Here is a 57,671-nt window from a genome sequence, read left to right as displayed (position 1 = left end):
GGAAGTTTATAGCTCAGGCACTTATTTAGAGATTAAAAACCACCGTAACAATGAGATTCCAATGGAAATGTCAGAGGGATTATTCCTCTTTATCCTTGCCCTTGCACCACTAATCACAGCGCCACTTTTTTTACTTGGAATCTATAGCGCCAAAATAGGATTCTTTACAATGCCTCATTTAGAACAAAAACAATATAAACTAGGATCCGCTCTTGTACCTGTTGGTTTGACTTTAAAAAGCTGCTCACTCCTTTTCCCGGATTTTAATTGGTCTGAGGTATTTAATTTCTTAGGAGCTAACTTATTAGCACTTGGGTATATCTTTTTATTCGCACTCCTTTTTACTTTATTAAAAGAAGGAAGTATTACAAAAGCTCTAGTAAATGTCGGAAAACTCTCTCTAACAAACTATCTTATGCAAACGGTTATTTGCACGACAATCTATTATGGTTATGGCTTCGGCTACTTTGGGAAGTTTTCTGTATTTGGAGGAATTGCCCTCACCCTTTGCATTTTTATCCTTCAAATGCTTGCCAGTACATTATATTTTAAAATAGCTAAACAAGGTCCTATCGAGAGGATATTGAGAATTGCGACAAACTTTTCTTTCAAAGGCCAAAAAAGCAAAAAAGCAGCTAGTTCCCATGTAGAATACACCTAAAAGGGCAGGCACATGATATGATGTGCCTATCCTCAATGCATGTAGAAAAGAATGTGAGTTAGGTTTTTTTGTTATGCCAAAAACGGCTTCCTATTTTCAAATACCTCAAAGCCAATAAATAGCATCTATAGTCCTCAATCCTATACTCTTCAGACTACACTGACCAATTTTTACAAACTAACACTCTCTATTGTAAGTACAACAATTATCCGGTAGAATTCTCTAGTTAGCTATTATATTAGATTCATATTTTTTCTCTAAAGAATACTTGAAAGGAGTATACAATCATTAAAAAGAGCAAAAAGATAAAATTCATTATCATCCTTTCGATTATTACTCTTCTTTGTTTAATTACGTTAAATATATTGGTTTCTTACTTTACAGCTAAAAAGGCAGCAGAAATATCTGTAGCGAATAACGCTCAAGTAATGGCTGCTTCAATCGCCAAAACAATTGATATAGATGCCTATGAGCGTTTCCTCAAAAAACCTGAAAGAACTGAGGATTACTGGAAAATTAGACAATCACTATATGAAGCTCAAAAACATACGGCAGCTTTACATGTTTATACACTATCTTTTCAAGATGCAAAGTCTAAACCCAAAGTAATGATTGCGGGTTTTCCCAGAGATAATAAACATTACTATACGATTGGTATGGACTGTCTGGTTCCACTCGATCAAGTTCAACAAGCCTTTGCGAACAAGCCATATGTTACAGGCAAAATTAATGATCCACACTATGGTGAGTATTTATCCGCTGGTGTTCCGATCCATAACAAACAGGGAGAGACTATCGGTTTTTTAAGTATAGATATTGAAACAACAACACTCGATCGTATTGGTGCTACAGTTATTGAAAACAGTAAACCAAACTTTATCATAAGTGGTCTATTGGTTATTTTATTGTTAATAATCTTTTTCATTGTGCAGAATTGGTACAAACGTGAATTAAAGAGCCAAATCGGAGAAACAGAAGAAACATATCATGTTGAAATTCATTCATTAATACAGTCTGTTCGTTCATTGCGTCATGATTTCGCCAACCATATTCAAGTTTTAAACGGGTTGCTTAAGCTTGGAAAGCAGCAGGAAGCTCTGGAATATTCAAACCTTATGCGTGAAGAAGCACACGCCATCTATCAACTCCCAAGTAACACTAAAAATCCAGCATTATCCGTTTTATTCCAAACAAAATATCTTAAAGCACAGTATCATAATATAGATATTCAATTTCATAACTCAAGCTCACCTTTTGATTCCATCCAATCTATTGATCTGGTTAAAATTTTATCTAATTTGATTGATAATGCAATTGATGCAACATGTGAGCTTCCACATGACCTGCGGAAAATTGACATTTTCTGCGAAGACAACAACGAAAGTTATGTATTACAGGTAACAAACACAGGCCCTGCAATCTCAACAGAAAGAAAAGAGAAGATTTTCGTCCCAGGATACTCAACGAAATCGAAAAATGCAGAACAAAAAATTAGAGGACAGGGACTTTATATAGTGAAGGATATAGTAGAGAAACATCATGGAAAAATTGAAGTCGAGTCTCGTAAGGGTCAAACTACATTTATAGTAAAACTGCCTGTAAAGCTTTAATGAACACGACTCAAAAAAGAAGAGAGGTTAATTGAAAAAGCTGCTAAGCGTTTCATTAACCTTTCAAAGATTTATTACCTTCTACGTTAACTAAATTTAAGTCCATAATTAGTTTTATCCAAAGCAAAGGGTCTATTACACCATAAATCGCGTATCTCTATTGGTACATTTTAAAAATTCTTTATCTCAAGTTAAGCTGTAAGTGATTGTTCTTCATATAAGCAACATTTTATTGCGATTTTGAATTTTTTAACGGGAATCAAGGACATTGTCTGCAAAATTCAGTAGCAATTTGTCTTTTATAACAGGAATGAAGGACACTATCAGCATGATTTAATAACCTTTTGTCTTTCATTACAGGAATGAAGAACACAGTCAGCATGATTTAATAACCTTTTGTCTTTCATTACAGGAATGAAGGACACTATCAGCATGATTTAATAACCTTTTGTCTTTCATTACTGGAATGAAGAACACAGTCAGCATGATTTAATAACCTTTTGTCTTTCATTACAGGAACGAAGAACACTATCAGCATGATTTAATAACCTTTTGTCTTTCATTACAGGAATGAAGAACACAGTCAGCATGATTTAATAACCTTTTGTCTTTCATTACAGGAATGAAGAACACTATCAGCATGATTTAATAACCTTTTGTCTTTTATTACAGGAATGAAGAACACAGTCAGCATGATTTAATAACCTTTTGTCTTTCATTACAGGAACGAAGGACATAGACTGCTATATCTAATGACGTTTTGTCTTCCATAACAAGAATGAAGACCCAGAGTCAATTTAAATACAGCATTGATAAACCTTTCCTAATTCATGTAAAATACACACTTCTTTTTAACGATATACTTTCTTACAAAGTAAAATAGAAAAACCCAAATAAGAGCCCTAAATTGACTGTTACTTGGGTAATCGTTCAATTCCTCTTTTCCACTCTGCTTAAGAATCCAAATCACTTAGTTAAAAAGTTTTCCGTGTAATAAGGACGTGAGTCAGCACTGAAAGCTACACCAACACCAAGTCCTTCAAAATCTGTTTGCAATATATTTTTCCGATGACCTAGTGAATTCATTAAGCCTTCATGTGCGAAGATACTGCTTATTTGTCCTGTAGCGAGGTTTTCCCCGGCCATTCGGTACGAAATATTGTCTTCAGTCATTCGATCAAATGGTGATTGACCGTTAAGATTGGTATGACTAAAGTAGTTGTTATCCGCCATATCCTGGCTGTGGTCACGAGCAGTTTCCCGCACCGGTTCCTCCCAATTCAGTACAGATAGGCCATGGGTTACTCTGGCAGCATTCGTCAGATCAAACAACTGGTATTCAAAACCTTCCTTTAATTGTGCACTTGGCACAGGATAGAAATTTTCTCTTTGTTTTTCAAGCTCCTCACTGATAATTTGAATTGCTGTCACAGTCTCTTCTTCATGTTTATCATAAAAGATGGTCACATAGTTTTGATCCATTTGGAATATATCGTATTCCTCATTGTTTTGAACTTGGTAAGATACAAATCCCTTTTGAACACTCGTAAGTGGTTCATTCATTTTGGTTAGAACCTCATCCCTAGAACTTGTGAAGGAAATCCCCATTTTCGTTGTGACTAAATCCTGGTTTGTATATAAGCCAGCCACCTTATTTTCATTATCATAAGCAACCATGAAAAAGCTTTGGTAATTTTCATGATAAGCAACCCAATCAACCCCATACTCATTTAAGGATGACCGTTTTGCTGTACCTACTTGCTGTTCAACCTGTTCCTTCGTGTCACCAATTTCCACATTATAAACAGAAAACGACTGTTCAGAAGGTGCTTCCAGCTTTGGAGGATCTATAACCTGTTGATTTTCCACTTCTTTTTCAGGTAAAGATTGAATTAGCTCACCAAACAACCGCTGGATTTCATTACTCATTTTATTTATGGCAGAGATCACTTCAGGATTTTCCTTTATCTCTGTAATATCTGTACGAACTTCTTCCACTACCCCTTGTATACCAACCTGATTAAAGGTCTCTCCATAAAAATACCAAAAACCGCCTGCAACCAAAAGCAATGCAACAATATTTTGTACTCTCGGCAATAATGACACTCCTGTCTCGCATTTCATTTAGTCATGATTTTAGCAAATTAGCCACTCTATAAACTTTGACCTAACTAAAGCTTATTATAACGTTCCTTTATGAAAATTTGGTGAAAAGTCATCCGATGTCCCCCTTACACCTTCAGACCTAATATCTATAAAACAAATATGATAAAATAAAGGAATGATGAAAAGTAGAGTGACCTGGGAGTGTAACCAATCATGAATAAAAAAGATATCGCAACTATTCGAAAACAATTCAAATTAAATAATGATCTACTTAAAATCTCTGATATTTTTAATGTTTATATTATGAAGGAATCAAGTGAAATTTATCATCATCAAAGCCAACCATTTGAAATGCTTGACGATGATCAAAAAGAGTTATTTATGAGTAATTTCAAAAAGTTACTTGCCGGCAATTTGGACGAAAAGCTCTTTGAATTAAAGTTTCAAAGAGATGCAACCAATAGCAGCCAGCTTATTTTGCATCAAGGATTACTCAGTCATGATGTGGAAGGCTGGAAAGAGCAAATGCTTCAGATTGTAGAAAAGATGCTCCTCACCCGACAATATGAGATGGATATAGTAATCACCTTCATCCGCGGAGAATATTTAAAGCCAACAAAACGCCGCAATGAAGAAGCAGAGGAAAGTGAACGGGATACCGTATACTCCCATCCCTTTATTCTATGCAGTATCAATAATACGCAAGAGCCCAAAAAAGAACTCCTTTTTGACTATGTTGAAAGAGAGTTCAAGTACAATTTCGTTGTTGATCCAATTATTAACCTGAATGCACCTATGGGCGGTTTTCTATTCCCTTGTTTTACTGATCATGCAGCAGATGTTAACCACATATTGTATTCTTCAGGAAGGGTGCATGAACCTGACCACCAATTCATTGAGGACGTGTTAAATGGCGAGGAAACGATGACTGCAAAAGATGATAAAATCGTTTTTGAGGAAATTATTAAAGATGTTACTGGAGATCAATTAAATACATCCACTCTCTCCAATGTATATGAAGAAATTAACCGTATCATTGTAGAAAATGAAGAGGAAGAACAACCAAAATTAGATTCAATTGATGTTGCACGTGTACTGAAGATGAGCGGCCTTGAAGATGTAAATACAGAAAAGGTAGAATCCTCCTTTAAAAAAATAATTGATGATGACAAATATGAGATAAAAGCAAATAGCATTCTGCCAAAATTTACATCAAAATCAATTAAAATCAATACAAAAATAGCAAATATCTCTATTAGTCCCCAAGATTTAAGATATGTAAAACAAGTTCAATTAAGCGGCAAACGCTACCTTATGATTGAAGTGGAAGAAGATACTGTGATTGAAGGCTTTACAATGATTCCAGAGGCTTTTGTTGGGAATTCTGAGGAATGACACCAATTTTAATTTTCTAATTAATTTTGTATAAAAGAAAACTACTTTCCTTGTTAACAGAAAAGTAGTTTTTCACCTTTATTATGCATTTTCTGTATTTTTAAAAACGCCTTCAAAAAGCAACTCCTCCAACGGACGGCGACCGCTTGGCTGCTCACGTTCCTGAAGATTCTCTGGTAGTGCATCTTTCTCACCTTGATATCCAATAGCAATAACAGCGTGTAAGTCAATATCCTCCGGTACATTTAAAACTTCTCGAGCTTTTTCTTTATCAAATCCGCCCATAGCATGTGTTATTAGACCTTTTGCATTCGCTTCTAAGGATAGATGTCCCCAAGCAGTTCCTGAATCAAAAGCATGCCAGGAATTAAATCCGCGTTCAGTTGTTTTTTGTGAAGCAATAACGGCTAGTACTGGCGCTTTTTGACACCAAACAAGGTTTCCAGGCAAAATAAAGGAGTGGAATTTTTCAAGATCTTCCTTTGTACGAGCTATAATAAACCTCCAAGGCTGTATATTTGAAGCAGATGGAGCCCAACGTGCTGCCTCGAAAAGGCTGAATAAGACATCCTCGGGAATTTCCCTTTCTAAAAAAGATCTAGGAGACCAGCGATTGATAAATTGCGGGGATACTTCGAAATTAGGTTTCCGTATATCAGAGACATTCACCATTTTTTATCCTCCATAATCAAGATAACATTATTTTAACAATTATTACCTGAGAATCAAAACATACTGCTTTAAGCTGAATTAGGTATTTTTTTAACGAGTGTTACCTTAACTCTTATTATTTTTATAGGAGAGTTTCTGTTTCCATGTTTTACCGATCATGTAAAAAAGGATTAAGGACAAGTTAAGTCCTTAATCCTTCATTTATTCACGAAATTTTTGTGTTACTATCACTTTCTTCTACACTACTATCTCTTTCTCTTACTCTATGGATTACTTTTTTGGTTGATTCGCTAATATTAGCATTAAAATAAGGTTCATATGCCTCAATAGGTGGTTTTTTAGTAGCAAAAACAGCAATCAAAACTCCTGCTAAAGAGATAACAGCAGCGATTAAGAATGGATTGGTGGCACCCATTGCCTTTGAAACGACATAGGTGATAGAACCGATAATGATTCCCGCATACCCTCCTGCAGCATTCATTCGCTTCCAATATAACCCTAAAAAGACAACCAGGAAAAAGGCAGCTCCAAAACCTCCGTACACATAAACAAATCCCATCGCTAAAAACCAAGGTGGATTAATTGCACTAATTACCGCGATAAGTCCCATAACAAGAATAATCATTCTTAGACGTTTATTAAATGTTTTGTCATCAATTTTTGTTTTCTTGAAGATGCTTAAATACACATCATAGTAAAGCGTAGTACCAGCCGTTAACAACATTGAATTGGCCGTCGAAACAGCAGCACCGCAAAGAGCAACCAGGGTCATCGCTCCAACTAATGGATGTGCATAATCTTGAATAATTAACGGTACAATGTAATCTGTTGTTTTCCCTTCAGGAATACTTGGTAATAAAGTTTTTGCTCCCAGACCCATAATAATTAAAGGACCCATAATAAAAATTAATACACCAATTGTACCCATCACTTGTAGAATAGCTACTTTTGTATTCTTAGGTGCCAACATCCGGCCAACCCAATGAGGAGAAGCAGGAGAACCTAAAGAATTAGAAATAAAAATAGAGATAAGTGCACTTAAACTAAAGGTTCCGAGTGGTGAAAGAAGAATACCTGATTCCAACGGTTCTCCACCTACATAAGTCGGAGCAGTTGTTGTAGCAAGTTTATCTAAAATATTATCCATTCCCCCCGTTGCCACCAAAACAGCACCACTTCCTAAAATCATACCAATGACAATTAGCACTGTATTTAGCGTATCAGTTGCTGCCACAGACCAGAATCCACCTATACTTGTAAAAATTAAGAATATTAAAAAGGCAAAAATAGCAATTTTATAATCAATTCCGGTTATAGAAGCAAACACAATACCAAAGCCGTTAACCTGAATATGAACTAATAAGAAGTAACCAATTGTCATTAAAATTCCGACAATCATCCTTAACGGGCTATTTTTCTTATGTGGTTCATATCTAAGATGAATATACTCCGGAAAGGTCCGAACAGGAGTCTCCGGTCTTCTAATTTTGTATGCAACAAGTGGAATTAACGCTCCACCTAAACACCAACCAGCAACCCATCCGATAATAGCAGCTACCCCAGAACTATACAGATAGCCAGGTACTCCTAGAACAGACGCAACACTTACCCATGTAGCAGTGGTTGTACCAATCCCGATAAGTAAGCCCATTCTGTGCCCACCTGTCGTAAAATCAGAAATGGATTCTGTATTTTTTAAACTCTTAATGCTTGACCATACAATAAAAAGCAAATAAAAACTAAGTACGATTAGGTACATCATGTTGTTTTAGCTCCTCTTTATCCTTATTTATACTTATAAAGCTTTCCAGTAGCGCCCCATCGTTTGACACCTGACTTTTCTATTTTGTAGCAAAGGTATGTGCCTAAGAGAAAAGAAAAAACCATTGTGCCAACCCAAATCATTAACGCAATAAACACTTAAATCCCCCCTTTATTAAAGTAAAGTTAAAAAAGCCATGTTCTGAAGAGAACAGGGCTTACATGCAAGCTGACATCAGCTTTACACATTGCTTCTCATCTCCGGAACATCATCCTCTGAAATTGGCACCGTGCATCAAAATTCCTGCCGGTTGCCGAGGTTTCATCGGGTCAGTCCCTCAACCTCTCTTAATAAGAAAGATATTTAAATTTTCAAAATATAAATTCTATTCTAGCATACTAAGTAATCTAGTCAATATAAAAGATGAATATTACCTAAAATATAGTAACAATAAGGAGTAAGGTTTATAGGAATAAATGTGAATATATGTTAATTTATTATCTATTTAAAAATAAAAAAGCTTTTCACAGAACAAAAATCCGGTGTTATTCTGCTAAAAAACAAGAATAACACCGGATTTTCAATTACATATTAATATTTATACCTTTTCTCTCTTTACGTCTTTGAAAGAATTTCACAATAGCTGGATAGCTAATGGATAAGATCGTTAAGAAGATAAGAGTTATAGAAATTGGTGAGGCGAGGAAGATATCCATACTTCCATCAGATGATAATACTGCCTTTCGGAAATTTTGCTCCATGTCCGCTCCAACAATTAAAGCCAAAACAAGAGGTGCAATCGGGAAGTCTAGAACTTTAAGCATAAGCCCAAATAGTCCGAAAACTAGCAGTAAGAAGAAATCAATAGCACTGTAACTTAGTGTATATGTCCCAATGAAAGCTAGTAACACGATAATTGGATAAAGTACTTTTGCTGGTGTATCAAGTATTTTCACAAGGACACCAACTAGTAAAATATTAATAATGACTAAGGCGATATTCCCAATAAACATACTATTAATTAGAGACCAAACAGTTGTAGGGTCGTTTTCGAATAGAAGTGGGCCCGGTTTAATTCCGAGCATAATAAGTGCTCCTAGCATGACAGCTGTTGTACCGGATCCTGGGATACCCATTGTTAATAATGGGATCATCGCTCCTACAGATGCGGCATTATTAGCAGACTCCGGTGCAGCAAGTCCTTCTACAGCACCCTTACCAAATTCATCCGACTTTTTAGACATTTGCTTTTCCGTAGAATAACTAATCATTGAAGCAATGGATCCACCCGCTCCTGGCAGAACTCCTATAATAAATCCAAGTGGTCCGGATCTTAGAATTGGCCACAATGACCGTTTCCATTGCTCTTTGCTAAACCAAATTTTCCCGACCTTTTTCTTTTCCTTCTTAAGGTGATCAATTGTAAGGAAATTGTACAATACCTCACCAATTGCATAAACCCCGATAATCACGATTAAGAAATCAATTCCTTCACTGAAATGTGGTATTCCCAGTGTAAATCGGTATACACCCGTTTGTGTATCAATTCCAACTGTACTTAATAATAGACCAAGTGACATGGCCAAAAAACCTTTAATCATTTTACCAATTGAGAGTGATACAATTGCAGAAAGAGTGAGAAGCATTAAAAGAAAATATTCTGCTGGTCCAAATTTCAAGGCAAAGTTTGCAAGTGGCTCGGCAAGGAAAATAAATCCGATAACAGCCATAATTCCACCAATAAAGGAGGCTACTGCTGAAATGGCCATTGCTTCACCAGCTTGACCCTTTTGAGCCATAGGATATCCATCAAAGGTTGCAGCAATTGCTGATCCATCACCAGGTGTATTTAATAAAATTGAACTTCTCGATCCACCATACATGGCACCATAGTAAATCGCAGCCATTAGGATAATCGCACTGATCGGCTCCATTCCAAATGTAATAGGTATCAACACCGCTACAGCTGTTGCTGGTCCAAGTCCCGGTAACATCCCTACGATTGTTCCTAAAAACCCTCCAATAATAACCCATAATATATTCATCGGCTCTAAAGATGTCATTAATCCTTCGAGAAAATTATTCATATCCATTCGATTCACCTCCTAAGGTAAGCTGACACCTAGTAACACACTAAATGCATACCAGGATAAAAATGAGAAACAAACCGTTACGATAACATTTACTTTCCACTTTTGTTTACCATTCACGACAAATAAAAGTGCACCTAAGAATAGGACTGTTGAAAATAAAAATCCAATAACCTCGAAAATAAACGCATATCCTACTCCTAACAAAACAGTAAGCCCAATAAGTTTTGGAGTTCGCCCAGCAAGCATTAGTGTTATTTTCTTATTTTCTTTATTTACTGTTTTAAGTTCCTGAAATAAATACAAAATGCTAAAAATCAACAACAGACAGCTTAATCCGATTGGAAAATAAAGAGGACCATTTGGATTACCCAAATTTGCTTTTGGCAGATTGAAAGATCCAGCTAAAAAAAGGCAGCTTAATAAAATTAAAAATATCGGCATACCCATTTTAATGATTTTCATTAGGAATCGCCCCTTTCTATACTTCATCTAAGGCACTTAGCTAAGTATCACTACTGATGAAAAGTTAACCTTCCCTTTAGAAGGAAGGTTAACTTTATTTCTTTTTTCAATCAGTCTTTAATTAACAAGCCCGGAATTATTAACCAATTCTGTATATGTTTTCTCTTGTTCCTCTAAGAAACTTTTAGTTTCTGAACTATTTTTATAGAAATCGTCCCAATCATTATTTTCAAGGACTTTTTGCCATTCTTCTGTTTTTACTAATTCCCCAATTTTTTTATCCCAGTATGCAATTTCTTCTTCTGTCATATCAGGCGGTCCCATAATTCCTCTCCAATGTGGGAAAACCATATCAACTCCTTGCTCTTGCCAAGTTGGAACATCATCAAGCTCTTCTACTCTTCCCTCAGATGAAACAGCTAGTATTTTAAGCTTTCCTGCTAAATGTTGGTCTTTTACTTCAGATAATGCAGTCGTTATAACATCTACGTGGTTGCCTAGTAATGCTGTTACAACGTCTCCGCCACCTTCATATACAAGAAAATCAAGTTGAGAAGGATCTCCACCGTATTCACTAAAGGCTTGAACAAAAGATAGATGGTCGTTATTCCCTAGTGCTGGACCTACTCCAATTTTTAATGACTTTGGATCTTCTTTTAATTTTTCCATTACTTCTTCAGCTGATTTAAATTCAGAATCAACTGGAACTGCAATCGAGATCCATTCAGTTGCAAGAGTTGCAATTGGAGTAAATTGCTTATGTGTTAACTGACTTTGACCTAGTAAGTTGTTTGTAAGAAGTAAGCTTGAATTAACAGCTAAGTAATGAGCATCCTTAGACTCTAAGTATTTCCAGCCTACTTCTCCCCCGCCGCCAGGTTTATTCATTACATTAATATTGCTGTCTACTAGATTATTATCCTTTAAACCTTGTTGAATCGATCTGGCTGTTAAATCCCATCCACCACCTGGTGATGCAGGAGCAACGATTTCAATATTTTCATTTGGAAATTCCTTGTTTCCTGAGGCCGAATTTGAACATGCTGTTAAAATCGCCATCAATAAAAGTAAAATTCCTATTTTTTTCATAATAACTAACACCCCTTTAAACGATTTTTACTAGCCTACCCTCTTCGATAAATATGTGTTTCTTTATCTATGAATATCGTATCTTCCAAGCATACCAATGTAAACGTTTACAAAATATTGGGTAATAAAAAAATTAAATTTAGTTTTGTTCATATTGTTCACAAAACAGCAGAGAGACACTACTACTCTGCCTTTCTTGAGTAGTAGCGTCTCTCTGGCCTTCCGACAATTCCATATACATGCTCAGAGATAGCTTCACCAGTCCCAACTAAATATTCAAGATATCTCCTTGCTGTTGTCCTTGATGCACCCATTTTTTTGCCGACTTTTTCTGATGTTATTCCATCGGATTCAAGTTTAATGATTTCTTTTACTTTTTTTAGGGTGACATAATCAATACCTGATGGAAGCAACGGCTTTTCAACTTGCTTATCACCTGATCCAAACAGATGATCAAGAAGGTCCTGGTTTACGTCTGTAACAGACTTCAATAGCTCTTTTTTCTTTTTATATTGATCCATCACCTCTTTAAATCGTTCAATGGTAATTGGCTTTACTAGGTAATGCTCTACCCCGTAGTTTAACGCCTTATTTACAAATGCCCTATCTGTTGCTGCTGTAATCATCATAATGTCAACTTCAGGATAGTTTTCTCTAATTTCTGCTAAAAGCTCTGTGCCAAGCTGGTCAGGCATGTACACATCTAATAAAACTAAGTCTACTTCCAATTTCTCCAGTAATTCAAACGTTTCTTTCGCATTGCTTGCTTTTCCTATTAAATTCATCTGGTTCACTTCTGCCAAATATCCCTCATGAATTTGTGCAACACGAAAGTCGTCCTCAGCTATAATTACGTTGATCACCCTATGCTCCCCCTCTTTTTCTATTACTTTGGTAAAAATACAGTAAATACGGTACCCTCATCTTCTGTACGTGTTAATTCAATCGAGCCGCCAAGAAGTTCAACTTCATCTTTTACATTTGCAAGGCCATACCCTCTTTTTTCTCCCTTAAGTGATACACCTTTTTGGAAAATGGCTTCTTCCATACCTTCTGGAATACCCATCCCACTATCTGTTACCTCAAACAAAACATCTTTCCCAAAATCGGTTACAAAAAAGGAAACTCTTTTTTCTTCACTATCAGCAGCTGCATCAAATGCATTATCTAATATATTTCCTAAAATAATGATTAAGGGAGCAAGCCGAAATTTTTCTGATAGAGTTGATAATGAACTTTCTTCTTCAATATGAAAGGTAATTTTCTTTTCAGATGCTTTCGCAAGCTTCCCTAATAAAATGGCTTGGATTTTCTCATCTTGTATATTGTTGAAAATAAGCTCGGTATGTTGTTCTTGTGACTTTGTTTCTTCTTGGATAAGCTGGATTGCTTCCTCCTTTTTGCCAAGTTGGATTAATCCTAATATGACATATAGTTTATTTGTAAACTCATGTGCCTGCGCCCGTAAATCTTCTGAATACTGCTTCACCTCAGAAAACGCATCAACCATCTTTTTCATTTCAGTCTTATCCCTAAAGGTGGCAACTGTTCCTACCCTTTTTCCATCCTCTAAGACCGGCTGTGTATTGACAATAATGGTTCTATCCTTGTACTGCACTTCCTCATTTATGACATCTCTTTTTGATTCCATTAGTTTTAAAATTTGATCAGACGTAATCATTTCACTAATCGTTTGGGCATCTTCCCGGCTTGAAATGTCTAAAATTTGTTGAGCTGATTTATTCATCATCGTAACTCTGCTGTATTGATCAATAGCAATAATACCTTCTTTGACAGATTGTAAGATTGCATTTCTTTCCCTAAATAATAAAGCGATTTCATAAGGTTCCAGCCCAAGAGTATCTTTGCGAATATTCCGCGCAAGAACAGCACTTCCAATAATCCCTATAAGTAATACGACTCCAGAAGTAATAACCATTTCTTTTACATCCTTGGTAATACGCTCACGAATTTTTATCATCTGAAATTCAACAACTACGGCCCCTTCGACTTTTGTATAATCTCCGTAATCAATAATGATTGGAGCAATTCCTCTTAAAACCTCATTCTCTCCTTCTCCTACATGAGTAACATAAAAACTCCCGAATACAAGTGCTTTATATGTGTCTTGAAATTGATAAAGAGGCTCTCCGCCAGCTATTATGTTCTTTTTTCGATCTTCAATAAAAATCCTTGACGCATCTACTTGATCAGTCATCTTATTAATAACCAAATTTAAACTTTGCTTATTGTTAATTTGCTCCCGAAAAGCATCCTGTACCGCAGGCATAAACGAAAGGGATTGGGCTGTTTGAAGTGCTAATTCTTCAGCCTGTTTTACATCCTCTTTTGATTCATTAAAAGCAAACGTAGCTGTTAGGACACCAACAACAAGTAAAATGAGAAAGAAAATGAAACCTAGAATTTTTGTTTGTAATGTAAACTGAACTTTCATATCGACCTCCATTTTACATGTGATGAACTGTATTAAAATAACATAGTTTGAGATATTACTATTAATCATACATGATTGAATATTTTGACTCAAATGAACATTCAAAAATATAAAGAACCCTCTCAGCTGATGAGAGGGTTTTATAGAATGGAGTCTATTCCATCTTCACTAAGGAAGGTTGGTTTCTATTTGTTACCATTGGTGCGTTAATTATGAAAAGTGAAAAACAGCATCAGCCTGAACTTAACAAAAACTTGGTTGCCTAGTAGTTAAGTTTGATAACTATTTTTCGTTAAAAGAACACAATTTGTCTTTCTGACTAATTGTGTTCTTTTTTTCAGATGACTTAATAAAGGAGCACTCTAAACAAAAAACCAAACCCGAATTCTGTTTTTCTTTATTTAACTACTGCACCCACCTCCACAACTGGAACAACTGGAACCTCCTGAATCTCCACCACCACTTGAATCACCTGAATCACTGCTACAAGCAAAGCCTGAACAAGTAGATCCTCCACTGTACGGAGTACCTTTTTGATATTCTTCAGGAACGACCTCACTCATATGCTCATCAAATTCATTTTCATTGTATATTGAATAAAAAACAGCTGCTCCCGCTGCATATAAATAAACGTTAGTGTCACTTGACGATGTATGTGAAGCAAACTTCTTTGAGTTTGTGTTTTGCTGCTCAGCCTCATAAATTTCATTTTTCATTTTAAGAATCAAATATCTCTTCACTTCCAGCCATTCTTCATTTTTTCTAAAGTATTTTGATAGTAAATCATCTTCAGATAATAAACGGAAATCCTCTAGTATTTCACGCTTAATGGGGTTCTGTAAAAATCTCCCCCAGATGGCTCTACTGTTCTCAGTCACTTCAAATAAACTAATATACACCCAATCAAAAAATGCTCGTTCCCCCGGAATTGGTGTACTATCCATGTTAGGTGTGTGATGTAGTGTATCGTTGTAAAAATCCTTTGAAAACTTCTCATAGTCCCTAGTAAACATAAGCATTTCATGCCAAATCTCATCTACATGATGACTAAACATCGGGACTGATTTTAACATACTATTCATCATGAAGTAACGTTTTAATTCAAACATTCCCCAGTCGAACTCATGATCCTTCCATTTCGGATGACTTTGTAGGACCCGGTTTTTCACATTGTCTATGTAAGAGTTTGATAAGGACTGATTGAGCTTATTCACTATCGAGATCCCTTCCCCTACCTGCACACCAAGCTGTTCTGGGATAGGGTCATTCCTTAATGACTTTTTCTTTCCTCCTGCAAACAACGTACTTCCCAGCAGGACAAAGATTCCTATCACAATAAACCCTATAAAAAATCCTACCATGGCCCTCTCCCCTTTCACGATCATGTTAATAAATCTCCTTTAATACCTTATATATACGAATTAAATTGAGGTAAGTTCCATTCATTTAAAATTTCTTTCTTGTTCTGATAGTATAAAAAAAGAAGCTTCTCATAAGTTTGGTTACCTTATGAAAAGCCTCCACTAAAAACCTGAGACTGGTGCATTTTTTTCTAATCTGCCATAAACGGCCCTAAATTCTTGCCCAATTGCCGACACTCTTAATCTCTTTATACTCAGGCTCCCACACGGCATCTACCACAGCTTTTGCAACATCCGTAATTTCCGCTTTTGCAATCCCTTCCTCTATCGCAGCCTTAGCTACTTCAACTGCAACATAGATCGATACATCATGCAATTTTTCAATCGATGGAAGCAGTGATGCACCTGGTTGGCTGCTATCACACATCTGTGCAACAGCGTTTGCTGCTGCTGCAAACATTCCTTTTGAGATCATTTCAGCTTTTGCAACAATTGCTCCTAGCCCTAGACCAGGAAATACAAAGGCATTATTCGATTGGCCAATTTCATAGGTAACACCTTTATATTCCACATCCGCAAATGGACTTCCTGTTGCAATTAAAGCCTTTCCCTCTGTCCAATTGATTAGATTTTCAGGCACTGCCTCTGCTAGAGAAGTTGGATTAGACATAGGCATAATAATTGGACGCTCAACGTGTTTGGCCATTTCTTTCACTATTTTCTCATTGAAGGCACCAGCTTGTCCTGAAGTACCGATTAGGATGGTTGGCTTTACCCTCTGTACTACTTCCATTAATGAAATAATCCCATCCTCGTTTCTATCCCAGTTCTTGACTTCATCTAACTTTCTCACATAAGACTTTTGGAATTTTAGAACATCCGGTGTTTCATCTGTTAGTAATCCCCGATAGTCAATAGCCCAGAACCGGTCATATGCTTCTTCTTTCGTTAGCCCTTCAAGAATCATGGCATCTGCGATTTGGTCAGCATTACCGATACCAGCAGCCCCTGGGCCGAAGACAACGATACGCTGGTCCTTGAGGGATTCCCCTGTTACTTTTAGTGCAGACATAATACCAGCAAGTGTAACAGCACCTGTTCCCTGGATATCATCGTTAAAGGTAAGGATTTTGTCACCATATTTATCCATGATGTTCCGTGCATTTACGTTGCCAAGGTCCTCCCAATGAAGAAGTACCTCCGGGAAAAACTTTCTTGCCGTGTCAACGAATAAATCAATAAATTCATCATATTGTTCACCACGGACACGTGCGAATTTGTTACCAATATAGATAGGGTCGTCAATTAAAGACTGATTGTTCGTCCCAACATCCAACACAATTGGCAATACACGGCTTGGATCTATACCGGCAGCCGCTGTATATACTGCCAGCTTACCGATCGCAATATTAATACCGCCTACACCTTGATCCCCAATACCAAGGATGCTTTCAGAATCAGTGACAACGATTAAGTCAATGTCATTTTTGGAATAGCCAAGATTATGAAAAGCCTTTTCCACTCCTTCCGGATCATCAATAGAAAGATATAATCCACCCGGACGGCGGTAGCTATGAGAGTATGATTGGATCGCATCACCGACAGTAGGAGTGTAGATGATCGGGAGCATTTCTGCTAAGTGTTCTTTTAAAAGTCGGTAAAACAAGACGACATTACGGTTATATAAATCATAAAGCAAACCGTTTTTGAAAAGATCCGTAGTCCGCATCGAATACTGCTCATAGGCTCTGTTTACCTGCTCATCAAGGGTAAGCACTTGTGGCGGCAGGAGACCATCGAGTCCGAGATCCTCCCTTTCCTCTTTTGTAAAAGCCGTTCCTTTATTTAAAAAGGGATTAGAGAGAATTTCTTTACCTTTTAATGTTGTAATAATGGCATTCTCAGGTACGTTCATGGTGGTAGATCCTTCTTTCTATATTAGAGTACTAATTTTATAGGTAAAAAAATAAATAGCTTTAATTTCTATGTTAATAATATTTGCTTTTTTCCACTAGGTTATTTAACTTAATTAGCTTTTTTGTAACTAAACAAATCAGAAAGGCTCTAATGTCTTAATCAGTAATCATTGAATTAGCAAAATGACACCCGCCATTATTGGAGTAAACACCATAGCACTTTTTAAAATCGGCAGTGGAACTTTGTTGGTAAATTTAGCTCCAATATAAGAACCAATCATTGTTCCAGCCAGTACCTGGATGAAAAGTAAGACATCAAAGTAGCCTTCAAAATAGTAGCCTATCCCTCCCGCAATAGCGATAGGAAGAATAACCAGCATCGTTGTGCCTACTGATTTTTGTACAGAAAGACCTATCACAACTAAAAGTCCAAGCTGGATGAATGGAGCAGATCCAATACCAAATGTACCTGAAAATAAACCAGTTACAATTCCAACAAAAGCTGCACTAACGAGAAAGCTGCCAGAGAATTTATTTTCCCTCTTGTTTGTTTCTTTTAGCCTACCTACTAAAAACAGGCGGATCAAAAGCATAACAGCAGAAAGGAACAGCATTCCAGCTGTAAGCCAATGGAGAGAATTGACAGGAATCCATACGGCAATCTTAGACCCTAGAAAAGACATAATCGCCCCAAAGATCCCTACAGTTATTCCTGTTTTCACATCAATATTTCCTTGTCGGAAATGGCTGTAAGCCCCAGATAAAGTGGTAAACACCATAGCCGCAAGAGATGTACCCAATGCTGTGTGAATCGGCACTCCAAAAACAACGGTTAAAAGAGCAATAATAAAACCAGATCCACCGGCCCCAATAAAACCTAATAATATTCCCATTAGAAACATAGTGAGTGTGATAATCAAAGATGTCGCCCCCAAATATAACTTCACTTGGTGAAGTTTGTCCAAGTTTATTATAGTACTTGAAGGTTATAGGGTGGTTTTTGTAATTAAAAAAAGTCGATATATATTTTCCAATTTTTAGTTGGCGATTCTTATACAATTCTTCAGATGTATGGCTGGAACAAAAGATCGCAAAATTATACACCTAAATGCTATGCAAGAACTAAAGCGCAAACTCCTTAATCATCCTCGGGCAGAAGAGCCACAGTTAAAGAATTTTATAATTTCATAAACGCTAAAAAAACTTCCCACAAGTTTGGTCAACTTATGAGAAGCCTCTGATAATTTTCAGATTTCTCTAATTTTTTTAAACCTAGAATATAATTTCACACCATAATATAGAAACAAAAATGAACAGATTGTCATAAGTGCATAACCCTGGACTGCGAATTGAAAGGTCGTTCTCTCATCTGGTGCAAGCTTGCTGCCAATCAGCATGCCAATATATATGACGATACTATCTCGTATCGGCTCATACCATTTGATCTTACGCATTTTCATATAGATAAAAAACTGCGAAAGAAGAGTGAATAAAAGAGCAATAAATTCCCCGGAACTATCACTGAAGGACTTATCCTCTATTTCCCAATAAGGAAACCAAAAGCAAATCATGATGATCTGTGAAAGAGATAAAAGAAGTGTAAAATAAAAGCCATTCTTTCTTCCTCTTCCCTCTTTTCCCTCAACCAATCCTTGCTGTTTTTCCGTTAAAAAAATATTATCCAAACCGTCTGCCTCTGAACCTATTTCAAAAGAAAGTGTTCCCTCAAACCTCTTCTTTGGAATTGATTCAATAACTTCTGGATTGTTGGGGGTTGCTGTTAAGGCTTTATCTGTATGGAATATATCCACCCCGTGCTTTTGAAATACATCAATCCATTTATAAAGTGATTCTTGATCCCAGTGAGAAAAACTTGTAACCTCTAATCGATTATGGGTACTAACACCACAGATTAATATTTTTGCCGACCGTACTGTAATAAGTTTCGCCCGATCATAATGAACACTATATTTGTACTTTGCCTTAAGTCGATAGTCCATCCCGATTAATATATATTTCATATTTTCATAAGGCAGGAAAATTTCGTGTTCTATAGCTTTCTTCTTGTCTTTTGCGTAATAATCATAACCTTTTTCTCCAACATGGACTTTTATAACGAAGTCTAAATACTTTCGTAAATTTTTGTAACTAAACCACGAAAGCCCAAGAAAGACAACACCAATCACAAATAGAAGAATTGAGATGCCCAGCCCAGTCTCTGAGACTTCTTTGGCAGTTAAAACAAACATACCTATTCCTAGTAAAAAGAAAAACGAAATTAACCCAATATGGCATCCAATCGCCCACTTTGGCAACTGATTCGTAAAATCCAAATTATCTTTCGTTTGCATCTCCATAAGCCAATACCTCCTGGGACACGGGGACAGGTTCATTGTCCCAAAAAATTACATACAACACGGAATTTGTAGATATTTCCCGGGAATTTGTTGGAATTTGAAAAATAAGAGGTCCGAATTGTCAGAACAAAAGAATTTCTGTTCTTGATTATATTACCTTGGGAATATAACTTATTTGCAACCTCTATATCGACCCCAGATACGTAATAATGTTATAAACAGTCATATCCATATCGCCCGGTGATATGAATATATTGTCATACAGTAGTGGTGAATCCCCACTACTTCTGTTTTAAAAAAAAGGCGTGTTATCGATTGTATAATATATCGCATATCGATCCACAATTTCTATTAAAACATGAATCTTTCGAGTTTATTTACAAGGTATATCACCCAGCGATACAACAAAAAAGATCCAATTCAGCTATCTATTTTACTTTTTCTAAACATAGCAATAGAATAATATCATCATTTGCACTTTATTTTCGAAATAACGAGAAAAGCCATTCCCATTTTTCTTTAGGTTTTTGTATTGATACTTCTAAGCGTTTATTAAAATCGTTTTGTGAACTCCATTCTTTTTTCTGTTCCTCCCGCATATTTTGTATTTCCTTTTGTAAGTTTTCACTTCTTTGTTTCTCATGTTGCAGTAATGCTTCGTAATGGATGTTTTGTTGTTCCGTTAATTTTTCAATTTTAGTATTGGTTCTTTGTGCTGAATTTGCAATGCTTGAACTTATAACATGATGGTCTTGTTGGAGTTGGGAAACGTGTGTTTTAAGCTGTGATATATCGTTTGTCAATTGGACATTCATTTCACGTGCTGCTGCAAGCTCATTCACTAAAAACCTTAAGGCCTCTTTTACTTGATTAGGGTCGTGTGGTAAATTTTCATATGTATCGTTTATCGCTACGTCTGTTTCATCAGATGTTTCTAATCTTTCTTTTTGTTGAACCACAAGCTCTTTAGCTGTATCGTCCAGGGGCTTGTCCGTATCGCGTAACGCTATAAGTGCTCTAATATCAGATTGAACAAAGATACGCCTGTCCCCATCTTTTAAAAACTCATATCCATTCCGCTCTAAAATTTGTCCATACTTTCGAACTGTGGGAGTTGCAATTCCCACTTCTTCCGCTACCTCCTTGGAAGAAAATGCCCGTTCATTTGCTTGTATATCGTGTCGCATATCGCACCTCCTTCCTTTAAATATGAAGGTTTTTAAGTATATTTGCAAGAGGCATATCGCCCATATCTTTTAAGTGTGGAGATAACCATAAGCACATGCGATTAATAAAAAAGAAAAGGTCTCAGTTGGTTGAGTGATGAAAGACCTTTTCTAATATAAACCATGTCTCATATAAATTTTAAACAACTAAAACACATTAAAATTCACACACTTAGAATCCAAGAAATGATCTAATCCAACTCCAGAAAGAATTAGGCATCGTTGAACAATTATTGAACATATTAGCTATCAAACAAATTATGGATAGAATCGGTTATCCAGTTGATCATAATACGAAAGTGTGCACCTACACGTTACGCAATAAATGAAAAAAAGCTTCCCGCAAGTTCAATAAACTTATGAGAAGCTTCTTTTTATTTATCTAGCAAAATGTTAGCATTTCAATCTCAACTTATTCAAAAACCCAATTATATCAAGGGTTTGAGGGCGTTATTAAATCATGCAACCCCTAAGGTGAGAGTGTGTAATATCTTTACACTTGTGTGCCAAAAGTGCGGTAAATCAAGGTTTTGCTAAATCCCTCCTGTAAAATCTTTAACGAGGTTTTATTATTTTTTACTGGATTGCGTTAGCAAAATGTTAGCAATTTGCATGTCTAATTACGACTACGAAGTTTACAAATTGCTATTAGCGAATTTATCGAATATAAACGTCAAGAGTTTTTTAATATCATTTTACTTATTGAATAGTATCCCAAAACAAAACAACCAATTAAATAAGCAAATGCTAAAGCTACTAAACCAGTATTAATATCAAGTTTTTCACCCAGATAGATGGCAATGATTATAGCCAATATTATTAAAATGGAATAGAACATCATTTCTCCTCCTTATTTATCCTTAAGTTTTTTATATGTAGTGTGTAGTCACCTAAGCTAAGATAAAGCGCTTCCAAAAATAATGAGAAACTATTAATTTAGTGCCAATATGACTACCACCTCTTATCTATTATTCTTTCTTACTCTAAAGTTAATAATGATTTGTATTTGTACATGTCTCCACGATAGGAAGAATCACCTGTTAAAACACACCCATTTTTTACTTTTAAGTCAACACTTCTAAATAAAATGGGAGAACCTACAGAAACATCAAGAACTTTTGAAATTCTTTGACTAGCAAGAACTGCTTCTATTTCAATTTCTCCTTCGGTTAGGGCCATATTAAACTTATTTAAAAATAAATGCGAAAAAGAATATTGAACATATTCTTCATCAGTAATTTGTTCACCATACTTTTTTAAAAAATATCGGTTATCGATAACAATGGGGATCCCCTCTGAAAGACGTAAGCGTTTTACTTGATAAACTTCTTCTCCGGGTTTTACCCCCAATTTTACATCTACCCCTTCTGGACAAGGTACGGATCCCCGGTATAGCAGCTTAACTTGGAAGTTTTTTTCTAAGTACCACCCTTGAAAAAAAGTATCCAATTTCGCTATATCTGTTTTTAATTTATCTTTACGAACAATAAATGTGCCTTTTCCTTGGATGCGCTTTAAAAGACCTTCTTCCACTAGCAATTGAACCGCCTGACGAATCGTCATTCTAGAGACTTCAAACATTTTAATTAGTTCATCATCACTTAAAAATTTTTCTTTTCCTTCTTTGTACATTTCATCGACTTTTTTTCTTAAACTATCTGCAATTTGAACGTACTTTGGAATAAGAGAATTATAGTTACTCATGTTTACCCTCCTGGGGATAATAATCAATCACATTGCACCTCATATCATCTATACATCTAGATGACTTGTTTATTATTGTATAGAATCAAAAGGTAAGCGTCAACATAATTTTCTGAATTTTCTTGGAAGCATGGACGGTTCTCTTGTTTCCTTTCTACGAGCGACGTAGGGACAGATACCTAGACCCATTTATTAAGTCTCTCCAAATATTATTTTGAGTAATAAAACAGAAAAGTGGTTACCAATTAATTGGTAACCACTTTTTAAATACTTATAAATAAGTCTGTTGATTATCTCACCTTACTTATTCAACAAATGTGCTTGGTTTATTTTGATATCAAATATATATTGCTAACTTATCTTAACACATTAAGTATGAAGGACTTATAACAATTTGTTGAATTTTCCAAATGAAAAATTCTCCCTCATTATATGGTATATGTTTCTTGTTTCTTCTGTTCCCGCTACAGGTTTAGCTAATTCAGACGGGATCATTAGCTTTATCTTTTAGAAAGGATATTGCTAGTCAAAATATAAAACAAGTAAAGGACATTAGTTTATTTGCAGAAGATGCTGCGAGAATAATGATTAATAACGGTTGGTTTAAAAGACCTCCTTAAGCAATTGATAGAGAATACCTAGTTAAGGAGAAAAAACAAATAATAAGATTGTAGGTTAGTCATTTAAAAGGCTAACCTACTTTAATCAAACATTATATTTGTAACATAGTTTCTTTGATTCTCAAATTCATTAAAACTGGACTTATTGTTGAAAACCTACTACTGACAAAATCCCCATACTTTAGTGTACATTCTTTCAATAAATGATATATATATATCGCAGTATAAATCTAATACATATTACAAGGGTTGATCTGTAAGCCTGTACCTGAGAGAATGTGGTGAACATATAACACAAAAAAGCTTCTCAAAAGTTGAATCAACTTTTGAGAAGCCTCTTTTATGTTAGCAATTTATTAGCAAAATCACTTCAAACCCTTATATACCAAGGGGTTGAGCGGTCATTACATCATGCCGCCCATTCCACCCATGCCGCCCATGCCGCTCATATCTGGCATGCCGCCGCCACCTTCTTCAGGTTTGTCAGCGATAACAGCTTCAGTTGTTAAGAACATAGCTGCTACAGAAGCTGCGTTTTGAAGTGCAGAACGAGTAACTTTAGTTGGGTCAACGATACCAGCTTCAAACATGTTTACCCATGTTCCGTTTGCTGCGTTAAAGCCTACGCCAACTTGTTCGTTTTTCAAGCGCTCAACGATAACAGATCCTTCAAGACCAGCGTTGTGAGCAATTTGACGAACTGGCTCTTCAAGAGAACGAAGGATGATGTTAACACCTGTTTGAGTGTCACCCTCTTCTTGAATTGAAGCCACTTTGTTATATACGTTCACTAGAGCAGTACCACCACCGGAAACGATACCTTCTTCTACTGCAGCGCGAGTAGAGTTAAGAGCATCTTCAATACGTAGTTTGCGCTCTTTTAATTCAGTTTCAGTTGCAGCACCAACTTTAATTACTGCTACACCGCCAGATAATTTAGCTAAACGCTCTTGTAATTTTTCTTTATCGAACTCAGAAGTAGTTTCTTCTACTTGAGCACGGATTTGGCCTACACGGCTTGAGATTTGATCAGGTTGGCCAGCACCTTCAACGATTGTTGTGTTTTCTTTTGTTACAACAATTTTAGAAGCGCGTCCTAATTGATCGATTGTAGCTGATTTAAGGTCTAATCCTAAGTCTTCTGTGATCACTTCACCGCCAGTTAAGATCGCAATATCTTCTAGCATTGCTTTACGACGATCACCGAAACCAGGTGCTTTAACAGCAACAGCATTGAATGTTCCGCGAAGTTTGTTCACTACTAGAGTTGCTAGAGCTTCACCTTCTACATCCTCAGCGATTAATAATAGTGGCTTACCTTGTTGAACAACTTGCTCTAACACTGGTAAGATTTCTTGAATGTTTGTGATTTTTTTGTCTGTGATTAATACATACGGGTTTTCAAGAACTGCTTCCATTTTGTCAGAATCAGTTACCATGTATGGAGATGCATAACCACGGTCAAATTGCATACCTTCAACTACTTCTAATTCAGTAGAGAAACCTTTAGATTCTTCGATTGTGATAACACCATCGTTACCAACGCGCTCCATTGCTTCAGCGATCAATTGACCAACTTCTTCGTCAGCAGCAGAAATCGCAGCAACTTGAGCGATAGATTCTTTACCTTCGATTGGTTTAGAAATAGTTTGCAGCTCTTCTAATGCAACAGCTACTGCTTTTTCAATTCCTTTACGAACAACCATTGGGTTAGCGCCGGCAGTTACATTCTTTAATCCTTCACGGATCATAGCTTGAGCTAATACAGTTGCAGTTGTTGTACCGTCACCAGCAACATCGTTTGTTTTGCTTGCAACTTCAGCAACAAGTTTAGCACCCATGTTTTCGAAAGCATCTTCTAATTCGATTTCTTTCGCAATTGTTACACCATCGTTAGTGATTAAAGGAGAACCGAATTTCTTTTCTAATACTACGTTGCGTCCTTTAGGTCCTAATGTTACTTTTACCGCATCTGCTAAAGCATCAACACCACGAAGCATTGAACGACGAGCTTCTTCGCTAAATTTAATATCTTTTGCCATGATTACAAGACCTCCTCAAATTTTTAAGTAATCTATTATGTGGGCTGTTTATTATCCAATAACAGCTAAGATGTCATTTTCACGTAAAATTAAGTATTCAGTACCTTCATATTTCACTTCAGTACCAGCATATTTTGAGAAGATAATACGATCGCCTTCCGCTACTTCTAGAGCTACTTTCTCTCCGCTATCTAGTACACGACCTGTACCAACAGCAACTACTTTACCTTCTTGTGGTTTTTCTTTCGCACTATCCGGAAGGACAATACCACTAGCAGTTTTTTCTTCTGATTCAACTAACTCGATAATAACGCGATCACCTAATGGCTTTAACAAGTGAAACAACCTCCTCAAATTCTTTGAATAAATGATTATTTTTCCTTTTTATTAGCACTCACTATCCTTGAGTGCTAACACAATTAATATAATATATAAGTTCTCTTTTAATTTCAAGTACGAAGTTTAAAATTTTTATAAGAATTTCCAACTTGTCTATTAATTATCTACTTTTGGTGAGTGCGCTACCAAAATTGAACACTTCACCATTTTGTCTCATTCTTAAGTGGTATCATACATAGGATGACAATAGGGTATGGTACAATAAAATCTGACATGTGATTAAACGGCTAAAGTTCGTGCTTTACTTAGGAGGTTTACATGAAAAAGCATTATTGGTTTATTATTATTGCCTATATGATTCTCCAGTTAACAGGTTATCTAGGTATTCAGTTATTGAACATATTAAATATCGGGGAGACTAATGCAGAGAGGTTTGCCTTTTGGACCATCTTTAGCTTTACACTTACACTCTTAATTATTCTTTATCTATTAAGAAATGAACGTCATGCAGAGAACCGCTTTCGCGGGGAACCGGCTTCTGTTGGAGCATCCGTTGCTTGGGCTATTATCGGGTTCTTCATGGCTATTTTTGTACAAGGGTTAGCTGCTAATATTGAGGTCAATATTTTCGGGGTGGATCCGGGTTCTGAAAATACCCAAAGAATTGTAAATATGATTGAGCTCTTTCCATTAGTTATACTTGTTACATCTATTATAGGCCCGATTCTGGAGGAAATTATATTCCGTAAAATCCTATTTGGCGTACTATATACAAGAACAAACTTTTTTATTGCAGCATTGATAAGTTCACTCATCTTTTCTCTCTTACACGGTGAACCACAGCATGTATTATTGTATGGTTCTATGGGCTTTACCTTTGCTTTTCTTTATGTGAAAACGAAGCGTATTCTCGTTCCCATCTTTGCACATGTTTCGATGAACACAATGGTTGTAGTGATTCAAACTGTTTTCAGAGACGACATTGAGAAAATGATGGAGCAAATGGAACAAATGGAGCAATTGCAGGTTATAATTGGAGGCTTTTTAACATGAGAACAAACCCTATCTCTATGGCTATTTTTTATTTGATCATGGGGTTGATATTTATCTATTTAGCGATTAACAGTGCAAAAAATGGCATTTTCACTTTCCCGACAATTCTATTGATGCTCATTGCAACCTTTGATATTGGTGTTGCCATTAGAATGTTTCGTTTATCTCGAAAAATCAAAAAAATGAACAATAAAAAATGAGACTAGCGGTAGTCTCATTTTTTATTTTCTTCTTCAAATCTTAATTTTTGCGATTTTCTATAGGTTAATCTTGATACCCAAATACTAATTTCGTATAAAATGAATAAAGGTATAGACACCATTAAATGTGAAGCTAATTCTGGAGGTGTTATAAGAGCTGCGATCACTAATAACACAAAATAGGCATATTTACGTACCTTTGATAAAAACATCGGTGTAACGATTCCTAATCTTGTTAAGAACATAATAACAACCGGTAATTGAAAGAGTAATCCAAATGGGAGCGTTAATTGAATTAAAAAGGTAAAGTATTCATTAATACCAATTACCTGATTTACATCCAGATCATTCGAAATTCTTTCCATAAAATCAATAACAAATGGAAAAAGAATAAAGTATGAAAACGACAGACCTAACAAGAACAGAAAAACTGAGAGTGGTATATAACTTAACGTTACTTTTCTTTCTTTTTCATGTAAGCCTGGGCTAATAAAAGACCAGAGCTGATATAAAATGATTGGCGATGTAATAACAAAGGCAATAATGAATGCAAATTTCATATAGACCATTAATGGATCTGTAAGATTAAATGAATTTAATGTTAATGATTTTGCTTCATCAGTATGCTGTAAATATTTAATAATCGGTCCTGAAAGTAAAAAACCGCCAATAACAGCTATGAAAAAGAAAACGACAATAATAACGAGTCGTTTTCTTAGTTCTGTTATATGTTCAATGACCGACATTTCATCTTGTCTCATATCGGGTTTCATCCTATCTTACTTAACTTCTTCCTTATTCTTTTGCTTAGCATCTTGATCATCATCGTCATCATCAGCTAAGCCTTTCGTAGCATTTTTAAACTCTCGTAATGTGTTACCGGCAGCTTTTCCTAACTGTGGTAATTTCTTTGGTCCAAAAATAAGGAGTGCAACAAAAACGATTAATAAAAGGCTTCCGATACCTACTGTTGGCATAAAATCCATCTCCTATGTTTGTTATTATTTTTCATCATTCGGATAATGCTTTAAAAAGTAGACAAGTGACTGAAGTTCGACCGCTAAATCAATATGATGTATTCTAATATCATCAGGGACATTAATTCTAGCCGGTGTAAAATTTAAGATTCCTTTAATTCCTTTTGTAACCAGACGATCTGTAATTGATTGTGCAACCGCAGCTGGTACTGTTAAAATGGCCACTGTTACATCCTCGGGAAGCTGTGCTTCAAGATCATCTAAATGAATAACAGGAACTCCACCAATTTCCGTCCCAACCTTTTCTTCCGCTACATCAAATGCCAAAGAAATCACAGTATTATTATTCTTTGTAAAATTATAATGTAGGAAAGCAGTACCTAAGTTACCTACTCCAATTAAACATACCTTTGTTGTTTCATCTTGATCTAGTGTTTTTCTAAAAAAGGATAACAAATAATTCACATTATAACCATATCCTTTTTTTCCTAATGCTCCAAAATATGAGAAATCTCTTCGAATCGTAGCAGAATCTACCTTCACAGCATCACTTAGCTCAGCCGAAGAAACACGCTGCTTCCCTGATGAGTGTAAATTTTTTAAAAAACGGTAATATAAAGGCAATCTCTTAGCAGTTGCCTGTGGTATTTTCGTTTGGTCTATATTCAATCTGATCCCTCACATTCACACAAACAAACAATAATATTTCTCACATATTATTGTCATCTTTCTTTTCTTAAAAAATCACAGCTTTTACCACCCGTTTTTTCAACTAAATAGGTTTCCCCTATGATCATACCTTTGTCAACGGCTTTACACATGTCATAAACAGTCAGTGCTGTAATGCTTGCAGCGGTTAACGCTTCCATTTCAACACCTGTACTTCCTTTTGTTTTGACAGTAACAGAAATACATAATGTGTAATTAGGTTCATTTACTTTCCAATCAAATTCAACATTTACACCTTTAATTGAAATTGGATGACACATCGGAATAACATTTGATGTTTGTTTAGCAGCCATAATCCCCGCTATTTGAGCAACAGATAAAACATCACCCTTGCCAATCTCATGATTCGTGATTTTCTTATAAACTTCTTCGGTGACAGTTATGCTTGTTTTAGCATGAGCTGTTCTAACTGTTTCTTCTTTAGCAGAAATATCAACCATTTTCGCTCTGCCTTGTTCATTAAAATGAGTAAACTCTGACATATACAGTTCCCCTTATACCTAGACTATACACTATTTTTTTGTATCTGTCTTTATTGTGATATTTAATAGATTTGGATTTGTTTTACTTATGAAGGACGTTTTTCTCGGGATCTCCTTGACTTTTGTCTTTGATCTTCCTTATGAAAGACACTTCCCTCGGGATCTCGCTGACTTTTGTCTTTCATCCTCCTTATGAAAGACTTTTTCCACTGAATTTTCCAATTAGAACCTGTCACTGTTGCCTATAAGGGTCTTATTACGCTACACTAAAAGCATTAGTAGAGGTGAAAAACAATGATATTGTTACAGATAAATCAGCTTAGTAAATATTTCGGTGCTGAACCTATTTTATCGAATATTAAGCTGGAAGTACAAACAAGAGATAAAATTGCTCTCGTTGGCCGAAATGGGGCTGGGAAATCAACTCTTTTAAAAATAATCTCTGGTGCCATATCTTATGATTCCGGTGAGATTATAAAACCGAAGGATGTTTCTATTGGTTATTTGGCCCAGGATACTGGATTAGAATCACAATTATCAATTTGGCTTGAGATGAATTTAGTTTTTAAGCATTTAAAATCAATGGAAGAAGAGATGCGGACACTTGAGCAACGAATGGCAACTGTTGATCCTAATAGTGAAGCTCAAAGGTTTGAACAACTTTTAAAAGAATACGATACACTTCAAGTGAAATTTAAAGAGGAAGGCGGTTATCAGTATGAAGCCGATATTCGTTCCGTCCTTCATGGATTAGGATTCAGCAACTTTGATCCGGAAACGAAAATTTCTTCTTTAAGTGGTGGCCAAAAAACACGATTAGCCTTGGGTAAGTTGTTGTTAACGAAACCAGATCTTTTGATTTTGGATGAGCCGACAAACCACCTTGATATCGAAACCTTAACTTGGTTAGAACAATACCTACAAAACTATCCTGGTGCTGTATTGATTGTTTCACATGATCGATATTTCCTCGATAAAATTGTCACTCAGGTTTATGAAATTAGCAGAAAAACGAGCATTAGGTATATTGGAAATTATAGCAGCTACTTACAACAAAAAGCTGAAAACTATGAAAAAGAAGTAAAAAGCTTTGAAAGACAGCAAGAAGAAGTCGCTAAACTCAAGGATTTTATTCAACGTAATTTAGCCAGAGCCTCCACAACAAAGCTTGCACAAAGCCGCAGAAAAAAGCTGGAGAAAATGGAGCTCATGAGTAAACCCCTTGGAGATGAAAAATCAGCAAGCTTTCAGTTTGATATTGAAAGACAAAGTGGAAATGATGTGTTAAAAGCATCAGATATCTCTGTTTCCTATGACAAACTACATCCTATCATTTCAAATATTTCTTTTTCGATTTCAAGAGGTGATAGTATAGCCCTTGTTGGTCCAAATGGTATTGGAAAGTCAACCTTGTTAAAGTCGATTGTCCAAAAGCTTGATGCATTAACTGGTAGCTTTTCTTTAGGATCACATGTACAAATTGGTTATTATGATCAACAGCAGGCTGATTTAACATCAAATAAGCGCGTGTTGGACGAGCTTTGGGATGAATATCCACAGAAAACGGAAAAAGAAATTCGAACTGTTCTTGGTAACTTTCTATTTTCAGGTGATGATGTACTAAAGCCTGTTTCAACACTAAGCGGTGGAGAAAAAGCAAGATTAGCCCTTTCTAAGCTTATGCTGCAAAAAGCGAATTTCCTTATTCTTGATGAACCAACAAACCATCTTGATTTAGATAGTAAAGAAATTTTGGAAAATGCTTTGATCGATTTCCCTGGTACCATCCTATTTGTTTCACATGATCGTTACTTTATAAATCGCATTGCGACAAAAGTCTTTGAATTATCAAGTCATACTATAACCGAATACTTAGGTGACTATGATTATTTTATTACAAAAAAAGAAGAAAAATTAGAGTTTGAAAGACTTGAGAAAGAAGAACAAGAGGATATTTCTCAAAAAAGCAGTTCTATCACTTCAGAAGGAAAACGTAACTATCAGCAGGAAAAAGAACTTAAGAAGCTCGAACGACAAAAGCAACGAAGAATTGAGGAAATCGAGCAAAGCATTAGTGAGATTGAAGAGAAAATCGAAGAGAATGAGGCCCTGCTTTGTGATCCATCTGTATATCAAGATCATGAGCAAGTACAAAAAATTAATACAGAAAATGAACAGCTGAATTCTGAGTTAGAACAACTAATGACTGAATGGGAACAATTACATTAAAACAGCGAACTTTTCGCTGTTTTTTTGTTGCGTCAATTTGTCCACTCGTTGCTTCGTTCTCTTACCTTATCTCAAAGTGAAAGAGAATTGAATTCGACAAACTTCTTCACAACCCCAATAGATAAAAAAAATGTTATGCACAATCCACTCTTTTATCCACATGAAAAATCCTGTATTTTCAACATATCAACAGACTTATGCACATTATCCACAAAATTAGGTTTATTTATCCAAGTTATACACATAGCGTTTTTCGTTGATTTGACAGCATTTTTACTAACTTTACACAATTCTACAAAAAACAGTGAACATCCTGTGGATAACTTTATTTTAAAACTAATTTCAATGAACTTTGACTAATTTACTTTGAAAAACAATAATTTTGTCGAAAAATAACGAAAAATAGGACAGAACCTCATTCAGTTCTGTCCTATTTTTTATGTTTAATATGAATGTAGCTCTAGACCGGGGTTAGCATTAAGTGCTAAATCACTTCTAATGCCCTTTTCAAATAAAATACTTCCAGCTGCAGCAATCATTGCTGCATTATCCGTACATAGCGATAACGGCGGAATAATTAACTCTACCTCTTCTTTACTAGAGAATTCTTTTTCTAATGCAGCTCGTAGACCTTTATTTGCTGCTACTCCACCTGCTAATAATAATTGCTTTACTTTATATTTATCCACAGCTTGGGCAGTTTTTGTTACTAATACATCTACAACACTTGCTTGAAAACTCGCAGCAACATCCTTTGGATCAAGCTCGAGGCCTTTTTGCTTAGCATTGTGTAAAGTATTAATAACCGCTGACTTAAGACCACTAAAGCTAAAGTCAAAAGAGCCTTCACCAAGCCATGCTCTCGGTAGATCAATATTCGCCTGTCCCTCATGGGCTAGACGATCAATATGAGGACCTCCCGGATATGGAAGACCAATTGTTCTAGCAACCTTGTCATATGCCTCACCTGCAGCATCATCCAACGTTTCACCTATTACTTCGAAGTGTCCATGTTCTTTCATATAAACCAATTCTGTATGTCCTCCGGATACAACTAAGGCTATTAAAGGGAATGTTAATTCTTTAATTAATCGATTTGCATATATATGGCCAGCAATATGATGAACACCTACTAATGGAATAGAATGTGAGAAAGCCAAAGCTTTTGCTGCATTAATACCTGTTAATAATGCTCCTACTAAACCGGGTCCTTCTGTTACTGCAATAGCTGAAATATCATCAAACGAAAGCTCAGCTTGTTTCATTGCTTCCTCAAAAACTATTGTTAATTGCTCAACATGATGTCTTGATGCAATTTCCGGGACAACACCACCAAATCGCTTATGACTCTCAATTTGAGATGCTACAACATTTGCTACAATCTCTCGTCCATTTTTCACAATGGCTGCAGCTGTTTCATCACAGCTGGTTTCAATACCTAATATATATTGATCAGTTTGACTCATACTATATTCACCCACATTACTAAAGCATCTTCCTGATTATCTGTATAATAGTTTTTTCTTATACCACCAGGTTCAAACCCTACTTTTTTATATAAAGATTGAGCAATATGATTTGATACTCTTACTTCTAACGACAACCTGCCTGCCTTCATTTCCCTGCTTAACTGCATGGCAAATCTCAATAGACCTTCACCTATTTTTTTCCCCCGAAAATCTGGATGGACTGCAATATTGGTGATCTGGGCATCCTCCATAATCACCCACAACCCACAGTAACCAATCACTTGTTCCTCATGTTCAACGACGATATATTTTGCAAATAAATTTTGCTCTAGCTCATAATATAAGGACTCTTTCGTCCATGGTGCAGAAAAAGATTGACATTCTATTTGATAGACTTCGTCAATGTCCTCTTTTCGCATTTTTCTAATTGTGTATTGTTTTTCCACAGTAGCCACCATCTTATTTTTGTTGCTCAAGCCACTTTGCCTCTGCTTCAGCTAATCTGATATAATTTGGAACTAGATTATGAACAGCTGTTGCTTCTTTCTTTAACCCTAATAGACCTAGTTCACTCGGCCTTGGATTATGTAAAGAAACACTTCCTATTACAGCCCGACCTCCGAGTAATCCCACTATCGTATCTTTGTGAATATGAACATCATTACCTAAAAATAAAACATGTTTATTGCTTTCATCCAAGTGGCTCAGCCACTCAGTTAATAGCAAATTTTGGTCTTGTTCAACCGTCACTAATTCACTATTTTCATACTGATATAATCCTGTATAAACTTGTCCTCTTCTTGCATCAAAAATCGGGGAAATAAGTCCGTCAAAATAGCGGCCATTTGCAGCCAAAATTTCTAAACTGGATATTCCTACAATAGGAATCTTTAAAGCCCATGCCATCGTCTTTGCAATAGAAACTCCTATACGTACACCAGTGTATGAGCCTGGTCCTGTCGCAACAATAATCTTTTCTAAATCTTTTGGTGTAAGATCACAGTCATGTAGTAGCCTCTCAATTGCAGGCATTGCTCGAACAGAATGATTTTTCTTTAAATTTGTTATATATTCGCCTACAACTGTTTCTTCCTCTACAAGGGAAATTCCCAGCACATTATTCGTCGTGTCTATAGCTAATGCTTTCATCACTTAACTCCTTACATAGTTCAACATAATGATTTCCTCTCGGTATCATTATAATTGTCCGTGTTGTTTCATCCACATAAAGAATCTTTATATCTAAACGTTCATTTGGCAGCTGATCTTCTATTAAGTGAGCCCACTCTACTACTGTTATACCATTGCCGTGGAAATACTCATCAAAACCAAGGTCTTCATCCGCATCTTCAACACGGTATACATCCATGTGATAAAGCGGCAATCTACCATCTCTGTACTCTTTAATAATTGTAAATGTAGGGCTATTTACATTTCGACTTATCCCCAGCCCTTTTGCTAATGCTTTAGTAAACGTTGTTTTGCCAGCACCCAAATCACCCTCAAGAGTGATGACATCATTTTCCTTTAACTTTCCAGACAAAAATTGTGCAATTGTTGCTGTATCTTCACTGCTTTTTGAAATAAATTTAAATTGATCCACTTTACTCACCTTAACTTATTTTTTGAAGTGGTTATATCCAGATTTCTCTAGTTTTACATACTCTTGATTCTTTGTTATTAATAATACCTCTTTATGACTGGAATCAACTATCCCTATTTTGGTGATCTTAATACCTACCTCATGACAGGAATTCTTTAACTTTTCCCATGAATCGGGAGAAGTTGTCCCAACTAACTCGTAATCTTCTCCGCCAAATAAAACCCAGCCTTGAATATTATAAGTTGACTGTAATGTTAATAGTTCATCACTTATTGGAAGTGCCTCTTCATCTAATGTGATTCCGACTTGACTAGCTTCTGAGATTTCATTTAACTCACTTGCTAGTCCATCACTAATATCATTTAATGAAGCTCTGTTCAACTCGCCTACCAACCTGCCTGCTTTCACTTGTGGAACAGGCATTTTATGTTTTTCAATAAAATACTTTTTTAATGATACATTATGTAAAGAAGTTTGCCCTAATAAAATGGCTAATCCGGCAGCAGAATCACCAATTGTCCCTGTAACAAAGACAATATCCTCATCCTTAGCATTACTTCTTAGTGTTTTTCTGCCCTTCTCAACTTCTCCAATTACTGTAACTGTTATTACGAGTTTATCCGAGGTAGAAACTGTATCGCCACCCAATAGGTCCATTTTATATTCTGATGATATTTGCTTCATACCCTCATATATTTCTATAAGATCTTTCTCATGCCAATTAGATGGTACAGCTAGAGAAATCAAATAATAAAGAGGTTTAGCTGACATAGCAGCAAGATCGCTTACATTAACAGCCAAAGCTTTATAGCCTATCTCAAAAGGAGAAGACAAGTTTCTAAGGAAATGTACACCTTCAACCATTGTATCTACACAGACCACTTGATGACAGCCTTGAGATGATTCATAAACTGCCGCATCATCACCGATAGCCACTTTAACATTTTGCTGAAAGATACGATCCGGCTTTATCTTATTAATAAAATCAAATTCATCCATTTCGAATCTCCACGTTTCTATTATTTTGACCTATGAAAAAACCTTAGGAGTATTTCCTAAGGAAGTCATTTTTTTCGTAGAAAACTATTACATAGTGTAACCAAGTTTGACACATTCTATCGTATCATATTAAGTCTCATCGTGGTAATATTATTGCTTTTGGTTTTATTTAAAAAAAGACATAAAAAAAACGAAACATCTATGTTTCGCAAGCAATCAATTATATGGCGGTCCGGACGGGACTCGAACCCGCGACCTCCTGCGTGACAGGCAGGCATTCTAACCAACTGAACTACCGGACCAATATTGGTTGCGGGGACAGGATTTGAACCTGCGACCTTCGGGTTATGAGCCCGACGAGCTACCAGACTGCTCCACCCCGCGATAATAAAAATGATACTAAGATTTAATATGCACTTAATTTAGTGCTCTTACGGACCGTCCCGATTTCAGGAAGTTTAATCAAGATGTCATTCAATCGGTACGCTGAAGTATTTCAATGAAGCATATTCAATCGTGCTCCACCCCGCAATAATAATAATACCTGGCAACGTCCTACTCTCACAGGGGGAAACCCCCAACTACCATCGGCGCTGAAGAGCTTAACTTCCGTGTTCGGCATGGGAACGGGTGTGGCCTCTTCGCCATCATTACCAGATATTATAAAGTTTGAAGGCATATTCCTTCAAAACTAGATAACGATTCACAATTCAATTCACTAAGCTTACGCTTTTTATTAGGTTAAGTCCTCGATCGATTAGTATCAGTCAGCTCCACACGTCACCGCGCTTCCACCTCTGACCTATCAACCTGATCATCTTTCAGGGATCTTACTCACTAATGTGATGGGAAATCTCATCTTGAGGGGGGCTTCATGCTTAGATGCTTTCAGCACTTATCCCTTCCGCACATAGCTACCCAGCTATGCCTTTGGCAAGACAACTGGTACACCAGCGGTGCGTCCATCCCGGTCCTCTCGTACTAAGGACAGCTCCTCTCAAATTTCCTACGCCCACGACGGATAGGGACCGAACTGTCTCACGACGTTCTGAACCCAGCTCGCGTACCGCTTTAATGGGCGAACAGCCCAACCCTTGGGACCGACTACAGCCCCAGGATGCGATGAGCCGACATCGAGGTGCCAAACCTCCCCGTCGATGTGGACTCTTGGGGGAGATAAGCCTGTTATCCCCGGGGTAGCTTTTATCCGTTGAGCGATGGCCCTTCCATGCGGAACCACCGGATCACTAAGCCCGACTTTCGTCCCTGCTCGACTTGTAGGTCTCGCAGTCAAGCTCCCTTGTGCCTTTACACTCTACGAATGATTTCCAACCATTCTGAGGGAACCTTTGGGCGCCTCCGTTACATTTTAGGAGGCGACCGCCCCAGTCAAACTGCCCACCTGACACTGTCTCCCAGCCCGATCAGGGCTGTGGGTTAGAATTTCAATACAGCCAGGGTAGTATCCCACCGACGCCTCCACCGAAGCTAGCGCTCCGGCTTCTCAGGCTCCTACCTATCCTGTACAAGCTGTACCAAAATTCAATATCAGGCTACAGTAAAGCTCCACGGGGTCTTTCCGTCCTGTCGCGGGTAACCTGCATCTTCACAGGTACTATAATTTCACCGAGTCTCTCGTTGAGACAGTGCCCAGATCGTTACGCCTTTCGTGCGGGTCGGAACTTACCCGACAAGGAATTTCGCTACCTTAGGACCGTTATAGTTACGGCCGCCGTTTACTGGGGCTTCGGTTCAAAGCTTCGCTTGCGCTAACCTCTCCCCTTAACCTTCCAGCACCGGGCAGGCGTCAGCCCCTATACTTCGCCTTGCGGCTTCGCAGAGACCTGTGTTTTTGCTAAACAGTCGCCTGGGCCTATTCACTGCGGCTTTTCCGGGCTATTCACCCTAAAAAGCACCCCTTCTCCCGAAGTTACGGGGTCATTTTGCCGAGTTCCTTAACGAGAGTTCTCTCGCTCACCTTAGGATTCTCTCCTCGCCTACCTGTGTCGGTTTGCGGTACGGGCACCTCTCACCTCGCTAGAGGCTTTTCTTGGCAGTGTGGAATCAGGAACTTCGGTACTATAGTTCCCTCGCCATCACAGCTCAGCTTACGTGACAACGGGATTTGCCTCATTGTCAGCCTAACTGCTTGGACGCGCTAATCCAACAGCGCGCTTACCCTATCCTTCTGCGTCCCCCCATTGCTCAAATGGTGAGGAGGTGGTACAGGAATTTCAACCTGTTGGCCATCGCCTACGCCTTTCTGCCTCGGCTTAGGTCCCGACTAACCCTGAGCGGACGAGCCTTCCTCAGGAAACCTTAGGCATTCGGTGGAGGGGATTCTCACCCCTCTTTCGCTACTCATACCGGCATTCTCACTTCTAAGCGCTCCACGAGTCCTTCCGGTCTCGCTTCACAGCCCTTAGAACGCTCTCCTACCATTGTTCGTAAGAACAATCCACAGCTTCGGTGATACGTTTAGCCCCGGTACATTTTCGGCGCAGAGTCACTCGACCAGTGAGCTATTACGCACTCTTTAAATGGTGGCTGCTTCTAAGCCAACATCCTGGTTGTCTAAGCAACTCCACATCCTTTTCCACTTAACGTATACTTTGGGACCTTAGCTGGTGGTCTGGGCTGTTTCCCTCTTGACTACGGATCTTATCACTCGCAGTCTGACTCCTGAACATAAGTCTTTGGCATTCGGAGTTTGACTGAATTCGGTAACCCGATGGGGGCCCCTAGTCCAATCAGTGCTCTACCTCCAAGACTCTCATTTCAAGGCTAGCCCTAAAGCTATTTCGGAGAGAACCAGCTATCTCCAAGTTCGATTGGAATTTCTCCGCTACCCACACCTCATCCCCGCACTTTTCAACGTGCGTGGGTTCGGGCCTCCATTCAGTGTTACCTGAACTTCACCCTGGACATGGGTAGATCACCTGGTTTCGGGTCTACGACCACGTACTCTTTCGCCCTATTCAGACTCGCTTTCGCTGCGGCTCCGTCTTATCAACTTAACCTTGCACGGGATCGTAACTCGCCGGTTCATTCTACAAAAGGCACGCCATTACCCATTAACGGGCTTTGACTACTTGTAGGCACACGGTTTCAGGATCTCTTTCACTCCCCTTCCGGGGTGCTTTTCACCTTTCCCTCACGGTACTGGTTCACTATCGGTCACTAGGGAGTATTTAGCCTTGGGAGATGGTCCTCCCTGCTTCCGACGGGATTTCACGTGTCCCGCCGTACTCAGGATCCACTCTGGAGGGAACGAAGTTTCAACTACAGGGTTGTTACCTTCTTTGACGGGCCTTTCCAGACCTCTTCATTTACTCCGTTCCTTTGTAACTCCGTATAGAGTGTCCTACAACCCCAAGAGGCAAGCCTCTTGGTTTGGGCTAATTCCGTTTCGCTCGCCGCTACTCAGGAAATCGCGTTTGCTTTCTCTTCCTCCGGGTACTTAGATGTTTCAGTTCCCCGGGTCTGCCTTTATTACCCTATGTATTCAGGTAAAAATACTACTCCATTACGAGCAGTGGGTTCCCCCATTCGGAAATCTCCGGATCAAAGCTTACTTACAGCTCCCCGAAGCATATCGGTGTTAGTACCGTCCTTCATCGGCTCCTAGTGCCAAGGCATCCACCGTGCGCCCTTACTAACTTAACCTTCGACATCGAAGATGTCATTTACTTCATTAATAAGAGAATCACTAAACTAAGCGTTTAAACTCAGTGAATTACTTGAATTGTTATCGTTATCTAGTTTTCAAGGAACATAAAGCACAGGATATTTATATCCTATGTGTTTTATTACTTATATTGAAAGATCCAATGATCTCTCAAAACTAAACAAAATACCAAGCGTACCTCATATCCTTAGAAAGGAGGTGATCCAGCCGCACCTTCCGATACGGCTACCTTGTTACGACTTCACCCCAATCATCTGTCCCACCTTAGGCGGCTGGCTCCTTACGGTTACCCCACCGACTTCGGGTGTTACAAACTCTCGTGGTGTGACGGGCGGTGTGTACAAGGCCCGGGAACGTATTCACCGCGGCATGCTGATCCGCGATTACTAGCGATTCCGGCTTCATGCAGGCGAGTTGCAGCCTGCAATCCGAACTGAGAATGGTTTTATGGGATTGGCTTGACTTCGCAGTCTTGCAGCCCTTTGTACCATCCATTGTAGCACGTGTGTAGCCCAGGTCATAAGGGGCATGATGATTTGACGTCATCCCCACCTTCCTCCGGTTTGTCACCGGCAGTCACCTTAGAGTGCCCAACTGAATGCTGGCAACTAAGATCAAGGGTTGCGCTCGTTGCGGGACTTAACCCAACATCTCACGACACGAGCTGACGACAACCATGCACCACCTGTCACTTCGTCCCCCGAAGGGGAACCTTCTATCTCTAGAAGTAGCGAAGGATGTCAAGACCTGGTAAGGTTCTTCGCGTTGCTTCGAATTAAACCACATGCTCCACCGCTTGTGCGGGCCCCCGTCAATTCCTTTGAGTTTCAGTCTTGCGACCGTACTCCCCAGGCGGAGTGCTTAATGCGTTTGCTGCAGCACTAAAGGGCGGAAACCCTCTAACACTTAGCACTCATCGTTTACGGCGTGGACTACCAGGGTATCTAATCCTGTTCGCTCCCCACGCTTTCGCGCCTCAGCGTCAGTTACAGACCAGAGAGTCGCCTTCGCCACTGGTGTTCCTCCACATCTCTACGCATTTCACCGCTACACGTGGAATTCCACTCTCCTCTTCTGCACTCAAGTTCCCCAGTTTCCAATGACCCTCCACGGTTGAGCCGTGGGCTTTCACATCAGACTTAAGAAACCGCCTGCGCGCGCTTTACGCCCAATAATTCCGGACAACGCTTGCCACCTACGTATTACCGCGGCTGCTGGCACGTAGTTAGCCGTGGCTTTCTGGTTAGGTACCGTCAAGGTACCAGCAGTTACTCTGGTACTTGTTCTTCCCTAACAACAGAACTTTACGACCCGAAGGCCTTCATCGTTCACGCGGCGTTGCTCCGTCAGACTTTCGTCCATTGCGGAAGATTCCCTACTGCTGCCTCCCGTAGGAGTCTGGGCCGTGTCTCAGTCCCAGTGTGGCCGATCACCCTCTCAGGTCGGCTACGCATCGTCGCCTTGGTGAGCCGTTACCTCACCAACTAGCTAATGCGCCGCGGGTCCATCTGTAAGTGACAGCTAGACGCCGTCTTTCAATTTCGAACCATGCGGTTCGAAATATTATCCGGTATTAGCTCCGGTTTCCCGGAGTTATCCCAATCTTACAGGCAGGTTACCCACGTGTTACTCACCCGTCCGCCGCTAATCTTCGGGAGCAAGCTCCCTCAGATTCGCTCGACTTGCATGTATTAGGCACGCCGCCAGCGTTCGTCCTGAGCCAGGATCAAACTCTCCAATAAAGTGTTTGATATAGCTCATAAAAGTTTGTACTATATAGTACGTTTTTGTTAATCGAAATTAACGTTGGCACGCTTGGTTTTGTTTAGTTTTCAAAGATCATTTTTTTGGAGCGGGTGAAGGGAATCGAACCCTCATCATCAGCTTGGAAGGCTGAGGTTTTACCACTAAACTACACCCGCAAATTGATACGTCTGGTCGGGAAGACAGGATTCGAACCTGCGACCCCTTGGTCCCAAACCAAGTGCTCTACCAAGCTGAGCTACTTCCCGTGAATGTATTATGGCGCGCCCGAGAGGAGTCGAACCCCTAACCTTTTGATCCGTAGTCAAACGCTCTATCCAATTGAGCTACGGGCGCAATATTAAATCCCACTATCTTTAAGCGACTTTACTATAATAACACCTTCAAACATTGAAGTCAAGTTCTTTTTCAAAAGAAAAACTTAAATGTTTTTTGGTGCGGCCGAGAGGACTTGAACCTCCACGGGGTCGCCCCCACTAGGCCCTCAACCTAGCGCGTCTGCCATTCCGCCACGACCGCGAAACTAAACAATGGTGCGGGTGAAGGGACTTGAACCCCCACGTCACAAGGACACTAGATCCTAAGTCTAGCGCGTCTGCCAATTCCGCCACACCCGCACGGTGTGTAAATGGTGAGCCATGAAGGACTCGAACCTTCGACCCTCTGATTAAAAGTCAGATGCTCTACCAACTGAGCTAATGGCTCATTTTATAATGAGAAGTATAACAATGGTTTCTAAATAAAAATGGCTGGGCTAGCTGGATTCGAACCAACGCATGTCGCAGTCAAAGTGCGATGCCTTACCGCTTGGCTATAGCCCATCAATAAAATGAATTTCAAAACAAAAACCACAAGGATTAAATGATATCACATCTTTCATTGCTTTTCAAGATGTTTTTTAAAAAACAATGGCGGTCCGGACGGGACTCGAACCCGCGACCTCCTGCGTGACAGGCAGGCATTCTAACCAACTGAACTACCGGACCGAATTTTTTAAAATACCTTTAGAAATAAATAGGAGGTGGGCTTTTAGCTTTCGTAAGTGCACCCACTTCCTACTATCCTACGATATGATATGACCCGTACGGGATTCGAACCCGTGTTACCGCCGTGAAAGGGCGGTGTCTTAACCGCTTGACCAACGGGCCATAATGTTATGGCGGAGAAGGAGGGATTTGAACCCTCGCGCCGCTTACGCGACCTACACCCTTAGCAGGGGCGCCTCTTCAGCCACTTGAGTACTTCCCCATATGGCTCCGCAGGCAGGATTCGAACCTGCGACCGATCGGTTAACAGCCGATAGCTCTACCACTGAGCTACTGCGGAATAACTTCTTACAGATTTTCTTAATTATATTAATCAAGGCTCGTTCTGTCAAGACTTTCGTTATCAAAACTATTTAATTAATAATGGCCATCAGCGACGGCTTTTATAATTTAACACAGTATCAACTTTAGAGTCAACCCTTTCTGTAAAGATAGATTTTTCCAGCACATTTTCCGCAAACAAGCCTTGTTGTATCCACCCTTCTCTTTCTTTTATATTCTTGATGACAATCACGACAACGATATATTAAAATTGGTTTCCGAGCTTTTGTTTCATTACTTAATGGACTACAAAACCTCGGAGCTCCTACCTTCTTTAATAATAATTTAAAATCTTGATCACCATGCTTATACCCTTTCCCTTCTATATGAAGATGGTAATGACAAAGTTCATGTTTGATAATCCCAATCACTTCATCCAATCCATACTCATGAAAATATTTAGGATTAATATCAATGTTATGACTATGCAACATGTATCTCCCACCTGTTGTTCTCAGACGGTTATTGAAATAAGCTCTATGCTTAAACTTTTTATTAAAATAAGTTAATGATATGTCTTCAACTAACTTTTGCAACATTTGATCATTCATAAAAATCCCTCATTTCATGTAACACTCCAATAGATTCCTGCATACATTATAAACACCCATACTCCATTATAATAGCTAAGGAGGTATGAGCAATGCCATCATGGTTACAAAATCAAATGCAACGAGCATTTTTAGAAAAAAATCGTTATCAAATAAAATTACTTAATCAGTGCTGGTTTTTTTATAGAGAAAAACACTGCTCATAAGGCAGTGTTTCTTCTTATTTATTAGTTATTAAGCATCGTGAGTGCTACTCGACCTTTCTTAAAATCTACTTCATCCACCCAGACTGTAACAACATCTCCTACCGAAACAATATCTAATGGATGCTTCACAAAAGACTTGCTCAACTTAGAAATATGTACAAGGCCATCTTGTTTAACCCCAATATCAATAAATGCTCCGAAGTCAACAACGTTTCTTACAGTTCCTTGTAACTCCATTCCTTGTTGCAAATCCTCTAATTTAAGAACATCTTTTTTTAATAACGGCTTAGAAACTTCGTCACGTGGATCTCTTTCCGGACGAATTAGAGCGTCACAGATATCCTTTAATGTTAATTCTCCAACTTCGAGAACCTCAGCAACTTCCTTCAAATTCAAGTTTTTAACTTTCTCCTTTAGTTCAACTGTTCCTAAATCTGAATATGAACCTTCCAATTGTTTAAGTAGATTTTCTACTTCAACATAACGTTCAGGGTGTATGCTTGTTCGATCTAATGGATGATCACCATCAATTACTCTTAAGAAACCAATACATTGTTCATATGTCTTGGCACCTAATCTCGGAATATCTTTTAGTTGTTTTCGATTAGAAAATCTCCCTAACTCCTCTCTCTTTTTCACAACATTGTTGGCAACAGCTTTACTTAGTCCTGCCACATATTGAAGAAGAGAAGGAGAGGCAGTATTTACATTAACACCTACTTGGTTAACAACGGTTTCTACAACAAAGGTTAAAGAATCATTTAGTTTTTTCTGTGAAACATCATGCTGGTACTGACCAACACCAACTGATTTCGGATCAATTTTCACTAATTCAGCTAAAGGATCTTGTAATCTTCTTGCAATTGAAACAGCACTTCTTTCTTCAACCTGTAAGTCCGGAAACTCTTCTCTAGCAAGATCAGATGCAGAGTAAACACTTGCCCCCGCTTCGTTTACTATTAGATAGGAAGTGTCACCGTTCAATTCTTTTAATATATCAGCAATAAATTGCTCTGTTTCCCTTGAAGCTGTCCCATTTCCTATAGCTACCACTTCAATGTTGAACTTCTTTAACACTTCTATTACTTTCGCTTTTGCCTGCTCATGTTTTTTAACAGGCGGATGTGGATAAATAACATCAATATACAGCATTTTCCCGGTCTCATCCACAACCGCTAACTTACATCCAGTGCGATAAGCAGGGTCAACCCCAAGAACCATTCTCCCTTTTAATGGAGGCTGCAGGAGCAGATTCCTTAAGTTTTCTGAGAAAATATGAATGGCGCGATCTTCAGCTTTCTCAGACAATTCTTTTCTAATTTCCCTTTCAATAGAAGGTTGAATTAATCTTTTATAAGCATCTTCAATTGCACTTACCATCACTTCGTTCACTATAGATGTTTTTTTCTTCAGTTCTTCTCTTTTAAGATATTCAATGATTTGTTCCGTCGGTGGTTGAACGGAAACCCTAATAACCTCTTCCTTTTCTCCCCGATTTAACGCCAGGACTCGATGTGGGACAATTTTATGAATAGGTTCTTCATACTCGTAATACATTTCATATACATTTTTTTCATCTTTTTCTTCATCCTTTGCTAAAGAAGAAATTTGTCCTCTACGAAATGTTGTATCCCGAATCCATTGTCGATATTTAGGTTGATCAGAAATTTGCTCGGCGATAATATCTTGTGCTCCTTGGATTGCCTCTTCAACAGTGCTTACTCCTTTTTCCACGTTAAGATATTCTTGTGCTTTTTGCTCTATGTTGCCTTGGGTAGGAAATGAAATAATCCATTCCGCAAACGGTTCCAATCCTTTCTCCTTTGCAACAGTTGCCTTTGTTCTTCTCTTTTGTTTATATGGTCTATATAGATCTTCAACCTGTTGAAGCTTCATTGATGACTTGATCTCAGCTGCGAGTTGCTCCGTTAACTTTCCTTGTTCATCAATTAAACGTAAGACTTCTTCTTTGCGACTTTCTAAGTTTTGAGTGTATGTCCACTTTTCTGATATATCCCGAATCTGCACCTCATCTAATGCACCTGTTTGTTCTTTACGATATCTAGCTATAAATGGTACTGTATTTCCTTCTTCCAGAAGTGAAATCACATTAGCCACCTGTTTTAAATTGATTCCAAGCTCTTTGCTAATGTGGTTCATAATACGTTCTTGTTTTTCTATCATCATATATAATCCTCCAAACGAGACATTTCCTTTTTCTATGTAAAAATATGAAAACACATATAAACATTTTACCAAAAATATCGTCGCTATTAAAATATGTCACCAAATTCACTAATTGTTTTAAAAATAGCCCAATAAAAATAGCCGACCAGCTATTTCAATCATTAAAACAGCTGACCGACTATGTATGTTAAATCGTCATTTCTATTATTCGTATATACGTCAAGTTGTCGTGATAGATCTTCAACAGAATTTCCTTTATTCAACAATGCTCTTACTCCCGGCAATACTAAACCATCCGTATAAATAATAAATTTAGAACCTTCTTCATAAGTAAAGGTTTGTGTTCGATACTTTTGTGGTTTACCTGATAAATACCCGAGAATTGGGAGTGGGTAAATAAATGCCCCTGAAGGTCCATAAAGCATAAAACGAATATTACCAACTGAACTATACGTAAAGCTCTTGGTATGAAAATCAAACTTTAAGATCGAGACTGTTGCCCCTCGTTTATCTTTGAGTTCGTCGTTACACAAATGCATTAAAACATCGACATCTTCATCATAGTTTTTTTCAACTAATGAACTAATGGCAGCAGATGATTCATTAGCCCTCTCTCCACTTCCAAGACCGTCGGCTAGAGCACATATCATAAAGTTTTCTGTTGTTTTTATATAAAAGCTATCACCACAACACGATTTACCTTCTTTAGGTTGTTGAAAAGCTAGTGTATGGACATGTTGGTTAGACTCTTTGACAATCATCTATTCAACTCCGGAGGCATGTCTTTCGAGAGCGCTTCCCTTAATTTTTGAATGGCTCTCCTTTGCAACCTTGATACATGCATTTGAGAAATTCCAAGTTGCTCACCAGTTTCTTTTTGGCTTTTGTTTAAAATAAAAGTACATTCAATAATATCTTTTTCTCTTTCAGATAAGACATGCAATACACTTTGTAACATAAGCTTTTGATTCACCTTCTCATACCCCTGATCCTGAGAGCCTACAATATCAAGAATCGTGACCGTACTGCCATCAGAGTCAGCTTCAATTGAGTGATCAACAGATAGTGCCTGATAACTTTTTCCCATTTCCATTGTTTCCAGAACTTCCTCTTCTGTCACATCTAAGTAATCAGCTATTTCCTGCACCTTAGGTGAACGTTGATTATCAGTCGTTAATATTTCTACTGCTGCTTTGATTTTAGGTCCTAACTCCTTAATTCTCCTCGGGACGTGTACACTCCATGTTTTATCCCTTAAAAATCTCTTAATCTCTCCAATAATGGTTGGTATCGCAAATGCTTCAAACGGCTTACCAACCGATGGATCATATCTTCTAATCGCGCCTAATAGACCAATCATTCCAACCTGTCTTAGATCTTCGTGGAAACTTTTCCCCTTAGAATATTTTTTCGCTAATGTTTCAACCAATCCAGTGTAGTGTTCAACAAGTGCTAGTTGAGCTGTTTCACATTCATTCCGTTGAAACTCAAGAATTAGCTCAATTATCTCTTCTTTAGTTAGTTTCATACTTTGAGATGGTTGTGCCATGATCAATCCGCTCCCCGCTTAAATACTTGATCATAAAGACCGTTACTCCAGAATTAACAAGTACACGGACTTCATCCATGAGCGTTTCCATCAAATAGAGACCTAAACCTCCTTCTGGAAGTTGATCAACAGGACTTGTAGAAGAATAAGGACCTAATTCATTTTTCGTTTTTTCAAAGTCAAAGCTTTTTCCATTATCAGCAATCATCACTTCAAGACGATCATCATAAAGACCAAATCCAACGACTACTTCGCCTTCCTCGCTGTTTTTATAAGCATGTTGCACAGCATTCGTACATGCTTCACTAGTTGCAATCTTTAAATCTTCTATCTCATCATATGAGTATCCCATTCTACTAGCAATACCAGAAAGTGTTAAGCGGATAATCCCTACGTACTCTGGTTTAGCCGGAACCTTCATCTCTATATAATCTACTAGTTGCTTCATTGTACCCCACCCTCTGATTTTGAAGATATATCAATGATGTCACTTAGACCTGTTATAGTAAATAAGCGTTCCAAACGATCTGACAACTCCACTAAATTCAATTGACCATTGTTTTTCCTCACAGTTTTTAACAATCCAACAAATACTCCTAAGCCCGTACTATCCATATAGGAGACGTTTTTCAAATTAATCGTAATGTTTGGGTTTGGTTCTTCCGCCAATGGTAAAATCGCTTCCCGTAACTTAGGTGCCGTATAGGCATCAATTTCTCCAGCAACGGAAACAACCGTTTGATCACCAAATTTATTTATCTCAACTTTTAAATTCATATGTTATCACCTCGAAAAGAACTTTTATGTTACTACATACCCCATAAAATGTTTTATTAAACCATTCTCTTCATGATTATTAAAGTGAAATCATCTCTTAACTGAAAATCCTGCATCTTTTCAAAATGTCTATAAATTTTATCCACCATTTCCTGAGCAGATAAATTTTTGTATTGGTTAATCAGATCAGTAATGGCAGATCTTTCAACAAACCCTTCATCTGTTCGTGATTCGGTGACTCCATCTGATAATAAAACAATCATATCACCTAGTTCTACTTTTTTCTGGAATTGTTGATATTTATAATTTTGATCTATACCTAAAACAAGTCCTTTGGCATCTAAATCTTCAAACGTTTGTGCTGTAGCTTTAAAATAAAAGCCTGGCTCATGTCCTGCTGATGCATATGTAAAAATATGATCTTCAATATTATACATTCCATAAAACATCGTAATAAACATACTCGGATCTACATTACGTTCAACGACTCTATTAAGGTTCTCCAAAATTTGATTTGGATTTTTACGTGATTCCGGAAAGCTGTCCATCGCATATTTAATCATCGACATGCACAAGGCCGCAGGAATACCTTTTCCTATCACATCCGCAACAGCAATACTAATTCCTTGGTCGTCTTGAACAAAGTGATGATAATCACCATTCATGTGCTTTGCCGGGACACTGATTGCCCCAATATCTAACGATTGAATAGTAGGCACCGATGTCTCAAGAAGTGTTTGCTGAACATTTGCAGCAATTTGTATTTCAGATCGGATCTCCAGTTGTTGGTCTCGTAAGCTTTGATGCTCTTGATAAGCAAGACCATATCCTATCATGACCTCCAGTAGGAAATCTAATGAGGATAAAACATCCTTTTGTATATCTGGAAAAAGCTCTTGCAATACTTTCCGATGAGTACTAATAATCTCTTCAGGTGGTATTTGATGCTCTATCGTTTTCCTACTAAATTTCTGCCCTTGATATAGAGCAGTTTCTGTTTGTTCATTTAGGAAATTTCTAAGTAGTTCCCGATATCTCGGTTCCAGCACATCACGATAATCCATTTACATCCTCCTACCGAAGCCATTTCACCGCCTGAATTTCAGTTCCTTCACCTACCGAGGAAGAAATATCAAATCCATCCATTAAACGTTTCACACCTGGTAAACCTGCTCCCAGTCCCCCGGAGGTTGAGAAGCCGTCTTCCATCACTTTACGTATATCAGGAATTCCCGGTCCATTATCAATGGCTATTATTTTCAAACCTTTTTTACCAAGGTCCTGAATGCGTTCAATCCGCATTTCTCCTTGTCCTGCATATAGATATATATTACGAGCTAATTCGGAAATAGCGGTTGTAATTCGCGCTTGATCAACCGTACCGAAGCCAAGCTCTTTTGCAACATTCCGACCGAGTTGTCGTGCTGCTACAATGTCCCATTCGGTGACAATTTTGACACAGGATTGGTTTTCCATGTTTTACTCCCCCAACTCCCGCTGTAATGTTTCCAGACCTTTTTCTAAATCTAAGGCTGTTTGTACATCCTCAAGCTGGATGCCTAATTCAATCAATGTAATGGCTACAGCTGGTTGTATACCTGTCAATACAACTTTTGCACCCATCAATTTTGACATGCTTATTACATCACCCAAAACCTTTGCAATAAAGGAATCTATGACATCTACAGAGGTTAGATCAATGACCACTCCATTAGCACCTGTTTCATGAATTTTATGAAGTAGATCCTCTTGGAATTGAAGAGCTGTTTGGTCATCTAACTCCCATTGAATTGAAATCAGCAAACAATTATACAATTTTAAAATCGGTATTCTAGGATTCATTTCGCTATTCCCCCAAGGATACAATTTGACGATTTGTCATTTCTAAAGCAGCTTCTATTCCCTTTTGCAGGCTGTTCTTTGTGATCACTTGACTCAGGTCAATTCCCAAGTTCACGATCGTTTGAGCAATCTCAGGTCTAATACCTACTAACAAACATTTTGCTCCTACCAATCTTACAGCTTCAGAGGCTTGAATAATATGATGTGCTACCATTGTATCAACAACTGGTACACCCGTAATATCAATTAAAACGACCTCAGCTCTATGTTTGACTACACCTTGAAGCAAGTTTTCCATAATCCGCTTCGCTCTCTCCGTATCAATCGTACCTACTAATGGCATTACTGTAATATTATCAAACACAGGAATTAAAGGTGCAGATAATTCCTGGAGTGCAATCTTTTGAAGAGAAACAGTTCGCTCCCATGATGAAGCATAGTAATTTAAAACTTCACTATTAATCGGTGCAATCCATTTATCAAAAGCCCATACCAAGCTCATCTTTTCCTCTTCCGTGTTATTAGCAGTCATCCACTCAAACAAGATCTTACTCATGTCCGATAAACTCGTCGAAATAAAACGCAGCGACCATCCTAACTGGACAATCTTTTGCGAGAAGTCACTGATCTTACTCACAATTTCTTCGTCATCCGGATTCATAAAAGAATGGATTAATATATTAATATATTCATTGCAAATAGTTGTATAAGTATGGTCTGAAATAACAGATGATAGCTTTTGATCATCTTTCTCTTTCATTTTTAGTTCCCATTTTTCTATTAGTTCTTCTCTATTTTCTTGAATAAACGACAAAAACGGATTAGATACTTGATTCATGTTTCTGTTCTTCCTCCTTAAAAATTTACGGTCATGGAATCATTTTCAATTATACATTTATTATTAATTTAAAAAAAGATATACCAAGTATACCACTTTTTAGTTCGTATGTTTTTAGTGCCAGCCCTATTCCCATTCATATTGTAATATTATATATATAGAACTTTTATAGTAAAACAAAAAAGGCTGCTTAATTGGCACCCTTTTGTTTTGGTTGTGGCTATTTTTTATATTTAAAAAACATTAAAAATCGATAAGTCCTAAGCTTATTTGTAAAGCTTCATCAACTTTATCCATCATTTCATCATCAAGATGGGTAATTTTGTCAGTTAGTCTTTGTTTATCAATTGTTCGAATCTGTTCAAGAAGGATAACCGAATCCCTTTCAAACCCGTAACGCTTCGCATCAATCTCAACATGAGTTGGCAATTTTGCTTTTTGAATTTGGGCCGTAATTGCCGCTATAATGACTGTAGGACTAAAGCGGTTCCCAATATCATTTTGAATAATTAATACAGGACGCACGCCGCCTTGCTCAGAGCCTACAACAGGGGAAAGATCGGCAAAATAAACGTCGCCACGTTTAACAATCAAATGATTAACCCCCGCTTACTAAGCGTTCTACGGTATGGTCAGCCTCAGATTCTGCCAAAAATGCTTCAGATGCAATGTTTAAATTAATCTTTGCCATTTCCATGTATCCACGTCTCATAGATTCACGAATCTGACGCTTTTTACGCTCTCGAATATACATCTTTGTCGCTTGATAAATAAGCTCGTTTCTGTTTCCGTTCTCCTGTTTTACCAGTCCATCTAATTCCGATACTAATGCTTGAGGTAACTGAATTAAAATTTCTGTTGTTGCGCTGGATTCAGACACAAACATACACCTCCACCAAACTTAACCATCCTATTATATTCATCCAAATTTAATAATAACATTTACTTCACCAGATGCAAAGCATTTTAATAAAGAAAAGCGAAAGCACCTGGATTACTATTACATTTAAAAGTAAAATAGGGCTTTAGCTGCTCATTAAGCTATGAAAATGATTCTAAACTCACTATTATTGCAGTACTTTATCCATCGATCTTCTGTTCCTGACTCAAACCTCTGTTCATTTATAAGCTTGTCTTTTAGCTTTTAGTGAAAGTGCTTTGGTCTAATCCTCTGATATTTATGCAAAGATAATGATCATGACTACCCTTAAATGTTTACCCTTCTCTATTATCGTCATGTATTTTTAATTTATTCATTTTATTGGGGACATTTCAAATGTTAGGATTCAATGGTCATATTAGTTAAAAGCGGATTGATTAGCTCACAGCTTTTGTTACCTTTAAAATATAAACGCGGAACGCGACTTGTAATCATACAGGGAATCTCATAGTTGATCGTGTCAAGACGATTTGCAACCTCATCTATGGAGATCTTTTGAGTGTCTTGCTTACCGATTAGTGTGACTTTAGTCCCCACAGGCAGTTCGTAAGGTAACCTTACCATACATTGATCCATACAAATTCTGCCTACAAGAGGAAATCTTTGACCAAGAATCAGTACTTCAGAGTCTCTTAATTTTCTTATCCATCCATCAGCATAACCAATTGGCAAAGTTCCAATCCATTCATCTTCCATCGCCTCATAAGTTGCACCATAGCTAATCTTCGTTCCTTTTGGCACCTTCTTAACATGAACTAATTTTGTTTGTAATGAAAAAGCTTCTTCCAACGTGAACGGAAGGCTATTTTTCATATCGACTGAAGGTGATAATCCATACATCGATATCCCTAATCTTACTGCATTATATAATTTCGAAGGGAATTTTAGCCCTGTTGCACTATTTGCACAATGAATAAGCAATTTTTCATGAGGGATAAATGATAAAAATTGCTGAAACCTTTTATATTGAGTTAAAAAATATGACGGTTCATCTTCATCTGCGGTGGCAAAATGAGTGAAAATCCCAGTAATTTGAAAGTGTGGTGAAGATTCTACATAGTTAACTATTTTCTTTAACTCACTTTCTTCCCTTACACCTAGGCGGCCCATTCCTGTATCAACCTTAATATGAAGCTGAATACCATGAGACATACATGCATTACCCGCTTCCATAAGCCAGTCAATTGAAAAACAGGTAATGATAAGATCATACTTATTTGCAAGCTCAATATCAGCCGCACGAATTGCCCCCAACACTAATATTGGAGCTTTTATCCCTTGTTGTCTCAATGATATCGCTTCGTCTATAAACGCAACAGCCAGCATGGATGCACCTGCATGAAGTGCTGATTCTGCAACTTGCTTCGCCCCATGTCCATAGCCATTTGCTTTAACAACAGCTATTAAATCGACAAGGTCACCAATATGATTTTTCATATTTCGGACATTTTGTTCAATAGCATCCAAATTTACTTCTACCCAAGTATCACGATAAAAATCCGCTTGCATAAATCCACTTCCTCATCTTATCTTCTATGAATGATTATCTCGATTATGAGACGGTAATGTCAAATAATGATGAGAAAAATTTGAGGAAAAATGATAAATGAATGTCGTGGTAAAGATATGAGGTTTATATTGAAGAGAACATCGGGTGGATGTCCCACCCGATATCATTTATTTAGCAGTTTGCCCTTGAACAGATTGAGCAACCATTAACATTTCTTCTTCTGATAGATCTTCTGACGCTAACATATAATCTACTCCTTCATGTGTCCATGTTAGAGACGTTTCTGACATTGCACCAATTGTGAAGCCTAAATCAGCAGGGTACCCTTCAACATAGGTTGATGCTGAAGCAGATGCCGGTGTTGCAATCTCTGCTGTTTCCTGGATTAACGTGAATGATTTTTCTCCACCAAAGCTTAAGATGACACGTTTTCCATTTTCAGTTTCGACTTCCGTTTCTTCTAGCAATTTAACACCGTTTGGTTGCTCTAAAGGATACTTCACAGCAAATGGCTCACGGTCTCCTTGTGCCATTGTCGGAACTTCAATTTGAGCACTTGACATATTTTTCTCAACATCAAATGAATTATCATCAAATGATGCATTAAATTCAAAGCTGGCAAACTCAACAACAACTAATGGATTTCTATCTGTATCCATGACTTTCACCATTTTTGGTGCTAAATCTTTTTTATTGAATGTAATTTCTTGTGAAGGAAGCATTTTGTTATTTTGATAATTTGTTTTTGTTTCAAATACATAGTTGTCTTCAGCTGCACTAAATTTCGCTTCTGTATCCTTTAAAATATCACTAACCAATGATTCAAAAAGATAAGCTTGACTGCTGTTTTGAGGCCACTCACTTTGGAAACGGAAACTCTTATTTAGTGCCGGAGTTAATACAAATACCCCTTCATCATTTCGCAAAATCATTTGACTTTGGTCTTTTTGTGAATTCTTTAGGTTTACTCGATAATAGGATGGATCTTTGTGCCAGATTTCAATTTCATACTCTTGGGGTTCACTTCCTGTTTGAAGCGTCATTTTCCCCTTCGCTTTATAACCCGACATCTCCTCAACCTTCTTTTCTAACGATTGGACGACGTCAGCCTGTGATTTCTCCCCACATGCCGCAAGAACTACTACTGTTAAAAGCCCTACTAAAAATAACACCAAGCTTTTTTTCAACTTTTTCAGCCCCTTTGCCTCATATAACGTTATACAGGAAGAATGTTTCACTAGACCTCATCCCATGACACACACATATATTTTTAGATGATTTCTAAGCAAACAACTTGTCTTCCCTATCGCATTACCCAATATATGAGACAACCTTTTCGAATATGCAGACTACCCCCAGGAAAAAGGAGAAAACAAAATAAAAAAGAAGCAAAGGGTAAATCCCCCTCACTTCTCTTGTAAAACAACTTGAGCAGCTGCATATTGACGTGTATGTGTAATTGACACAAAAATACGTAAGTTATTGGGTGTGTCCTTCAGAATATTGATATTCGGCTTTCCTTTTTCATCATTCGTAACCTCGATATCCTGAAATCCTATCTCCTCTCCTATTCCTGTTCCTAATGCTTTTGAATAAGCTTCTTTAACAGCAAATCGTCCTGCAAGAAATTCAACCTTTCTTTCTTTTGAAAGAGTCGCGAATTTCTCAATTTCATTTAATGTTAATATCCGTTTTATGAAGCCCGGCTGACGATCAACAATTCTTCTTATGCGATCCAGTTCAATAATATCCAAGCCGATTCCTGTTATCATATGTAATTCAACACCTTCCAAACCTATTCATAGTACTAATTACCATAAATCGAACATATTCGTGTTAGTATAAAGTGAGACTTCCATCGGTGGGGCTTTCTTCCCCCAATGATGGTTAGCGAAACTTATCACGCATAAAGCGCCACATCCTGTGGCTGCGCCTGACTTGGACGCCCTGTCCTTTGTCGGATCTTTACGGACAGTTATCTCCCTCATATCTCCGTCGTTTCTCTCGGTTCCCAAAGTTGGAGTCTTACTGCCCGTTAAGATTGGGGATAAAATTAATTGTCATCAAAACAAGCTGCTCGTACATGCTGGTGTCACAAACAGCATTTTCCCTGCCTAAAATAAAAACCTAAAAGGAGGACATGATGTTTACTAGATCAGAAAACTTCCGTACATTTCTACATTTATATCCTGTTGTATCGATTCTTATTGGTATTCACATCTTATTTTGGTTCCTATTTCAACTACCTATTCCTCAACTTAAGATCTTATTAGGTTTATTAGATGGATATAATGCCGGGGTTGCAAACGGAGAGTATTGGCGGCTTATAACACCTGTCTTCCTTCATATAGGTTTTGGTCATCTATTCTTTAATTCAATCTCTCTCATCTTATTTGCTCCAGCGTTAGAAAGAATGCTGGGGAAAACGAAATTTATGATCGTTTATATCGGTTCTGGACTTGTAGCCAATATTGCCACATATATCATAGAGCCGCTTCAATACTCTCATATTGGAGCTTCAGGTGCCATCTTTGGCATATTAGGTGTATATTTATTTATTGTTGTTTTTAGAAAAGGACAAATAGACCAAGCGAATTCACAAATCATCATTAGTATCTTAGTCATCGGTCTTGTCATGACCTTTTTTAACACAAATATAAATGTTGTCGCGCATATTTTCGGGATGATTGGAGGCTTTTTATTCGCTCCATTTGTTATTAAAAAAAGGGCTCAATTCTCACATCAATCCTTTTACAGCGCGAGCACCAATCGATCTAAATTCACCTTTCATTTTCGCCCCAAACATATCATTTGGATATGCTTTATTATCCTTATTTTACTCGGTTTTATCTTTAGGCTATCTTAGAAAACAGACACAGCCGATCGCTGTGTCTGTTTTTTTAAAAGCTTACTTATTTTTTTCGTATGAATACCAGTTTACAATTTCTTCAACATCTTGTTGATCAAGATCTTTCACTGTAAAGTTGCGACCCAGAAGTCCTGATTTTATTGTACATTCAAAAGTCTGCAAAGCGACTCTTTTTTGGAAATACGTTGTTTTACTCTTCATTGATTGTAGTCGATTCCGATTAACGAGCACATGTGTTTTGGATATGACGCGGAACACAACATTTAATTGATCTCCATGATAATTCCAACCAGCATCCATGTATGAAGCATATCCCCACCAGGCAGCAACAGGTAATAGAATGATTGATAGATAGCCCCAAGGTGGAAGAAAGTATGCTACAGGCAGAATAACGATAAGAGCAGGTATTGCCTTTCTAAAACAATAGCGGAGCATTGACCGCTTTGGTAATCGATGCAAGTCGTTTTGCTGCTTAAAATCAGGTAGAAATTCTACTAAAAGCTGTTCTACATTTTTCTTTGGTACAACAGGAAATAAGATGGTAGAAAGACCCTCGTCACCGGAATTTCCTCCTGCGCTTTCAATATAGATTGTCGTATATCCCAAAAGCTGCCTTAGAGGATTTTGAACAATTTGGATCGCCTGTATTCGCTTAGTTGGAATCGTAATTTGTCGTTTCTCAAAAATTCCTCTTGAAATTTTTAGTTCTTCATCACCTTTCGTGACAGTAAAGTATGCATATTTCAAGACCACCCCAATGATACTAAGTATCCATGCGATAAAAAAAGCAATGAAAATTAAGATTGCGTAAAGAGTAATGCTCGCATTTGTAAGGAATTCAAAACGGTCGATAATACGATCAAACGGAATAAATTCATCAAATTGAGAAACAAAGGCTGCTACTGCAGATATAATGACACCGATCCCACTTGAGGTACTGGCAGCAACTAACAAATCCTTTGCTGTCATTTTATAGGTGGGCAAATCCAGTATGACTTCCTCTTGTTCATCTACTGCAACAGAAGATTTTGATAGCTGCTTATACTTTGAGATTTCTTCCTGAATACGATCAGCTTCTTGTTTCTTAATAGCAGTTAAACTTACCTCAGCTTCCAAACCGCTGCCTGCTGTTTCAATCTGGAGCTTCACAAGTCGAAAAATTTGCTGGATAATTCCTGCACTTGTATTAATTGTTTGAATACGCTCAATTGGAATATATCTTTTTTTCTTAACAAAAACTCCATGTTCAATCCTTAATTCTCCATCTTTAATAAGATAGGTGAATTTCCACCATTCTAAAATACTGGTCAACACTACTAACAAAATTAAAAGACTTCCTCCAACAATGACATACACATTAAAAGATTCATTACTACTAACAAAAAAGAAGATGATTGCAGGTATGATATACGATTTTATCATTTTCACAAAGCTCAAAATCATCCCTACAGGGTGAATTCTTTTTGGCTCAAACATCATCATCGGTCACCCTTGCTAACTTCGAGATATGGTCTCTAAGCTGATCTGCTTCTGCAATATCAAGTGCAGGTATTTCATGCTTTGTAGCAGCTGTTGAAATTTCAATGGACGCTAATTTATTCTTTCTAAGGAGTGGCCCTTGATGTGTATCTACATGCTGAACCCTTACCATCGGTATTAACACCCTCTTAATAACAAAGAGGCCAAATTGCAAATCAATTTCATGCTCATGAACTTCATATCTCCATACCCGATGCCTGATTTTTGGAACTAAAAATACAGTAATAACTGAATAAATCCCCCATAGTCCTGCAGCACCGACTGTATACCAATATGACAGCTCAAGAAAATAGACACCTACTCCTGCGCCAATTACGATTAATAATAATATTCCGGAGGTTATTAGTGCACTAATCCTCCAGACAGTTAACGCCTTTAGGCTAATTTGATTTTGCGGTTGTTTTCTCAACCTACTCTCCCCTTCAAGACTTGA

53 protein-coding genes, 13 tRNA genes, 3 rRNA genes and 1 riboswitch (1 of these 70 cut by a window edge) are annotated in these 57,671 nt (G+C 37.8%); of the genes, 9 read left to right on the top strand and 60 right to left on the bottom strand.

Going from position 1 to position 57,671, the window contains the following annotated elements:
- Together HWV59_RS03005 and HWV59_RS03000 are read left to right on the top strand one after the other, a co-directional pair.
- Positions 1-661, top strand: partial view of a DUF418 domain-containing protein gene (locus HWV59_RS03005; protein WP_175638028.1) — the 3' portion only. Its footprint begins 527 nt before the window's first position; only the last 661 of its 1,188 coding nucleotides appear in the window; its start codon lies off the left edge, out of view; it ends in the stop codon at positions 659-661.
- Positions 662-1,026: 365 nt separating this feature from the next.
- Positions 1,027-2,271 carry a sensor histidine kinase gene (locus tag HWV59_RS03000; protein WP_175638027.1) on the top strand — a complete coding sequence of 415 codons (1,245 nt, stop codon included), beginning with the start codon at positions 1,027-1,029 and terminating at the stop codon, positions 2,269-2,271.
- A 966-nt stretch (positions 2,272-3,237) separates the two neighbouring features.
- On the opposite strand, the gene HWV59_RS02995 is transcribed toward HWV59_RS03000, so the two are convergent.
- Positions 3,238-4,377 (bottom strand): CAP domain-containing protein, encoded by a 1,140-nt coding sequence (locus HWV59_RS02995; RefSeq protein WP_235991652.1) that lies wholly within the window; start codon positions 4,375-4,377, stop codon positions 3,238-3,240.
- A 213-nt stretch (positions 4,378-4,590) separates the two neighbouring features.
- Here HWV59_RS02995 and HWV59_RS02990 point away from each other — a divergent pair, with 213 nt between their 5' ends.
- Entirely contained in the window at positions 4,591-5,772 is a 1,182-nt protein-coding gene (locus HWV59_RS02990) for a DUF4317 domain-containing protein (protein WP_102232955.1), read from the top strand.
- A gap of 81 nt (positions 5,773-5,853) precedes the next feature.
- On the opposite strand, the gene HWV59_RS02985 is transcribed toward HWV59_RS02990, so the two are convergent.
- From HWV59_RS02985 to HWV59_RS02920, 15 genes are all read right to left on the bottom strand, one after another.
- The gene (locus HWV59_RS02985) at positions 5,854-6,444 is read right to left on the bottom strand and encodes a nitroreductase family protein (RefSeq protein WP_102232956.1); all 591 of its coding nucleotides are present in this window, start codon (positions 6,442-6,444) and stop codon (positions 5,854-5,856) included.
- Positions 6,445-6,649: 205 nt separating this feature from the next.
- Positions 6,650-8,206, bottom strand: coding sequence for a sodium:solute symporter family protein (locus HWV59_RS02980; protein WP_102232957.1), 1,557 nt, complete (start codon positions 8,204-8,206; stop codon positions 6,650-6,652).
- A gap of 23 nt (positions 8,207-8,229) precedes the next feature.
- The gene (locus HWV59_RS27215; protein WP_268921743.1) at positions 8,230-8,364 is read right to left on the bottom strand and encodes a hypothetical protein; all 135 of its coding nucleotides are present in this window, start codon (positions 8,362-8,364) and stop codon (positions 8,230-8,232) included.
- A 93-nt stretch (positions 8,365-8,457) separates the two neighbouring features.
- A riboswitch (SAM riboswitch) is annotated at positions 8,458-8,563 on the bottom strand.
- Between the two features lie 227 nt (positions 8,564-8,790).
- Positions 8,791-10,293 carry a tripartite tricarboxylate transporter permease gene (locus HWV59_RS02975; RefSeq protein ID WP_102232980.1) on the bottom strand — a complete coding sequence of 501 codons (1,503 nt, stop codon included), beginning with the start codon at positions 10,291-10,293 and terminating at the stop codon, positions 8,791-8,793.
- Positions 10,294-10,311: 18 nt separating this feature from the next.
- Entirely contained in the window at positions 10,312-10,761 is a 450-nt protein-coding gene (locus HWV59_RS02970; RefSeq protein ID WP_102232958.1) for a tripartite tricarboxylate transporter TctB family protein, read from the bottom strand.
- 117 nt (positions 10,762-10,878) lie between these two features.
- A complete protein-coding gene (locus HWV59_RS02965; protein ID WP_175638025.1) occupies positions 10,879-11,850 on the bottom strand; it encodes a tripartite tricarboxylate transporter substrate binding protein in 972 nt (323 codons plus the stop codon).
- A gap of 182 nt (positions 11,851-12,032) precedes the next feature.
- A complete protein-coding gene (locus HWV59_RS02960; protein WP_175638024.1) occupies positions 12,033-12,713 on the bottom strand; it encodes a response regulator in 681 nt (226 codons plus the stop codon).
- A gap of 23 nt (positions 12,714-12,736) precedes the next feature.
- Positions 12,737-14,305, bottom strand: a complete 1,569-nt coding sequence (locus tag HWV59_RS02955; protein WP_235991651.1) for a sensor histidine kinase — start codon at positions 14,303-14,305, stop codon at positions 12,737-12,739.
- Between the two features lie 401 nt (positions 14,306-14,706).
- Entirely contained in the window at positions 14,707-15,690 is a 984-nt protein-coding gene (locus tag HWV59_RS02950; RefSeq protein WP_102232961.1) for a glycine-rich domain-containing protein, read from the bottom strand.
- Positions 15,691-15,877: 187 nt separating this feature from the next.
- Positions 15,878-17,581: an NAD-dependent malic enzyme gene (locus HWV59_RS02945; RefSeq protein WP_175638023.1), complete on the bottom strand. Its 1,704-nt coding sequence runs from the start codon at positions 17,579-17,581 to the stop codon at positions 15,878-15,880.
- Between the two features lie 168 nt (positions 17,582-17,749).
- On the bottom strand, positions 17,750-18,502 hold the full coding sequence (locus tag HWV59_RS02940; RefSeq protein ID WP_175638022.1) for a sulfite exporter TauE/SafE family protein: 753 nt from the start codon (positions 18,500-18,502) through the stop codon (positions 17,750-17,752).
- Positions 18,503-18,829: 327 nt separating this feature from the next.
- A complete protein-coding gene (locus tag HWV59_RS02935) occupies positions 18,830-19,939 on the bottom strand; it encodes a hypothetical protein (RefSeq protein WP_175638021.1) in 1,110 nt (369 codons plus the stop codon).
- Between the two features lie 479 nt (positions 19,940-20,418).
- On the bottom strand, positions 20,419-21,126 hold the full coding sequence (locus tag HWV59_RS02930) for a hypothetical protein (RefSeq protein WP_102232964.1): 708 nt from the start codon (positions 21,124-21,126) through the stop codon (positions 20,419-20,421).
- Between the two features lie 712 nt (positions 21,127-21,838).
- On the bottom strand, positions 21,839-22,003 hold the full coding sequence (locus tag HWV59_RS02925; RefSeq protein ID WP_175638020.1) for a hypothetical protein: 165 nt from the start codon (positions 22,001-22,003) through the stop codon (positions 21,839-21,841).
- A gap of 140 nt (positions 22,004-22,143) precedes the next feature.
- Positions 22,144-22,869: a GntR family transcriptional regulator gene (locus HWV59_RS02920; RefSeq protein ID WP_102232967.1), complete on the bottom strand. Its 726-nt coding sequence runs from the start codon at positions 22,867-22,869 to the stop codon at positions 22,144-22,146.
- A gap of 479 nt (positions 22,870-23,348) precedes the next feature.
- Here HWV59_RS02920 and HWV59_RS27475 point away from each other — a divergent pair, with 479 nt between their 5' ends.
- Positions 23,349-23,489, top strand: a complete 141-nt coding sequence (locus HWV59_RS27475) for a DUF3231 family protein (protein ID WP_175639963.1) — start codon at positions 23,349-23,351, stop codon at positions 23,487-23,489.
- 404 nt (positions 23,490-23,893) lie between these two features.
- Here the strand turns inward: HWV59_RS27475 and groL are convergent, their stop codons facing one another.
- The gene (gene groL, locus HWV59_RS02910) at positions 23,894-25,531 is read right to left on the bottom strand and encodes a chaperonin GroEL (protein ID WP_102232968.1); all 1,638 of its coding nucleotides are present in this window, start codon (positions 25,529-25,531) and stop codon (positions 23,894-23,896) included.
- A gap of 51 nt (positions 25,532-25,582) precedes the next feature.
- Positions 25,583-25,867 carry a co-chaperone GroES gene (gene groES, locus HWV59_RS02905; RefSeq protein ID WP_026561982.1) on the bottom strand — a complete coding sequence of 95 codons (285 nt, stop codon included), beginning with the start codon at positions 25,865-25,867 and terminating at the stop codon, positions 25,583-25,585.
- A 321-nt stretch (positions 25,868-26,188) separates the two neighbouring features.
- On the opposite strand from groES, the gene HWV59_RS02900 reads away from it, so the two are divergent.
- Both HWV59_RS02900 and HWV59_RS02895 read left to right on the top strand, forming a co-directional pair.
- Complete coding sequence (locus HWV59_RS02900; protein WP_102232969.1) at positions 26,189-26,923, top strand: CPBP family intramembrane glutamic endopeptidase; 735 nt, start codon at positions 26,189-26,191, stop codon at positions 26,921-26,923.
- Positions 26,920-27,123: a YdiK family protein gene (locus HWV59_RS02895; RefSeq protein WP_102232970.1), complete on the top strand. Its 204-nt coding sequence runs from the start codon at positions 26,920-26,922 to the stop codon at positions 27,121-27,123. Before HWV59_RS02900 ends, HWV59_RS02895 begins: the two co-directional genes overlap by 4 nt.
- Before the next feature lie 14 nt (positions 27,124-27,137).
- Here the strand turns inward: HWV59_RS02895 and tatC are convergent, their stop codons facing one another.
- From tatC to moaC, 4 genes are read right to left on the bottom strand one after another with little or no spacing between them, the layout of a single operon-like run.
- Positions 27,138-27,884 carry a twin-arginine translocase subunit TatC gene (gene tatC / locus HWV59_RS02890; RefSeq protein ID WP_102232971.1) on the bottom strand — a complete coding sequence of 249 codons (747 nt, stop codon included), beginning with the start codon at positions 27,882-27,884 and terminating at the stop codon, positions 27,138-27,140.
- Positions 27,885-27,902: 18 nt separating this feature from the next.
- Complete coding sequence (locus tag HWV59_RS02885) at positions 27,903-28,100, bottom strand: twin-arginine translocase TatA/TatE family subunit (RefSeq protein WP_102232972.1); 198 nt, start codon at positions 28,098-28,100, stop codon at positions 27,903-27,905.
- Between the two features lie 24 nt (positions 28,101-28,124).
- Positions 28,125-28,769 carry a redox-sensing transcriptional repressor Rex gene (locus HWV59_RS02880; RefSeq protein WP_102232973.1) on the bottom strand — a complete coding sequence of 215 codons (645 nt, stop codon included), beginning with the start codon at positions 28,767-28,769 and terminating at the stop codon, positions 28,125-28,127.
- A gap of 53 nt (positions 28,770-28,822) precedes the next feature.
- Positions 28,823-29,311: a cyclic pyranopterin monophosphate synthase MoaC gene (gene moaC / locus HWV59_RS02875; protein WP_175638019.1), complete on the bottom strand. Its 489-nt coding sequence runs from the start codon at positions 29,309-29,311 to the stop codon at positions 28,823-28,825.
- 294 nt (positions 29,312-29,605) lie between these two features.
- On the opposite strand from moaC, the gene HWV59_RS02870 reads away from it, so the two are divergent.
- Entirely contained in the window at positions 29,606-31,540 is a 1,935-nt protein-coding gene (locus HWV59_RS02870) for an ABC-F family ATP-binding cassette domain-containing protein (protein ID WP_175638018.1), read from the top strand.
- A 443-nt stretch (positions 31,541-31,983) separates the two neighbouring features.
- Here HWV59_RS02870 and tsaD read toward each other — a convergent pair whose 3' ends face one another.
- From tsaD to HWV59_RS02760, 22 genes are all read right to left on the bottom strand, one after another.
- Positions 31,984-33,006 (bottom strand): tRNA (adenosine(37)-N6)-threonylcarbamoyltransferase complex transferase subunit TsaD, encoded by a 1,023-nt coding sequence (tsaD, locus tag HWV59_RS02865; RefSeq protein ID WP_175638017.1) that lies wholly within the window; start codon positions 33,004-33,006, stop codon positions 31,984-31,986.
- Positions 33,003-33,455, bottom strand: a complete 453-nt coding sequence (gene rimI, locus HWV59_RS02860) for a ribosomal protein S18-alanine N-acetyltransferase (protein WP_175638016.1) — start codon at positions 33,453-33,455, stop codon at positions 33,003-33,005. Before rimI ends, tsaD begins: the two co-directional genes overlap by 4 nt.
- A 13-nt stretch (positions 33,456-33,468) precedes the next feature.
- Entirely contained in the window at positions 33,469-34,158 is a 690-nt protein-coding gene (gene tsaB / locus HWV59_RS02855) for a tRNA (adenosine(37)-N6)-threonylcarbamoyltransferase complex dimerization subunit type 1 TsaB (protein ID WP_175638015.1), read from the bottom strand.
- Entirely contained in the window at positions 34,127-34,612 is a 486-nt protein-coding gene (gene tsaE / locus HWV59_RS02850) for a tRNA (adenosine(37)-N6)-threonylcarbamoyltransferase complex ATPase subunit type 1 TsaE (RefSeq protein ID WP_175638014.1), read from the bottom strand. The genes tsaB and tsaE overlap by 32 nt, the downstream gene beginning before the upstream one ends.
- Positions 34,613-34,627: 15 nt before the next feature.
- Entirely contained in the window at positions 34,628-35,611 is a 984-nt protein-coding gene (gene thiL / locus HWV59_RS02845; RefSeq protein WP_175638013.1) for a thiamine-phosphate kinase, read from the bottom strand.
- Between the two features lie 225 nt (positions 35,612-35,836).
- Positions 35,837-35,913: transfer RNA gene (locus HWV59_RS02840), tRNA-Asp, on the bottom strand.
- A 5-nt stretch (positions 35,914-35,918) separates the two neighbouring features.
- A tRNA-Met gene (locus tag HWV59_RS02835) sits at positions 35,919-35,995 on the bottom strand.
- Between the two features lie 158 nt (positions 35,996-36,153).
- Positions 36,154-36,269 (bottom strand): 5S ribosomal RNA (gene rrf / locus HWV59_RS02830).
- Positions 36,270-36,348: 79 nt separating this feature from the next.
- Positions 36,349-39,277 (bottom strand): 23S ribosomal RNA (locus HWV59_RS02825).
- 213 nt (positions 39,278-39,490) lie between these two features.
- Positions 39,491-41,041 (bottom strand): 16S ribosomal RNA (locus tag HWV59_RS02820).
- Together the 16S, 23S and 5S rRNA genes with 13 tRNA genes alongside form the textbook arrangement of a ribosomal RNA operon.
- Positions 41,042-41,147: 106 nt before the next feature.
- Positions 41,148-41,221: transfer RNA gene (locus tag HWV59_RS02815), tRNA-Gly, on the bottom strand.
- Positions 41,222-41,234: 13 nt separating this feature from the next.
- A tRNA-Pro gene (locus HWV59_RS02810) sits at positions 41,235-41,311 on the bottom strand.
- 11 nt (positions 41,312-41,322) lie between these two features.
- Positions 41,323-41,399 (bottom strand) — tRNA-Arg (locus tag HWV59_RS02805).
- A gap of 97 nt (positions 41,400-41,496) precedes the next feature.
- Positions 41,497-41,582: transfer RNA gene (locus tag HWV59_RS02800), tRNA-Leu, on the bottom strand.
- A 12-nt stretch (positions 41,583-41,594) separates the two neighbouring features.
- A tRNA-Leu gene (locus tag HWV59_RS02795) sits at positions 41,595-41,680 on the bottom strand.
- Positions 41,681-41,692: 12 nt separating this feature from the next.
- Positions 41,693-41,768, bottom strand: a tRNA-Lys gene (locus tag HWV59_RS02790).
- Between the two features lie 41 nt (positions 41,769-41,809).
- A tRNA-Gln gene (locus HWV59_RS02785) sits at positions 41,810-41,884 on the bottom strand.
- An 88-nt stretch (positions 41,885-41,972) separates the two neighbouring features.
- Positions 41,973-42,049, bottom strand: a tRNA-Asp gene (locus tag HWV59_RS02780).
- A 90-nt stretch (positions 42,050-42,139) separates the two neighbouring features.
- Positions 42,140-42,211: transfer RNA gene (locus tag HWV59_RS02775), tRNA-Glu, on the bottom strand.
- A 9-nt stretch (positions 42,212-42,220) separates the two neighbouring features.
- Positions 42,221-42,311: transfer RNA gene (locus HWV59_RS02770), tRNA-Ser, on the bottom strand.
- 3 nt (positions 42,312-42,314) lie between these two features.
- Positions 42,315-42,389: transfer RNA gene (locus HWV59_RS02765), tRNA-Asn, on the bottom strand.
- A gap of 133 nt (positions 42,390-42,522) precedes the next feature.
- The gene (locus HWV59_RS02760) at positions 42,523-42,981 is read right to left on the bottom strand and encodes a SprT family protein (RefSeq protein ID WP_102232860.1); all 459 of its coding nucleotides are present in this window, start codon (positions 42,979-42,981) and stop codon (positions 42,523-42,525) included.
- Between the two features lie 92 nt (positions 42,982-43,073).
- Here HWV59_RS02760 and cmpA point away from each other — a divergent pair, with 92 nt between their 5' ends.
- Positions 43,074-43,187 (top strand): cortex morphogenetic protein CmpA, encoded by a 114-nt coding sequence (cmpA, locus tag HWV59_RS02755; RefSeq protein WP_098799762.1) that lies wholly within the window; start codon positions 43,074-43,076, stop codon positions 43,185-43,187.
- Positions 43,188-43,208: 21 nt separating this feature from the next.
- Here cmpA and HWV59_RS02750 read toward each other — a convergent pair whose 3' ends face one another.
- From HWV59_RS02750 to acpS, 14 genes are all read right to left on the bottom strand, one after another.
- On the bottom strand, positions 43,209-45,371 hold the full coding sequence (locus HWV59_RS02750) for a Tex family protein (protein WP_175639962.1): 2,163 nt from the start codon (positions 45,369-45,371) through the stop codon (positions 43,209-43,211).
- Positions 45,372-45,535: 164 nt separating this feature from the next.
- Positions 45,536-46,135 (bottom strand): PP2C family serine/threonine-protein phosphatase, encoded by a 600-nt coding sequence (locus tag HWV59_RS02745; protein WP_102232861.1) that lies wholly within the window; start codon positions 46,133-46,135, stop codon positions 45,536-45,538.
- Positions 46,132-46,923: an RNA polymerase sigma factor SigB gene (gene sigB, locus HWV59_RS02740; protein WP_102232862.1), complete on the bottom strand. Its 792-nt coding sequence runs from the start codon at positions 46,921-46,923 to the stop codon at positions 46,132-46,134. Before sigB ends, HWV59_RS02745 begins: the two co-directional genes overlap by 4 nt.
- A complete protein-coding gene (gene rsbW / locus HWV59_RS02735; RefSeq protein ID WP_102232863.1) occupies positions 46,889-47,371 on the bottom strand; it encodes an anti-sigma B factor RsbW in 483 nt (160 codons plus the stop codon). Before rsbW ends, sigB begins: the two co-directional genes overlap by 35 nt.
- Complete coding sequence (locus tag HWV59_RS02730) at positions 47,368-47,700, bottom strand: anti-sigma factor antagonist (protein WP_102232864.1); 333 nt, start codon at positions 47,698-47,700, stop codon at positions 47,368-47,370. Before HWV59_RS02730 ends, rsbW begins: the two co-directional genes overlap by 4 nt.
- A 56-nt stretch (positions 47,701-47,756) precedes the next feature.
- A complete protein-coding gene (locus HWV59_RS02725) occupies positions 47,757-48,764 on the bottom strand; it encodes a PP2C family protein-serine/threonine phosphatase (protein ID WP_175638012.1) in 1,008 nt (335 codons plus the stop codon).
- Positions 48,765-48,774: 10 nt separating this feature from the next.
- Positions 48,775-49,176 carry an anti-sigma regulatory factor gene (locus HWV59_RS02720; protein WP_102232866.1) on the bottom strand — a complete coding sequence of 134 codons (402 nt, stop codon included), beginning with the start codon at positions 49,174-49,176 and terminating at the stop codon, positions 48,775-48,777.
- 3 nt (positions 49,177-49,179) lie between these two features.
- The gene (locus HWV59_RS02715) at positions 49,180-49,542 is read right to left on the bottom strand and encodes an STAS domain-containing protein (RefSeq protein ID WP_026562076.1); all 363 of its coding nucleotides are present in this window, start codon (positions 49,540-49,542) and stop codon (positions 49,180-49,182) included.
- Between the two features lie 4 nt (positions 49,543-49,546).
- The gene (locus HWV59_RS02710; protein WP_175638011.1) at positions 49,547-50,380 is read right to left on the bottom strand and encodes an STAS domain-containing protein; all 834 of its coding nucleotides are present in this window, start codon (positions 50,378-50,380) and stop codon (positions 49,547-49,549) included.
- 243 nt (positions 50,381-50,623) lie between these two features.
- A complete protein-coding gene (gene ndoA / locus HWV59_RS02705) occupies positions 50,624-50,974 on the bottom strand; it encodes a type II toxin-antitoxin system endoribonuclease NdoA (RefSeq protein ID WP_026562078.1) in 351 nt (116 codons plus the stop codon).
- Between the two features lie 4 nt (positions 50,975-50,978).
- A complete protein-coding gene (locus HWV59_RS02700; RefSeq protein WP_026562079.1) occupies positions 50,979-51,260 on the bottom strand; it encodes a CopG family ribbon-helix-helix protein in 282 nt (93 codons plus the stop codon).
- 399 nt (positions 51,261-51,659) lie between these two features.
- Positions 51,660-52,829, bottom strand: a complete 1,170-nt coding sequence (gene alr / locus HWV59_RS02695) for an alanine racemase (RefSeq protein WP_175638010.1) — start codon at positions 52,827-52,829, stop codon at positions 51,660-51,662.
- A 168-nt stretch (positions 52,830-52,997) separates the two neighbouring features.
- Positions 52,998-54,017: a LolA family protein gene (locus HWV59_RS02690; RefSeq protein WP_175638009.1), complete on the bottom strand. Its 1,020-nt coding sequence runs from the start codon at positions 54,015-54,017 to the stop codon at positions 52,998-53,000.
- A gap of 219 nt (positions 54,018-54,236) precedes the next feature.
- Positions 54,237-54,602: a holo-ACP synthase gene (acpS, locus tag HWV59_RS02685; RefSeq protein ID WP_102232870.1), complete on the bottom strand. Its 366-nt coding sequence runs from the start codon at positions 54,600-54,602 to the stop codon at positions 54,237-54,239.
- 371 nt (positions 54,603-54,973) lie between these two features.
- Between acpS and HWV59_RS02680 the strand changes: the two genes are divergently transcribed.
- The gene (locus HWV59_RS02680; protein WP_175638008.1) at positions 54,974-55,696 is read left to right on the top strand and encodes a rhomboid family intramembrane serine protease; all 723 of its coding nucleotides are present in this window, start codon (positions 54,974-54,976) and stop codon (positions 55,694-55,696) included.
- Positions 55,697-55,738: 42 nt separating this feature from the next.
- On the opposite strand, the gene HWV59_RS02675 is transcribed toward HWV59_RS02680, so the two are convergent.
- Both HWV59_RS02675 and HWV59_RS02670 read right to left on the bottom strand, forming a co-directional pair.
- On the bottom strand, positions 55,739-57,178 hold the full coding sequence (locus HWV59_RS02675) for a PH domain-containing protein (protein ID WP_175638007.1): 1,440 nt from the start codon (positions 57,176-57,178) through the stop codon (positions 55,739-55,741).
- A complete protein-coding gene (locus tag HWV59_RS02670; RefSeq protein ID WP_175638006.1) occupies positions 57,168-57,647 on the bottom strand; it encodes a PH domain-containing protein in 480 nt (159 codons plus the stop codon). Before HWV59_RS02670 ends, HWV59_RS02675 begins: the two co-directional genes overlap by 11 nt.
- Between the last annotated feature and the right edge of the window lie 24 nt (positions 57,648-57,671).

Source organism: Metabacillus schmidteae (assembly GCF_903166545.1).
GTDB classification, from domain to species: domain Bacteria; phylum Bacillota; class Bacilli; order Bacillales; family Bacillaceae; genus Metabacillus; species Metabacillus schmidteae.
This window is presented reverse-complemented; position numbering and strand designations above follow the sequence as displayed.

Excerpts from the sequence above, each read along its gene's own strand:
- HWV59_RS02745 (WP_102232861.1), bottom strand. The coding sequence starts at position 46,135 with ATGATTGTCAAAGAGTCTAACCAACATGTCCATACACTAGCTTTTCAA.
- HWV59_RS02715 (WP_026562076.1), bottom strand. The coding sequence starts at position 49,542 with ATGAATCCTAGAATACCGATTTTAAAATTGTATAATTGTTTGCTGATT.
- HWV59_RS02725 (WP_175638012.1), bottom strand. The coding sequence starts at position 48,764 with ATGGATTATCGTGATGTGCTGGAACCGAGATATCGGGAACTACTTAGA.
- HWV59_RS02720 (WP_102232866.1), bottom strand. The coding sequence starts at position 49,176 with ATGGAAAACCAATCCTGTGTCAAAATTGTCACCGAATGGGACATTGTA.
- HWV59_RS02730 (WP_102232864.1), bottom strand. The coding sequence starts at position 47,700 with ATGAATTTAAAAGTTGAGATAAATAAATTTGGTGATCAAACGGTTGTT.
- tatC (WP_102232971.1), bottom strand. The coding sequence starts at position 27,884 with ATGAGACAAGATGAAATGTCGGTCATTGAACATATAACAGAACTAAGA.
- HWV59_RS02965 (WP_175638025.1), bottom strand. The coding sequence starts at position 11,850 with ATGAAAAAAATAGGAATTTTACTTTTATTGATGGCGATTTTAACAGCA.
- moaC (WP_175638019.1), bottom strand. The coding sequence starts at position 29,311 with ATGTCAGAGTTTACTCATTTTAATGAACAAGGCAGAGCGAAAATGGTT.
- HWV59_RS02955 (WP_235991651.1), bottom strand. The coding sequence starts at position 14,305 with ATGAAAGTTCAGTTTACATTACAAACAAAAATTCTAGGTTTCATTTTC.
- HWV59_RS02935 (WP_175638021.1), bottom strand. The coding sequence starts at position 19,939 with ATGGAGATGCAAACGAAAGATAATTTGGATTTTACGAATCAGTTGCCA.
- HWV59_RS02980 (WP_102232957.1), bottom strand. The coding sequence starts at position 8,206 with ATGATGTACCTAATCGTACTTAGTTTTTATTTGCTTTTTATTGTATGG.
- groL (WP_102232968.1), bottom strand. The coding sequence starts at position 25,531 with ATGGCAAAAGATATTAAATTTAGCGAAGAAGCTCGTCGTTCAATGCTT.
- tsaB (WP_175638015.1), bottom strand. The coding sequence starts at position 34,158 with ATGAAAGCATTAGCTATAGACACGACGAATAATGTGCTGGGAATTTCC.
- rsbW (WP_102232863.1), bottom strand. The coding sequence starts at position 47,371 with ATGAAGCAACTAGTAGATTATATAGAGATGAAGGTTCCGGCTAAACCA.
- HWV59_RS02680 (WP_175638008.1), top strand. The coding sequence starts at position 54,974 with ATGTTTACTAGATCAGAAAACTTCCGTACATTTCTACATTTATATCCT.
- HWV59_RS02970 (WP_102232958.1), bottom strand. The coding sequence starts at position 10,761 with ATGAAAATCATTAAAATGGGTATGCCGATATTTTTAATTTTATTAAGC.
- HWV59_RS02945 (WP_175638023.1), bottom strand. The coding sequence starts at position 17,581 with ATGAACGTACCTGAGAATGCCATTATTACAACATTAAAAGGTAAAGAA.
- HWV59_RS02990 (WP_102232955.1), top strand. The coding sequence starts at position 4,591 with ATGAATAAAAAAGATATCGCAACTATTCGAAAACAATTCAAATTAAAT.
- HWV59_RS02885 (WP_102232972.1), bottom strand. The coding sequence starts at position 28,100 with ATGCCAACAGTAGGTATCGGAAGCCTTTTATTAATCGTTTTTGTTGCA.
- HWV59_RS02930 (WP_102232964.1), bottom strand. The coding sequence starts at position 21,126 with ATGCGACACGATATACAAGCAAATGAACGGGCATTTTCTTCCAAGGAG.
- alr (WP_175638010.1), bottom strand. The coding sequence starts at position 52,829 with ATGCAAGCGGATTTTTATCGTGATACTTGGGTAGAAGTAAATTTGGAT.
- cmpA (WP_098799762.1), top strand. The coding sequence starts at position 43,074 with ATGCCATCATGGTTACAAAATCAAATGCAACGAGCATTTTTAGAAAAA.
- HWV59_RS02920 (WP_102232967.1), bottom strand. The coding sequence starts at position 22,869 with ATGAGTAACTATAATTCTCTTATTCCAAAGTACGTTCAAATTGCAGAT.
- HWV59_RS02675 (WP_175638007.1), bottom strand. The coding sequence starts at position 57,178 with ATGATGTTTGAGCCAAAAAGAATTCACCCTGTAGGGATGATTTTGAGC.
- HWV59_RS02975 (WP_102232980.1), bottom strand. The coding sequence starts at position 10,293 with ATGAATAATTTTCTCGAAGGATTAATGACATCTTTAGAGCCGATGAAT.
- HWV59_RS02925 (WP_175638020.1), bottom strand. The coding sequence starts at position 22,003 with ATGTTCTATTCCATTTTAATAATATTGGCTATAATCATTGCCATCTAT.
- sigB (WP_102232862.1), bottom strand. The coding sequence starts at position 46,923 with ATGGCACAACCATCTCAAAGTATGAAACTAACTAAAGAAGAGATAATT.
- HWV59_RS02760 (WP_102232860.1), bottom strand. The coding sequence starts at position 42,981 with ATGAATGATCAAATGTTGCAAAAGTTAGTTGAAGACATATCATTAACT.
- HWV59_RS02870 (WP_175638018.1), top strand. The coding sequence starts at position 29,606 with ATGATATTGTTACAGATAAATCAGCTTAGTAAATATTTCGGTGCTGAA.
- HWV59_RS02900 (WP_102232969.1), top strand. The coding sequence starts at position 26,189 with ATGAAAAAGCATTATTGGTTTATTATTATTGCCTATATGATTCTCCAG.
- HWV59_RS02895 (WP_102232970.1), top strand. The coding sequence starts at position 26,920 with ATGAGAACAAACCCTATCTCTATGGCTATTTTTTATTTGATCATGGGG.
- tsaD (WP_175638017.1), bottom strand. The coding sequence starts at position 33,006 with ATGAGTCAAACTGATCAATATATATTAGGTATTGAAACCAGCTGTGAT.
- HWV59_RS02750 (WP_175639962.1), bottom strand. The coding sequence starts at position 45,371 with ATGATAGAAAAACAAGAACGTATTATGAACCACATTAGCAAAGAGCTT.
- HWV59_RS02950 (WP_102232961.1), bottom strand. The coding sequence starts at position 15,690 with ATGATCGTGAAAGGGGAGAGGGCCATGGTAGGATTTTTTATAGGGTTT.
- acpS (WP_102232870.1), bottom strand. The coding sequence starts at position 54,602 with ATGATAACAGGAATCGGCTTGGATATTATTGAACTGGATCGCATAAGA.
- HWV59_RS02985 (WP_102232956.1), bottom strand. The coding sequence starts at position 6,444 with ATGGTGAATGTCTCTGATATACGGAAACCTAATTTCGAAGTATCCCCG.
- thiL (WP_175638013.1), bottom strand. The coding sequence starts at position 35,611 with ATGGATGAATTTGATTTTATTAATAAGATAAAGCCGGATCGTATCTTT.
- HWV59_RS02710 (WP_175638011.1), bottom strand. The coding sequence starts at position 50,380 with ATGAATCAAGTATCTAATCCGTTTTTGTCGTTTATTCAAGAAAATAGA.